Annotated in this window: 53 protein-coding genes, 1 pseudogene and 2 riboswitches (1 of these 56 running past the window's edge); of the genes and pseudogenes, 28 read left to right on the top strand and 26 right to left on the bottom strand. The window is 71.7% G+C overall.

Annotated features, from left to right (window positions below; genetic code table 11):
• The 3 genes in view from ACNTMW_RS23565 to ACNTMW_RS23555 are tightly spaced (each overlapping or abutting the next) and all read right to left on the bottom strand, a layout consistent with a single transcriptional unit that may run on beyond the window.
• A protein-coding gene (locus ACNTMW_RS23565; RefSeq protein WP_426635947.1) for a cobyrinic acid a,c-diamide synthase CobB crosses the window boundary here: on the bottom strand, positions 1–821 show its 5' portion. The gene continues 517 nt to the left of window position 1, outside the view; 821 of the gene's 1,338 nt are visible here — the first part of the coding sequence; the start codon lies at positions 819–821; the stop codon falls past the left edge of the window.
• Complete coding sequence (gene cobO / locus ACNTMW_RS23560) at positions 815–1,429, bottom strand: cob(I)yrinic acid a,c-diamide adenosyltransferase (RefSeq protein ID WP_426635946.1); 615 nt, start codon at positions 1,427–1,429, stop codon at positions 815–817. Before cobO ends, ACNTMW_RS23565 begins: the two co-directional genes overlap by 7 nt.
• Positions 1,429–3,369, bottom strand: a complete 1,941-nt coding sequence (locus ACNTMW_RS23555; protein ID WP_426635945.1) for a VWA domain-containing protein — start codon at positions 3,367–3,369, stop codon at positions 1,429–1,431. Before ACNTMW_RS23555 ends, cobO begins: the two co-directional genes overlap by 1 nt.
• 81 nt (positions 3,370–3,450) lie before the next feature.
• Positions 3,451–3,616, bottom strand: a riboswitch (cobalamin riboswitch).
• A gap of 209 nt (positions 3,617–3,825) precedes the next feature.
• Here ACNTMW_RS23555 and ACNTMW_RS23550 point away from each other — a divergent pair.
• Complete coding sequence (locus ACNTMW_RS23550; RefSeq protein ID WP_426635944.1) at positions 3,826–4,395, top strand: hemerythrin domain-containing protein; 570 nt, start codon at positions 3,826–3,828, stop codon at positions 4,393–4,395.
• A gap of 57 nt (positions 4,396–4,452) precedes the next feature.
• On the opposite strand, the gene ACNTMW_RS23545 is transcribed toward ACNTMW_RS23550, so the two are convergent.
• The 3 genes from ACNTMW_RS23545 to ACNTMW_RS23535 form a co-directional block, all read right to left on the bottom strand.
• A complete protein-coding gene (locus tag ACNTMW_RS23545) occupies positions 4,453–4,980 on the bottom strand; it encodes a hypothetical protein (protein ID WP_426635943.1) in 528 nt (175 codons plus the stop codon).
• 95 nt (positions 4,981–5,075) lie between these two features.
• Positions 5,076–8,717 (bottom strand): cobaltochelatase subunit CobN, encoded by a 3,642-nt coding sequence (gene cobN / locus ACNTMW_RS23540; protein WP_426635942.1) that lies wholly within the window; start codon positions 8,715–8,717, stop codon positions 5,076–5,078.
• 76 nt (positions 8,718–8,793) lie between these two features.
• Positions 8,794–8,970: riboswitch (cobalamin riboswitch) on the bottom strand.
• Between the two features lie 29 nt (positions 8,971–8,999).
• On the bottom strand, positions 9,000–9,869 hold the full coding sequence (locus ACNTMW_RS23535; RefSeq protein ID WP_426635941.1) for a YhjD/YihY/BrkB family envelope integrity protein: 870 nt from the start codon (positions 9,867–9,869) through the stop codon (positions 9,000–9,002).
• A gap of 106 nt (positions 9,870–9,975) precedes the next feature.
• Here ACNTMW_RS23535 and ACNTMW_RS23530 point away from each other — a divergent pair, with 106 nt between their 5' ends.
• Entirely contained in the window at positions 9,976–11,460 is a 1,485-nt protein-coding gene (locus ACNTMW_RS23530; protein WP_426635940.1) for an MFS transporter, read from the top strand.
• Positions 11,461–11,547: 87 nt separating this feature from the next.
• Entirely contained in the window at positions 11,548–11,721 is a 174-nt protein-coding gene (locus ACNTMW_RS23525) for a CsbD family protein (protein ID WP_426635939.1), read from the top strand.
• Between the two features lie 141 nt (positions 11,722–11,862).
• On the opposite strand, the gene ACNTMW_RS23520 is transcribed toward ACNTMW_RS23525, so the two are convergent.
• Positions 11,863–13,464 carry a glycoside hydrolase family 13 protein gene (locus ACNTMW_RS23520; RefSeq protein ID WP_426635938.1) on the bottom strand — a complete coding sequence of 534 codons (1,602 nt, stop codon included), beginning with the start codon at positions 13,462–13,464 and terminating at the stop codon, positions 11,863–11,865.
• Between the two features lie 192 nt (positions 13,465–13,656).
• Here ACNTMW_RS23520 and ACNTMW_RS23515 point away from each other — a divergent pair, with 192 nt between their 5' ends.
• On the top strand, positions 13,657–15,324 hold the full coding sequence (locus tag ACNTMW_RS23515; protein WP_426635937.1) for a sodium:solute symporter family protein: 1,668 nt from the start codon (positions 13,657–13,659) through the stop codon (positions 15,322–15,324).
• 10 nt (positions 15,325–15,334) lie between these two features.
• Entirely contained in the window at positions 15,335–15,604 is a 270-nt protein-coding gene (locus ACNTMW_RS23510; RefSeq protein ID WP_426635936.1) for a hypothetical protein, read from the top strand.
• Between the two features lie 83 nt (positions 15,605–15,687).
• Here ACNTMW_RS23510 and ACNTMW_RS23505 read toward each other — a convergent pair.
• Positions 15,688–15,985: pseudogene (locus ACNTMW_RS23505) on the bottom strand (transposase); the annotation flags it as partial.
• A gap of 720 nt (positions 15,986–16,705) precedes the next feature.
• On the opposite strand from ACNTMW_RS23505, the gene ACNTMW_RS23500 reads away from it, so the two are divergent.
• The 3 genes from ACNTMW_RS23500 to ACNTMW_RS23490 all read left to right on the top strand — a co-directional run bounded on the left by ACNTMW_RS23500 (position 16,706) and on the right by ACNTMW_RS23490 (position 18,877).
• Entirely contained in the window at positions 16,706–17,200 is a 495-nt protein-coding gene (locus ACNTMW_RS23500; protein ID WP_426635935.1) for a sigma-70 family RNA polymerase sigma factor, read from the top strand.
• Positions 17,201–17,286: 86 nt separating this feature from the next.
• Positions 17,287–18,240 carry a hypothetical protein gene (locus ACNTMW_RS23495; RefSeq protein WP_426635934.1) on the top strand — a complete coding sequence of 318 codons (954 nt, stop codon included), beginning with the start codon at positions 17,287–17,289 and terminating at the stop codon, positions 18,238–18,240.
• A gap of 97 nt (positions 18,241–18,337) precedes the next feature.
• Entirely contained in the window at positions 18,338–18,877 is a 540-nt protein-coding gene (locus ACNTMW_RS23490; RefSeq protein WP_426635933.1) for a hypothetical protein, read from the top strand.
• 34 nt (positions 18,878–18,911) lie between these two features.
• Here the strand turns inward: ACNTMW_RS23490 and ppk2 are convergent, their stop codons facing one another.
• The 4 genes from ppk2 to ACNTMW_RS23470 form a co-directional block, all read right to left on the bottom strand.
• Positions 18,912–19,835, bottom strand: coding sequence for a polyphosphate kinase 2 (ppk2, locus tag ACNTMW_RS23485; protein ID WP_426635932.1), 924 nt, complete (start codon positions 19,833–19,835; stop codon positions 18,912–18,914).
• Positions 19,836–19,938: 103 nt separating this feature from the next.
• Entirely contained in the window at positions 19,939–20,871 is a 933-nt protein-coding gene (locus ACNTMW_RS23480) for an acyl-ACP desaturase (protein ID WP_426635931.1), read from the bottom strand.
• Positions 20,872–21,044: 173 nt separating this feature from the next.
• Positions 21,045–21,926, bottom strand: coding sequence for an LLM class F420-dependent oxidoreductase (locus tag ACNTMW_RS23475; RefSeq protein WP_426635930.1), 882 nt, complete (start codon positions 21,924–21,926; stop codon positions 21,045–21,047).
• A gap of 25 nt (positions 21,927–21,951) precedes the next feature.
• Entirely contained in the window at positions 21,952–22,368 is a 417-nt protein-coding gene (locus ACNTMW_RS23470; RefSeq protein WP_426635929.1) for a CBS domain-containing protein, read from the bottom strand.
• Positions 22,369–22,502: 134 nt separating this feature from the next.
• Between ACNTMW_RS23470 and ACNTMW_RS23465 the strand changes: the two genes are divergently transcribed.
• Positions 22,503–24,311: a hypothetical protein gene (locus ACNTMW_RS23465; RefSeq protein ID WP_426635928.1), complete on the top strand. Its 1,809-nt coding sequence runs from the start codon at positions 22,503–22,505 to the stop codon at positions 24,309–24,311.
• A 26-nt stretch (positions 24,312–24,337) separates the two neighbouring features.
• Here ACNTMW_RS23465 and ACNTMW_RS23460 read toward each other — a convergent pair whose 3' ends face one another.
• Together ACNTMW_RS23460 and ACNTMW_RS23455 are read right to left on the bottom strand one after the other, a co-directional pair.
• The gene (locus ACNTMW_RS23460; RefSeq protein ID WP_426635927.1) at positions 24,338–24,931 is read right to left on the bottom strand and encodes an FHA domain-containing protein; all 594 of its coding nucleotides are present in this window, start codon (positions 24,929–24,931) and stop codon (positions 24,338–24,340) included.
• 172 nt (positions 24,932–25,103) lie between these two features.
• The gene (locus tag ACNTMW_RS23455; protein WP_426635926.1) at positions 25,104–25,457 is read right to left on the bottom strand and encodes a histone-like nucleoid-structuring protein Lsr2; all 354 of its coding nucleotides are present in this window, start codon (positions 25,455–25,457) and stop codon (positions 25,104–25,106) included.
• 932 nt (positions 25,458–26,389) lie between these two features.
• Between ACNTMW_RS23455 and ACNTMW_RS23450 the strand changes: the two genes are divergently transcribed.
• Entirely contained in the window at positions 26,390–26,968 is a 579-nt protein-coding gene (locus tag ACNTMW_RS23450) for a type 1 glutamine amidotransferase domain-containing protein (RefSeq protein ID WP_426635925.1), read from the top strand.
• A gap of 117 nt (positions 26,969–27,085) precedes the next feature.
• Positions 27,086–28,381, top strand: a complete 1,296-nt coding sequence (locus tag ACNTMW_RS23445; protein WP_426635924.1) for an erythromycin esterase family protein — start codon at positions 27,086–27,088, stop codon at positions 28,379–28,381.
• A gap of 147 nt (positions 28,382–28,528) precedes the next feature.
• Here the strand turns inward: ACNTMW_RS23445 and ACNTMW_RS23440 are convergent, their stop codons facing one another.
• Complete coding sequence (locus ACNTMW_RS23440) at positions 28,529–29,113, bottom strand: YflT domain-containing protein (protein WP_426636020.1); 585 nt, start codon at positions 29,111–29,113, stop codon at positions 28,529–28,531.
• Positions 29,114–29,219: 106 nt separating this feature from the next.
• Positions 29,220–30,155 carry a hypothetical protein gene (locus ACNTMW_RS23435; RefSeq protein ID WP_426635923.1) on the bottom strand — a complete coding sequence of 312 codons (936 nt, stop codon included), beginning with the start codon at positions 30,153–30,155 and terminating at the stop codon, positions 29,220–29,222.
• Between the two features lie 229 nt (positions 30,156–30,384).
• On the opposite strand from ACNTMW_RS23435, the gene serA reads away from it, so the two are divergent.
• The 7 genes from serA to ACNTMW_RS23400 all read left to right on the top strand — a co-directional run bounded on the left by serA (position 30,385) and on the right by ACNTMW_RS23400 (position 38,066).
• Positions 30,385–31,620, top strand: coding sequence for a phosphoglycerate dehydrogenase (gene serA / locus ACNTMW_RS23430; RefSeq protein ID WP_426635922.1), 1,236 nt, complete (start codon positions 30,385–30,387; stop codon positions 31,618–31,620).
• Positions 31,621–31,752: 132 nt separating this feature from the next.
• Positions 31,753–32,526 (top strand): thiamine pyrophosphate-binding protein, encoded by a 774-nt coding sequence (locus tag ACNTMW_RS23425; protein WP_426635921.1) that lies wholly within the window; start codon positions 31,753–31,755, stop codon positions 32,524–32,526.
• Positions 32,432–33,346 (top strand): thiamine pyrophosphate-dependent enzyme, encoded by a 915-nt coding sequence (locus ACNTMW_RS23420; RefSeq protein WP_426635920.1) that lies wholly within the window; start codon positions 32,432–32,434, stop codon positions 33,344–33,346. The genes ACNTMW_RS23425 and ACNTMW_RS23420 overlap by 95 nt, the downstream gene beginning before the upstream one ends.
• A gap of 124 nt (positions 33,347–33,470) precedes the next feature.
• Positions 33,471–35,144 (top strand): right-handed parallel beta-helix repeat-containing protein, encoded by a 1,674-nt coding sequence (locus tag ACNTMW_RS23415; protein WP_426635919.1) that lies wholly within the window; start codon positions 33,471–33,473, stop codon positions 35,142–35,144.
• A 179-nt stretch (positions 35,145–35,323) separates the two neighbouring features.
• Entirely contained in the window at positions 35,324–36,394 is a 1,071-nt protein-coding gene (locus tag ACNTMW_RS23410) for a glucosyl-3-phosphoglycerate synthase (protein WP_426635918.1), read from the top strand.
• A complete protein-coding gene (gene folP, locus ACNTMW_RS23405; protein WP_426635917.1) occupies positions 36,391–37,299 on the top strand; it encodes a dihydropteroate synthase in 909 nt (302 codons plus the stop codon). The genes ACNTMW_RS23410 and folP overlap by 4 nt, the downstream gene beginning before the upstream one ends.
• A 77-nt stretch (positions 37,300–37,376) precedes the next feature.
• A complete protein-coding gene (locus ACNTMW_RS23400) occupies positions 37,377–38,066 on the top strand; it encodes a class III extradiol ring-cleavage dioxygenase family protein (protein WP_426635916.1) in 690 nt (229 codons plus the stop codon).
• 96 nt (positions 38,067–38,162) lie between these two features.
• On the opposite strand, the gene ACNTMW_RS23395 is transcribed toward ACNTMW_RS23400, so the two are convergent.
• Together ACNTMW_RS23395 and ACNTMW_RS23390 are read right to left on the bottom strand one after the other, a co-directional pair.
• Positions 38,163–39,086, bottom strand: coding sequence for an alpha/beta fold hydrolase (locus ACNTMW_RS23395; RefSeq protein WP_426635915.1), 924 nt, complete (start codon positions 39,084–39,086; stop codon positions 38,163–38,165).
• 161 nt (positions 39,087–39,247) lie between these two features.
• Entirely contained in the window at positions 39,248–39,961 is a 714-nt protein-coding gene (locus ACNTMW_RS23390) for a tyrosine-protein phosphatase (protein ID WP_426635914.1), read from the bottom strand.
• Positions 39,962–40,314: 353 nt separating this feature from the next.
• Here ACNTMW_RS23390 and ACNTMW_RS23385 point away from each other — a divergent pair, with 353 nt between their 5' ends.
• Together ACNTMW_RS23385 and ACNTMW_RS23380 are read left to right on the top strand one after the other, a co-directional pair.
• Positions 40,315–42,363 carry a diguanylate cyclase gene (locus ACNTMW_RS23385; protein ID WP_426635913.1) on the top strand — a complete coding sequence of 683 codons (2,049 nt, stop codon included), beginning with the start codon at positions 40,315–40,317 and terminating at the stop codon, positions 42,361–42,363.
• A 269-nt stretch (positions 42,364–42,632) separates the two neighbouring features.
• Positions 42,633–43,490, top strand: a complete 858-nt coding sequence (locus tag ACNTMW_RS23380) for a sulfurtransferase (RefSeq protein ID WP_426635912.1) — start codon at positions 42,633–42,635, stop codon at positions 43,488–43,490.
• A gap of 287 nt (positions 43,491–43,777) precedes the next feature.
• Here ACNTMW_RS23380 and ACNTMW_RS23375 read toward each other — a convergent pair whose 3' ends face one another.
• From ACNTMW_RS23375 to ACNTMW_RS23360, 4 genes are all read right to left on the bottom strand, one after another.
• Positions 43,778–44,038: a hypothetical protein gene (locus ACNTMW_RS23375; protein ID WP_426635911.1), complete on the bottom strand. Its 261-nt coding sequence runs from the start codon at positions 44,036–44,038 to the stop codon at positions 43,778–43,780.
• Positions 44,039–44,087: 49 nt separating this feature from the next.
• On the bottom strand, positions 44,088–44,609 hold the full coding sequence (locus tag ACNTMW_RS23370; protein ID WP_426635910.1) for a DinB family protein: 522 nt from the start codon (positions 44,607–44,609) through the stop codon (positions 44,088–44,090).
• A 196-nt stretch (positions 44,610–44,805) separates the two neighbouring features.
• Positions 44,806–45,597: a hypothetical protein gene (locus ACNTMW_RS23365; RefSeq protein WP_426635909.1), complete on the bottom strand. Its 792-nt coding sequence runs from the start codon at positions 45,595–45,597 to the stop codon at positions 44,806–44,808.
• A gap of 280 nt (positions 45,598–45,877) precedes the next feature.
• Positions 45,878–47,035: a PucR family transcriptional regulator gene (locus tag ACNTMW_RS23360; protein WP_426635908.1), complete on the bottom strand. Its 1,158-nt coding sequence runs from the start codon at positions 47,033–47,035 to the stop codon at positions 45,878–45,880.
• A 350-nt stretch (positions 47,036–47,385) separates the two neighbouring features.
• On the opposite strand from ACNTMW_RS23360, the gene ACNTMW_RS23355 reads away from it, so the two are divergent.
• On the top strand, positions 47,386–48,204 hold the full coding sequence (locus tag ACNTMW_RS23355; RefSeq protein WP_426635907.1) for an N-formylglutamate amidohydrolase: 819 nt from the start codon (positions 47,386–47,388) through the stop codon (positions 48,202–48,204).
• A 38-nt stretch (positions 48,205–48,242) separates the two neighbouring features.
• Here ACNTMW_RS23355 and ACNTMW_RS23350 read toward each other — a convergent pair whose 3' ends face one another.
• Positions 48,243–48,827 (bottom strand): helix-turn-helix domain-containing protein, encoded by a 585-nt coding sequence (locus ACNTMW_RS23350; RefSeq protein WP_426635906.1) that lies wholly within the window; start codon positions 48,825–48,827, stop codon positions 48,243–48,245.
• A gap of 76 nt (positions 48,828–48,903) precedes the next feature.
• On the opposite strand from ACNTMW_RS23350, the gene ACNTMW_RS23345 reads away from it, so the two are divergent.
• Complete coding sequence (locus tag ACNTMW_RS23345) at positions 48,904–50,487, top strand: FAD-dependent oxidoreductase (RefSeq protein ID WP_426635905.1); 1,584 nt, start codon at positions 48,904–48,906, stop codon at positions 50,485–50,487.
• Between the two features lie 227 nt (positions 50,488–50,714).
• The gene (locus ACNTMW_RS23340; RefSeq protein WP_426635904.1) at positions 50,715–52,421 is read left to right on the top strand and encodes an ABC transporter family substrate-binding protein; all 1,707 of its coding nucleotides are present in this window, start codon (positions 50,715–50,717) and stop codon (positions 52,419–52,421) included.
• 38 nt (positions 52,422–52,459) lie between these two features.
• On the opposite strand, the gene ACNTMW_RS23335 is transcribed toward ACNTMW_RS23340, so the two are convergent.
• Complete coding sequence (locus ACNTMW_RS23335; protein ID WP_426635903.1) at positions 52,460–52,921, bottom strand: hypothetical protein; 462 nt, start codon at positions 52,919–52,921, stop codon at positions 52,460–52,462.
• Between the two features lie 147 nt (positions 52,922–53,068).
• Between ACNTMW_RS23335 and ACNTMW_RS23330 the strand changes: the two genes are divergently transcribed.
• On the top strand, positions 53,069–53,353 hold the full coding sequence (locus ACNTMW_RS23330) for a hypothetical protein (RefSeq protein ID WP_426635902.1): 285 nt from the start codon (positions 53,069–53,071) through the stop codon (positions 53,351–53,353).
• 35 nt (positions 53,354–53,388) lie between these two features.
• Here the strand turns inward: ACNTMW_RS23330 and ACNTMW_RS23325 are convergent, their stop codons facing one another.
• Together ACNTMW_RS23325 and ACNTMW_RS23320 are read right to left on the bottom strand one after the other, a co-directional pair.
• A complete protein-coding gene (locus tag ACNTMW_RS23325) occupies positions 53,389–53,592 on the bottom strand; it encodes a DUF397 domain-containing protein (RefSeq protein WP_426635901.1) in 204 nt (67 codons plus the stop codon).
• Positions 53,540–54,463, bottom strand: coding sequence for a helix-turn-helix domain-containing protein (locus ACNTMW_RS23320; protein WP_426635900.1), 924 nt, complete (start codon positions 54,461–54,463; stop codon positions 53,540–53,542). Before ACNTMW_RS23320 ends, ACNTMW_RS23325 begins: the two co-directional genes overlap by 53 nt.
• Positions 54,464–54,609: 146 nt before the next feature.
• On the opposite strand from ACNTMW_RS23320, the gene ACNTMW_RS23315 reads away from it, so the two are divergent.
• From ACNTMW_RS23315 to ACNTMW_RS23300, 4 genes are all read left to right on the top strand, one after another.
• Positions 54,610–54,897 (top strand): hypothetical protein, encoded by a 288-nt coding sequence (locus tag ACNTMW_RS23315; protein WP_426635899.1) that lies wholly within the window; start codon positions 54,610–54,612, stop codon positions 54,895–54,897.
• Positions 54,898–54,916: 19 nt separating this feature from the next.
• Positions 54,917–55,177 (top strand): hypothetical protein, encoded by a 261-nt coding sequence (locus tag ACNTMW_RS23310; protein WP_426635898.1) that lies wholly within the window; start codon positions 54,917–54,919, stop codon positions 55,175–55,177.
• Between the two features lie 117 nt (positions 55,178–55,294).
• Positions 55,295–55,417, top strand: coding sequence for a hypothetical protein (locus ACNTMW_RS23305; protein WP_426635897.1), 123 nt, complete (start codon positions 55,295–55,297; stop codon positions 55,415–55,417).
• A 188-nt stretch (positions 55,418–55,605) separates the two neighbouring features.
• Positions 55,606–55,992, top strand: a complete 387-nt coding sequence (locus ACNTMW_RS23300) for a helix-turn-helix domain-containing protein (RefSeq protein WP_426635896.1) — start codon at positions 55,606–55,608, stop codon at positions 55,990–55,992.
• Positions 55,993–56,075: the final 83 nt, after the last annotated feature.

Below are 56,075 nucleotides of genomic sequence, written 5' to 3'. Positions count from 1 at the left end.
CCGCGCAGCAGTTCGACGGTCTCGGCGTACCCGAAGCTGAACGCCGGGCCGCCGGCGACCGCGACCACCGGCCGGGGGCCGACCGGCGTACCGACCTGCGGCGACCACGGCTCGGCGGACAGCGCCGGCGCGGACCGCGCCACCGCGAACACCCGGTCCAGGTCGACCGACGCGGTGACGAGGTCGGCGAGCGCTTTCACCGAGGCGACCGCCTCCGCGCGGCGCTCCACCGCCGGTACCAGGCCGAGATGGCGCGACGGCGCGGCGACCGCCTCGTGCCGGTGCAGCGCGCCCAGCACCGGGGTGCCGATCTCCTCGCACGCGGCGCGCAGCAGGTCCTCGTGCCGGAACGAGCCGACCCGGTTGAGGATCACCCCGGCGATGCGGACGCCGTCGCCGAACGACCGGAAGCCGTGGACCAGCGCCGCCACCGAGCGGCCCTGCGCCGCCGCGTCGACGACCAGGATCACCGGCGCGTCCAGCAGCCCCGCGACCTCGGCGGTCGAGCCGTGGTCGCCGGCGCCGGTACGCCCGTCGTACAGGCCCATCACGCCCTCGACGACGGCCAGGTCGGCACCGGCGGCACCGTGCGCGAACAGCGGCCCGATCAGGTCTGTGCCGACCAGTACCGGGTCGAGGTTGCGGCCGGGCCGGCCGGCGGCCAGGGCGTGGTAGCCGGGGTCGATGTAGTCCGGGCCGACCTTGAACCCGGCCACGGACAGGCCGCGCGCCGCGAACGCCGCGAGCAGCCCGGTGGCGACCGTCGTCTTACCGTGCCCGGAGGCGGGCGCGGCGATGACGACCCGCGGGGTGGCTACCACTCGATGCCCTGCTGGCCCTTGCGCCCGGCGTCCATCGGGTGCTTGACCTTGCCCATCTCGGTGACCAGGTCGGCGGCCTCGACCAGCGCGGGCGCCGCGTGCCGGCCGGTGATCACGACGTGCTGGCTGCCCGGCCGGTTCCGCAGCGTCTCGACGACGTCGGCGACGTCGACCCAGCCCCACGTCATCGGGTACGTGAACTCGTCGAGCACGTAGAAGCGGTACCGCTCGGCGGCGAGGTCGCGCTTGACCTGGGCCCACCCCTCGGCGGCCTCGGCGGCATGATCCCGCTCGGTGCCCTCGCGCTGGATCCACGACCAGCCCTCGCCCATCTTGTGCCAGGTCACCGGCGCGCCGACGCCCTTGGCGGCGTACGCGTCGCCGAGCGCCCGGAACGCCGCCTCCTCGCCGACCCGCCACTTCTCGGACTTCACGAACTGGAAGACCGCGATCGGCCAGCCGGCGTTCCAGGCGCGCAGCGCCATGCCGAACGCGGCGGTGGACTTGCCCTTGCCGGTCCCGGTGTGCACGGCGAGCACCGGCTGGCGGCGCCGCTGGCGGGTGGTGAGGCCGTCGTCGGGTACGTTCTCCGGATTACCCTGCGGCATCAGGCGGCCCTCCTGATCGTGGTGGCGTCGAGCGCGTCGAGTGGGATGTGGCCGGCGTCCAGCGCGCTGGCCAGGCGTTTCGCCAGGCCGAGGCGGACCGGGCCGGATTCGCAGTCGACCACGACAGCGGCCGTACCGGCCAGCGCCGGCGCGACGGTCAGCGGGTCGGCGCCCGCGGTGGCCCGGCCGTCGGTGACGACGACCAGCAGCGGGCGGCGGTGCGGGTCGCGCCGGCGTTCGGCGGCCAGGGTCCGTACCGCCGCCCGCAGGCCCTCCGCGAGCGGGGTACGGCCGCCGGTGCGCAGGTCGGCCAGCTTCGCCACGCCCACCTCGTGGCTGGTGGTCGGCTCCAGCACGGCTTGTGCCCCGGCCCCCCGGAACGTGATCATGCCGATCTTGTCGCGCCGCTGGTACGCGTCGCGCAGCAGCGACAGCACGGCCGTCTTCACGGTGCGCATCCGGGCTCGTGCGGCCATCGAGCCGGACGCGTCGACCACGAACAGCACCAGGTTGGCCTCGCGGCCGACGTGTACCGCCTCGCGCAGGTCCGTCGCCTGGACGCGGCGTGATCCGCGGGCGGCGGCGGCCCGTACCGACGCCGGCAGGTGCACGCTGGCCAGCCGGCCGGCCGGCAGCCGGGAGCCGACGACCCGACCGGTGCGGGCGTACGCGGCAGACCGCCGGCCGGTCGGGCCGGCGGCGCCACGGCCGGGTACCCGCAGCGCCTGCGGCCGGTACGCCGCACCGACCGGGGCCGGCTGGCGGGTCGGACGCGACGACCCGGACCCGTCGGCGTCGGCGTCGGCGTGACCGTCGGGGCCGGCCTCGTCGCGGTCGGACCGGTCGTCGGGGCCGCGGTCGGAATCGGGGCCACCGTCCGGGCCATCGCCCGGACCGCCGTCGCCCGGCGGCGGGTCGTCGTCGGGGTCCGGGCGGTTGTCGGCCAGGACCTCTTCGAGTCGCTGCTCGTCGGTGCCGGGCGGGTCCAGCGGGTCGCGGCGGCGGCGGTGTGGCAGCGCCAGCCGGGCGGCGTCGGCCACGTCCGCCGGGGTGACCTCGTCGCGGCCGTGCCAGGCGGCGAGCGCGGTGGCCGCACGCGCGACGACGATGTCCGCGCGCAACCCGTCCACCCCGTACGCGAGGCAGATCCGGGCGATGCGGTCGAGTTCGGCGTCGGGCAGTCGGACCTTGGGCAGCCGGTCCCGCGCGGCGACGATGCGCGCGGCGAGGGCGGCGTCCTCGCCGGCCCACCGGGCGGCGAAGCCCGCCGGGTCGGCCTCGTACGCCAGCCGCCGACGTACCACCTCGGCGCGCATGCCCGGGTCGTCGGGCGCGGCGACGGAGACCACCAGGCCGAACCGGTCGACCAGTTGCGGCCGGGGCTCGCCCTCCTCCGGGTTCATCGTGCCGACCAACAGGAAGCGGGCCGCGTGCTGTACCGAAACGCCGTCGCGCTCGACGTGGGCGCGGCCCATGGCGGCGGCGTCGAGCAGCAGGTCGACCAGGTGGTCGGGCAGCAGGTTGACCTCGTCGACGTAGAGCACGCCCCGGTGGGCCGCGGCCAGCAGGCCAGGCTCGTACGCCTTGACGCCGTCGCCGAGCGCGCGCTGCAGGTCGAGCGCGCCGACCACCCGGTCCTCGGTGGCACCCACCGGCAGTTCGACCAGTCGGGACCGCCGCCGGATGCCCGCGGGGTCGAGGTGCGGCCCGTCCGGGCAGGACGCGTCGGGCGTCGCCGGGTCGCAGGCGAACCGGCAGCCGTCGACGACGTCGACCTCGGGCAGCAGGCTGGCGAGGGCCCGCACGATCGTCGACTTGGCGGTGCCCTTCTCGCCGCGGACGAGCACGCCGCCGACGGCCGGCGACACGGCCGTGAGCAGCAGCGCCAGGCGCAGGTCGGCGAGGCCGACGACGGCGGCGAACGGGTACGGCGGGATCATCCGCCGCTCAGGCGCGTAGGCATGCGCAAGTCCCTTCCGCGGGTGTCCACGCCCGCGTGTCGGTGTTCCACGAACGGCTGGAGTCTCCTGGCTCCCGGATCGGCGCGTACGACAACTCCGGGTCGGCGCTCGACCCGGAGCGGTCGCCCCCTCGGCCTTCCCGCCGCAGATGCGGCCGTGGCGCGTCGGTGAGGGTTCGCTCCCCGGTAACAGTGGCGGGACCGCCCCGGATTCGCACCGGGTTCCTCCACTGCCGTTCTGGTGGTCATGCTGTCCCACCGGCCGGGTCCGCGTCAACGTGACAGGCCCCATGATCGCCTGTCCGGTGGCGGTCCGCCCGGCGCGGGCGGCCACCGGCCGGGTCCCCGCACGGCGGGCGGTACGGATGGCATGAGCGGCGCGGATCGGGGAAGGTCTCCGGCGTCCGCACCGATCGCGACGTGAGGAGTCGGATCCATGACCACGACGCGGGAAAAGGACGTGGTGGAGCTGCTGGTCGACCAGCACAACCAGATCAAGACGATGTTCGCCGAGATGGAGACGGCCAAGGGCGACCGTAAGCGCGAGGTGTTCGAGGATCTGGTACGGCTGCTGGCGGTCCACGAGACGGCGGAAGAAGAGGTCGTCCACCCCGTCGCCCGGCGCAAGATCGCCAACGGCAAGCAGGTCGTCGACGAGCGGCTGCACGAGGAGGACCAGGCCAAGCGCATGCTGGCCGAACTGTACGACCTGGGTATCGACAAGCCGGAGTTCGACATCAGGTTCCGGGCGGCGAAGGACTCGATCATCGCCCACGCCGAGCGCGAGGAGCGTGACGAGTTCTCGGGCCTGCGCCAGACGGTCGACGCCGACCAGCTGCGGCGGATGGCGGACGCGGTGAAGGCGGCCGAGCGGACGGCGCCGACCCGCCCGCACCCGAACGCCCCGGAGTCCGCGGTCGGCAACCTCCTGGCCGGGCCGCCGTTGGCCGTGTTCGACCGGGTCCGGGACTCGATGCGCGAGTACGCCAAGACGCACAAGGGCTGACCGCCACGGGCGGCCGCCGGAACCGACCGGAGGCGGTGGCCTGAACCGGCCGGACGGTCAGGCCGCCGCCGCGGGGCCGGCGGCGCGCAGGCGGGCGAGCAGCTGGTCGCGGTGCAGCCGCGCCACCGGGTCCAGCAGGTCCGGGTGGCGCAGCAGCGCCGACGCGTAGCGGTCGCGGTCGTCGGGGGCGGTGAGGCGGCGGAAGTCGCAGTACAGCCCGGCCATGTGGTCGCTGCCGCCGACCGCGGCCACCGCGGCGGCGGCCAGGTCGGCGTCGGCCAGCAGGCAGGCGGCCCAGCTCGCCACGACCTCGTCGACCCAGGTACGCCAGGCGTACTCGGTGTCGGAACGCTCCGTGGCGTCCGCCCCGACCAGCCAGTCCAGCCGGTCCGCCCCACCCGGGCCGACGACGCCGAGCAGGGCGGCGTCCATCACGGTCGGGTACCGCAGCCAGGCCGCCACGGTCGCCGCCTGGCGCGCCTGTACCTCGGCGAGCGCGGCGCTGAACGTCCCTCCGGGCGCCGGGTAGGCGCGGACCAGCCACTGTGCGGTAGCCGCGATGACGGAGGAGAGGTTCGCTGGCACGTCGGGTTACTCACTCTCGGTACTGACCAGACTACGGCCGCGCCACCGTACCCGTCGCAAGCGGGGCCCGACAACGAGCGGGGTCCGGCAGCGGGTCAGGAGTCCTCCAGGTCACCCTCCACCGCGAGGTACGCCGCGCGCAGCTCGTCCAGGGTTTCCTGCCGCGGTTCGGCCCACAACCCCCGATCAGCCGCTTCGAGCAGTCGTTCGGTGATGCCGCGCAGCGCCCACGGGTTGGACTTCTCCAGGAAGTCACGCACGCCTCTGTCGGCCACGTACGCCGCGGCGAGCTGCTCGTACATCCAGTCGTCGACCACACCCGCGGTGGCGTCGTAGCCGAACAGGTAGTCCACGGTCGCGGCCAGCTCGAACGCGCCCTTGTACCCGTGCCGGCGCATCGCCTCGATCCACCGCGGGTTGACCACCCGGGCCCGGAACACCCGCTTGGTCTCCTCCGCGAGGGTCCGGGTCTTCACCTGCTCGGGGCGGTGCGAGTCGCCGATGTACGCGGCCGGGTCGCTGCCGCGCAGGCTGCGGACCATCGCGACCATTCCGCCGTGGTACTGGAAGTAGTCGTCGGAGTCGGCGATGTCGTGCTCGCGGGTGTCGACGTTCTTGGCCGCGACCGACATCCGCCGGTAGACGGTCTCGAGATCGTCGCGGGCGGCCCGCCCGTCCAGGCCCCGGCCGTACGCGTAGCCACCCCACACCGCGTACACCTCGGCCAGGTCCGCGTCGTCGCGCCAGTTCCGGGCGTCGATCAGCGGCAGCAGGCCGGCCCCGTACGCGCCGGGTTTGGAGCCGAAGATCCGGGTGGTGGCCCGCCGCCAGTCGCCGTGCGTGTCCGCGTCCGCCACCGCGTGCGCCCGGACGAAGTTCTGATCCGCCGGTTCGTCGAGGGCCGCCACGGCCGCGACCGCATCGTCGAGCAGCCCGACGACGTGCGGGAAGGCGTCCCGGAAGAAGCCGGAGATGCGCACGGTCACGTCGACCCGGGGCCGGCCCAGCTCGGCCAGCGGTACCACCTCGAAGCCGGTGACCCGGCGGGAGGCGTCGTCCCAGGTGGGCCGGCAGCCCAGCAGGGCCAGGACTTCGGCGATGTCGTCGCCCTGGGTACGCATGGCGGACGTACCCCACACGGTGAGGCCGACCAGTGCCGGCCACTCGCCGGTGTCCGCGCGGTGGCGCTCCAGCAGCGAGTCCGCGAGCGCCCGGCCGACCTCCCAGGCGTTGCGCGACGGGATCGCCTTCGGGTCGACCGAGTAGAAGTTGCGCCCGGTCGGCAGCACGTTGACCAGGCCGCGGGTCGGCGAGCCGGACGGGCCGGCCGGGACGTACCCGCCGTCGAGGGCGTGCAGGACGCTGCCGATCTCACCGGTGGTGGCGTCGAGGCGGGGTACCACCTCGGTGGCGGCGAACCGCAGCACGCCCTCCACCTGCGGCACGGGGCCACCGAGGACCTCGGCGACGACGGCGGGCACGGAGTCGGCCGCCCAGCCGAGCGTCTCGCAGCCCACGACCAGTTTGCGGGCGAGGTCCTCCAGCCGGTCGACGAGGTCGGCCGCGCTGGTCGCGGGCCCGTCGACGACCTCGGTGAGCGCCGGCGGGGTCGCCGCCGGCGCGATCCCGGCCAGCAGGTCGGCCTCGGACAGCCCGAGGTGCGTCGCCAGGGCGGCGCGCAGACCGGGGTGGGCATGCCGGCCGCCCCACACCTGCCGCGCCCGCAGGACCGCCAGGACCAGGTTGACCCGCGCCTCGGCCTGCGGCGCGGCGCCCAGGACGTGCAGGCCGTCGCGGATCTGGGAGTCCTTGATCTCGCACAGGTACCCGTCGACGTGCAGAATGAAGTCGTCGAAGTCGTCCTCACCGGGCATCTCGGACTGGTGCAGGTCGTGGTGGAGCTGGGCGGCCTGGATCAGCGTCCAGACCTGGGCCCGCACCGCCGGCAGCTTCGCCGGGTCCAGCGCCTGCACGGTCGCGTACTCGTCGAGCAGCTGCTCCAGCTTCGCCAGGTCGCCGTACGTGTCGGCGCGGGCCATCGGGGGCACCAGGTGGTCGACGATGGTGGCGTGCCCCCGACGCTTGGCCTGGGTGCCCTCCCCCGGGTCGTTGACGATGAACGGGTACACCAGCGGCAGGTCGCCGAGTACGGCGTCCGGGGCGCAGGCGGCGGACAGGCCGAGCCCCTTGCCGGGCAGCCACTCGAGGGTGCCGTGCTTGCCCAGGTGCACGACGGCGTCGACGTTGCCGGCCAGCCACCGGTACGCGGCGAGGTAGTGGTGTGAGGGCGGCAGGTCAGGGTCGTGGTAGATCGCGATCGGGTTCTCACCGAAGCCGCGCGGCGGCTGGATCATCAGCGTCACGTTTTGAAATTGCAGTCCGGCCAGCACTATTGCCTTATCGGGTCCGTCGCCGTCGACGTACAGCTCGCCCGGCGGCTCGCCCCACGCGTCCAGCATGTCGGCGCGCAGCGACTCCGGCAGCGCGTCGAACCAGCCCCGGTAGTCGGACAACGGAACCCGGATCGGCGCCGCCGCCAACTGGTCCTCGGTCAGCCACTCCACGTCGTGGCCACCGGCCGCGATCAGCGAGTGGATCAGCGCGTCGCCGTCTTGAGGGAACTCGCCCACGGCGTACCCGGCCGCGCGCAGCGCCCGTAGCAGGGAGACCGCCGAGGCGGGGGTGTCCAGGCCGACCGCGTTGCCGACGCGCGAGTGCTTCGTCGGGTACGACGACAGCACGATCGCCAGCCGCTTGTCGCGGTTGTCGACGCGCCGAAGCCGGGCGTACGCCAGCGCGATGCCGGCCACCCGCGCGGCGCGCTCCGGGTCGGCGAGGTACACCGGGATACCGTCCGGGCCGGCCTCCTTGAACGAGAACGGCACCGTGATCAGTCGGCCGTCGAACTCCGGGATCGCCACCTGCATCGCCGCGTCCATCGGGCTCAGCGCGGCGTCGGAGCCGGCCCACTGGGCGCGGCTCGACGTGAGGCAGAGCCCCTGGAGCACCGGTACGTCCAGCGCCGCGAGCGCCTCCACCGACCAGGCGTCGGAGTCGCCGCCCGCACTCGCGTCGGCGGCCGTGGTGCCACCCGCCGCGAGCACCGTCACCACCAGCGCGTCGCAGCGCCCCAGCAGTTCGGCGAGGCCGTCGTCGACCGCGCGCAGCGACGACGCGAAGATCGGCAGCGCGTTGGCGCCCTGCTCCTCGATCGCGGCCGCGAGGGTGTCGACGAACGCGGTGTTGCCGGCGAGAGCGTGTGCCCGGTAGAACACGACCCCGACGGTCGGCCGGTCGGGCCGTTGGTCGTGGGTGCCGTGCACACCGTAGGCCGGCGCCGGCGCGGGTGCCGCGAACCCCTCGCCGGTGAGCAGCACCGTGTCGGACAGGAACCGGTACAGCTCGCGCAGGTTGTCCGGGCCACCCTCGACCAGGTAGCGCTGCGCGTCTCCGACCACGCCGGTGGCCGCGGTCGACAGCGCGGTCAGCTCGGCGTCCGGGGTGGCCTCACCACCGAGCGCCACCACCGGCAGCCCGGCACGCCGCACCTCGTCCAGACCCTCGGGCCAGGTACGCCGGCCGCCGAGCAGCCGGACCACGGCGAGCGCCGCGCCGTCGAGCAGGCCGGGCACGTCCGCGGGATCGAGCCGGGTCGGATTGGCCACCCGCCAGTCGGCGCCGCTGGCCCGGGCCGCGAGCAGGTCGGTGTCGGCGGTGGAAAGCAGGACGAACGTCATGAGAGGCAACTCCCGTCGGGGTCCGCGCCCCGGTCGCAGGGTCGTAGGTGGGGACTTCTCGTCCCCCGGCGGCCGGAGTCTCCTGGCTCCCGGATCGACACGTACGACTGCTCTGGCTCGGCGCTCGACGCTGCGCAGCGCCCCAGAGCAGTCGCCCCTCCGCCTTCCCACCGGCGTGTGCCGGCCGTGGCATGGGTGAGGGTCGCTCCCCGGTGACAGTGGCGGGACCGCCCCGGATTCGCACCGGGTTCCTCCACTGCCGCCGTCGCGGATGCTACGGCATCACGGATCGCCCGGCGGCGCCGATCCACTGCCGGGTGACGGGTGCGGGGCGACGAGCCGGCCCAGTTGCCGCGTGAACACGTACCCGACCAGGACGACGACGTGGAGCACGTACAGCCACAGCGCGACGGCGACGACCGCGCCCACGGCGGCGAACCCGCCGAACGGCAGCCCCAGGTTCAGCGGCAGCGACCAGAACAGCACGAAGCCGTGCAGGAAGCCGGACAGGTTAGCCGCCGCGAACGACCCGCCGGCGGTGGCCGCCGGCCAGGGCGGGCGCGCCGGGCCGACGAACCGGTACACCCAGATCACCACCGGGCTGAGTGCGAGCCACACGCCCAGGAACGACACCACCACCGCCGCGACGCTGGCCAGGCCGCCCCGGCCGAGCAGCCCGGCCGCCCAGGGCAGCGCCAGCAGCAGCGCCAGCAGCAGCCCGGGGCCCGCGGCGAGCAGCGGCAGCACGAGCAGCCGGCCGCGCCACCCGATGGCCCGCTCCCGCCGCGCCGCGGCACCGCCGGCCAGCGACACCAGTGAGCGGCGCAGCCCCTCGCCGTACAGGGTGGCGGGCAGCAGCGCCGCCACCGCCTGGGCGGCGGACAGGTGCAGTCCGGCCGTCACCAGCCTCGTGGCGGCAAGGTTCGCGCCCAGTTCGGCCGGGAACGCGGCAGCCACCCGACCGGCGCGCGCCGCCAACCGGTCGGTGCCCACGATCGCCGCGGCCAGCCGCAGGGTGAGCAGGCTGACGGGTACCACGGCGATCCCGCCGTAGAACGTGGTGGCCGCGGCGTGCAGCGCCAGGTCACGGCCGCGCAGCGCGCCGACGACCCTGCCGATCAGCCGGCGCGGCACGGCGCGCAGCGTCCCCACGTCCCCTCCAGATATTGTTTTGTGCCGATCGGTAGTTAATGGTCGTTAAGGTGTCGAGTTTGGGCAGTCAGCGGCATGGGCAAGACCGCTGACACGGAGGTGCCCAATGACCAGTTCCCCACAAACAGTCCGCAGCGACGTACCGGCCCGTATCGACCGGCTGCCCTGGGCGCGGTTCCACTGGCTGGTGGTCGTCGCCCTCGGCGTGGCCTGGGTGCTCGACGGCCTGGAGATCCAGATGGCGGCGTCGATCGCCTCGGTACTCAAGGACCAGAACACCCTCCACCTGACCGCGGGCGAGGTCGGCCTGACCGCCTCGGTCTACCTGCTCGGCGAGGTGGTCGGCGCGCTGGTGTTCGGGCGGCTGTCCGACCGGCTGGGCCGGCGCAACCTGTTCCTGGTCACCCTGGGCATCTACCTGGTTTTCAACGGCCTGTCCGGGTTCGCCTGGAACCTGTGGTCGTTCCTGGCGATGCGGTTCATCGCCGGCATGGGCATCGGCGGCGAGTACACCGCGATCAACTCGGCCATCGACGAACTGATCCCGGCGCGCTACCGGGGCCGGGTCGACATCGCGATCAACGGCACGTACTGGCTGGGTGCCATGATCGGCGCCGCGTCCCAACTGGTCCTACTCAACCCGGACATCCTGCCCAAGGACCTCGGCTGGCGGATGAGCCTGTTCGTCGGCCCGGTCATCGGCCTGGCGATCTGGCAGCTGCGCAAGCACGTCCCGGAGAGCCCGCGGTGGCTGCTCACCCACGGCCGCGCCGAGGAGGCCGAGCGGACGGTCGCCCGGATCGAGGAGCACGTCCGCGCCGACGGCAAGGAGCTGACCGCGCTGAGCGAGGACGCCACCATCGAGGTGAAGCCGACCGACACCGTGACATACCGGCAGATCGCCCGCGTCATGCTGCGCGAGTACCCGAGCCGGTCGGTACTGGGTTTCGCAATGCTGGTGACCCAGTCGTTCCTGTACAACGCGATCTTCTTCACGTACGGGCTGGTCCTGTCGGGCTTCTACCACATCCCCGACCAGCGCATCCCGTGGTACTTCTTCCCGTTCGCGCTCGGTAACCTGGCCGGCCCGCTGCTGCTCGGCCGCCTGTTCGACACGGTGGGCCGCAAGCCGATGATCGCCGGCACCTACCTGGTGTCCGCGGCGATCCTGGCGATCAGCGGGTACCTGTTCTGGATCGGCGCGCTCAACGCGGTCACCCAGACGATCCTGTGGTGCGTCGTATTCTTCATCGCCTCCGCCGGCGCGTCCAGCGCGTACCTGACCGTCAGCGAGATCTTCCCGATCGAACTGCGGGCGCAGGCGATCTCGTTCTTCTTCGCGGTCGCGCAGTTCTTCGGCGGCGTCGTCGCCCCCTGGATGTTCGCCCGCCTCATCGGCGACGCCAAGGACCCGACGCCGCTGTTCATCGGGTACCTCGTCGGCGCCGGCCTGATGGCCGTCGGCGGCCTGGTCGCGCTGTTCTACGCGGTACCGGCCCACGGCCGCTCGCTGGAGCACGTGGCCAAGCCGCTGTCGGTGGTGTCGCGGACGCCGTCGATCGACGGTACGCGCCGGGCCGCGACAGCCTGACGGAAGCCGCGCCGGGCCGGCGGTGTGATTGAGGTTGTCGGCCGGCGGGTAAGTAACCGGTAGTCCGCTAGGGACCTGGAGGTTGACATGGGCTACGACGACAAGCTGGAAAACCAGTCCGAGAACCTTGCCGGCAAGGTCAAGGAGGGCGTCGGCAAGGCGACCGACGACGAGAGCCTCGAGGCCGAAGGCAAGGGCGACCAGTTCAAGGCCAACATCAAGCAGGCCGGCGAGAAGATCAAGGACGCTTTCAAGCGCTGACCGGATCTTCCACCGAATGCGGCGGGGGCGCCCGGAGATCTCCGGGCGCCCCCTTGCCACAACGTCCGGGACGTTGTGGTCTCGGGCCACCCCGATGACCACAACGTCCCGGACGTTGTGGTCACCAGGGGCAAGTCACGGTCAGACGAGCGCCCACACCGCCGTGTCGACCGGCACCCGGCCGTCGCCGTCGAGTTCGCCGCTGGCCAGCAGGACCCGCGCCCCGGCCGGCAACACCACCGGTTCGTCGCCCAGGTTCGCCACCACCATGACCTCGCCGTTACGGAAGGCCACCACGTCCGGGCCGGCGCCGTCGTCCCAGGTCACGTCCCCGGCGCCGAGCCCGTGCGCCCGGCGCAGCCGCAGCGCCTCCCGGTACACCTCGTAGGTCGACCCCGCGACCCCGCGCTGGCGGCCGAGCGCGTACCGGTCCCAGACCGGCGGCTGGGGCAGCCAGCTCGCCGTCCCCGGGCCGAAGCCGTACGACGGGCCACCCGGCTCCCACGGGACCGGCACCCGGCAGCCGTCCCGGCCGCGCACCTTGTGGCTGGACCGCTCCCAGGTAGGGTCCTGGCGCACCTCGTCGGGCAGCGTGGTGTGCTCGGGCAGGCCCAGCTCCTCCCCCTGGTACAGGTAGGCCACGCCGGGCAGCGCGAGCATCAGCGTCGTCGCGGCGCGGGCCCGGCGCAGGCCGAGCTGCTCGTCCGGCTGCGGGTCGTCCGCGCCGATGCCGACCCGGTCGTTGTTGGTCCGCGGGTAGCCGAACCGGCTGGGATGGCGGACCACGTCGTGGTTGGACAGCACCCAGGTGGTGGGCGCGCCGACGGCCCGACAGACCGCCAGGGACGAGTCGACCACCGCGCGGATCTCGGCGGGCGACCACGGCGTCAGCAGGTACGCGAAGTTGAACGCCTGGTGCATCTCGTCGGGCCGCACGTAGCGGGCCATCCGCTCGACCGGGTCCACCCACGCCTCGGCGACCAGGATCCGCTCACCGGGGTACCCGTCGAGGATGCGCCGCCAGTCGCGGTAGATGTCGTGCACGCCCTCCTGGTCCCACATCGGCTGGTCGCCGTCGCGCAGCGCGGGCGGCGGCGGGGTCACCGCGTCGCTGGGTGCCTGCCACCGCTTGACCAGGCCGTGCGCCACGTCGACCCGGAAGCCGTCGACGCCCCGGTCGAGCCAGAACCGCAGCACGTCCGCGAACTCCGCGCGGACCTGCGGGTTGTCCCAGTTGAGGTCGGGCTGGCGCACGTCGAACAGGTGCAGGTACCACTGGCCGTCCGGCACCTGGGTCCACGCGGAGCCGCCGAAGACGCTGTCCCAGTCGTTGGGCTCGTCGCGGAACACGTACCGGTCGCGTTCCGGGCTGCCCGGGCCGGCCGCGAGCGCCGCCGTGAACCAGGGGTGCTCGTCGGAGGTGTGGTTGGGCACCAGATCGACGATCACCCGCAGGCCGAGGGTGTGCGCGCGGGCGACCAGCGCGTCGAAGTCGGCGAGGGTACCGAACAGCGGATCGACGTCGCGGTAGTCGGAGACGTCGTACCCGGCGTCGGCCTGCGGCGACGGGTAGAACGGTGACAGCCACACCGCATCGACGCCCAGATCGGCGAGGTGGTCCAGGCGCGCGGTGATACCCGGCAGATCACCCAGGCCGTCGCCGCCGGAGTCGGCGAACGAACGAGGGTAGATCTGGTAGATCACGGCGTCGCGCCACCAGGGGGTACTCAGCTCGGTAGTCACAGAAAGGCGACGATAGCCGACCCGGCGTCGCCACGGCCGGCGGAGTGACCGCCGTACCGGTGGGCGGAGCGGCCACCGACGCGGTGGCGGAGCGGCCGGGCGGATCGTGATCCATTTGAGGCGGTTGAATATCCCCCGTTGGGGGAACACCTCCGTTCGACCGGGATCTCTACCCCGGTGACGGGAGGAACGGTGGACACCCTTGCGCAGAGCGGACTGCGCCTCGACCTGAACATTCTCGATTACCTGCTTCTCGCGTTGTACTTCACCACCGTCCTCGGGGTGGGGTTCGCGGTACGGCGGGCCATCTCCACGAGCGCGGACTTCTTCCTCTCCGGCCGGGCGCTACCGGCCTGGGTGACGGGTCTGGCGTTCGTATCGGCCAACCTCGGGGCGATCGAGATCCTCGGCATGGCGGCCAACGGCGCCCAGTACGGCATGATGACGGTGCACTACTACTGGATCGGCGCGGTGCCGGCCATGGTGTTCCTGGGCATCGTGATGATGCCGTTCTACTACGGCTCCAAGGTGCACAGCGTCCCCGAGTACCTGCGGCGGCGCTTCAACGCACCGGCCCACCTGCTCAACGCGATCTCGTTCGCGGTCGCCCAGGTCCTCATCGCCGGCGTCAACCTGTACGCCCTGGCGCTGGTCATGCAGGCGCTCGTCGGGTGGCCGCTGTGGCTGTCGATCATCGTCGCGGCCGCGTTCGTGCTGGTGTACATCACCCTCGGCGGACTGTCCTCGGCGATCTACAACGAGGTGCTGCAGTTCTTCGTGATCCTCGCCGGCCTGGTGCCCATCACGGTGCTCGGCCTGATCAAGGTCGGTGGCCTGTCCGGCCTGTTCGAGAGCGTCCGACACTCCCCGCTCGGAGACGCCGGCCTGCACAGCTGGGCCGGTACCGGGAGCGCACACAACCCGCTGGGTGCCAGCTGGATCGGCATCGTGTTCGGGCTGGGCTTCGTGCTGTCGTTCGGCTACTGGACGACCAACTTCGCTGAGGTGCAGCGGGCACTCTCGGCCCGCAACATGACCGCCGCCCGGCTCACGCCGATCATCGGGGCGTACCCGAAGCTGCTCATCCCGGCGGTGACCGTCATCCCCGGCCTGGTCGCGCTGGTGACCGTGAAGGGCCTCGGCACGAAGACCGGCGACCTGCAGTACAACAACGCCATCCCACTGCTCATGCGCGACCTGCTGCCCAACGGGGTACTCGGCATCGCGGTGACCGGCCTGATGGCCTCGTTCATGGCCGGCATGGCGGCCAACGTGAGCGGCTTCAACACCGTCTTCACGTACGACATCTGGCAGCCGTACGTCCGCCGCGGCCGCGACGACGCGTACTACCTGCGCACCGGGCGGATCATCACGGTCGTCGGCGTCGTCATCGGCATCGGCACCGCGTTCATCGCCGCCGGGTTCAGCAACATCATGAACTACATCCAGGCGCTGTTCGCCGTGTTCAACGCACCCCTGTTCGCCACGTTCATCCTCGGCATGTTCTGGCGCCGGATGACCGCGTGGGCCGGCTTCTGGGGGCTGCTGGCCGGTACCGTCGCCGCGGTCGCCAACTACGTGCTGTACCGGGCCGGCGTCCTGCACTACGGCTCCGACCTCGACCAGAGCTTCTGGGGCGCGGGTATCGCGTTCGTGACCGTCATGGTCGTTTCGACGATCGTCACGCTGTTCACCACGCCCAAGAAGGTGGATGACCTGCGCGGGCTGGTGTACGGCGTGGACCGGGTCGACCTGACCGCCGACATGGACGCCGCCGACCGCGTCTGGTACCGCAACCCGCTCCTGCTCGGCGGCGTCGCCGTGGTCCTGGCCGCCGCACTGTACGTACCGTTCCTGTGAGGGGTTAGTGATGGCTGACGACAACACCGACGAGCCGATTCCCACCAGCAAGGCGCGGCTGTTCGACGTGCGCCGGGTCATCGGGGGACTGTTCGTCCTGTACGGGCTGATCGTCACGGTCGTCGGGCTGTTCGACAGCCCGGCCGAGATCCGCAAGGCCGCCGGGGTCCGGATCAACCTGTGGACCGGCCTGGCCATGCTCGCGCTCGGCGCCGGGTTCCTGATCTGGATGCGGCTGCGCCCCTTGAAGCTGGGTAGCCCCGGCCCCGAGGACTCCTGAGCCCGGTCCCGGCGCCGCCCCGGCCGGCTCCCGTGAGCCTGAAGCGTGGTAATCCTGGATTTGCGGGGGCCGTTTTGCTATGTGGGTGATCGCCCGCCACGGCTGCCCTTGGCGGCCCGGCGGGCGATCTGGTCGCACCGTTCGGGAATGGCGTGGCGGATGCCGCGCCCGGCGGGTGGACTCGTGGGCATAGCCCTTGTCGGCGATCAGCAGGTCCGGCCGATTGCGTGGGCGGCCCGGACCAGCGGCCTTGACGCGGATGGCGTCCAGCAGTGGCAGCAGCTGCGGGTTGTCGCCGGACTGGCCCGGGGTGAGCAGGACCGCCAACGGCCGGTCCCGCCCGTCGACAGCCAGGTGGATCTTTGTGCTCAGCCCGCACCTCCATCAACTCGACCAGCAACTCCCCCACCCCGGCCGGTACCGCCGGTGTCGTGGCATCCCTCGCCATGGGCGCGAGACTGGCCTCCGCCACATACGCGGCCACCGCCATCCGCCCCGACGCGGCCACCGCCAGCACGTCCGCGTACTCAGCATCGTTGAGGTACGCGGTGACCTTGTGCTGCCGCGGCGTCGGCGAATGCCGCCGCCGGCGAGCCCGCACCGCGCTCGTCACGACCGCGCCGACCCCTCTGTTGCTCGACCACATCGTCCCTTCTGGAGCGCACGCGACCGGCCCGGATAGGGCTCTCTCTTTGCGATGGGGCCGTTCCAGCTACGCCAGCGGGCACGGCCTGGTGCTCGCCGACGAGAGTCCCAGCGAGTGCCGGGCGCATCAGGGTGATCGAGGCGGTCAGTCGTCGCCGGCGGTTGACGCGTCAGGAGACTCCCCGAGCGTGGATCCCTTGGCCGCCCTCCGGCGACTGTCGCGCCGCATGGCTCGCGGTACTGCGACGGAAACGCCGAGGGGTCGCGCCCAGCCACGTTCCGCTGGCGCCGAACCGACTGCCCAAGGGCGCAAATACGTCAACAAGAGCCGCTATATAGATATAGTTCTATATGGTCTCCCGGCCTGAACGGCGCGGGTTTCCAGACGTACACAACGTGGCGGCCCCCGTGCGCTGCATCGGAGGGGCGCCGATTACGCGGGGAACGGGGCAGCCGATGAAGAACGATGTAGACGAGGTGGGGTTCGAGGCATTCGTCCAGACGATCCGACGATGGTTGCGTCGGGAGGCTTACGGCATTTGTGGAGATTGGTACGAGGCTGACGACCTTGTTCAAGTGGCGCTCTACAAAGTGCACCAGCGCTGGGACCAACTAGACCGGCATGCGGAGCTGGGGGCGTACGCCCGACGTGTCGTGGTTCATAGCTTCCTGACCGAGCGTCGTCGATCACGCTGGCGGCACGAGGTGGCGACGCTCGTCGCGACCGACGACGTCCCGACTCCGAACTCGTACAACGCCGTCGACGATCGTGCGCTGCTGCTGCCTGCACTGCGACGGTTGGGCTCGCGTCAGCGTGCCGTCGTGACGCTGCGCTTCCTCGGCGACCTCAGCGTCGAGCAGACGGCACGTCTGCTGGGGTGCTCGCCGAGGACCGTGACCAGCCAGACGGTACGGGCACTCCAGACACTGCGTCACGATTTGCAAAACTGACCGCTACCCCACGTGCAGCATCCATCTCCCGCTGCCGCGTGTACGCGGCGACCCCATCAGGAGTGCTACACGGGAGGCACTATTCAATGAGGTTCCATCGCGCACTCATCGTCGTCGCCGCCGCTTTGCTGGCCGGTCCGACGCTGGCGGGAGGCACGGCACAGGCCGCTCCTCCCGCCAAGGGGAAGGCCTGGAGTCCGGCTCTGATCTCCACCGAGCGGCTGTACGACGGCTCGGCCGTTCGCCTGCGCTACACAGACGGCATCACCGTCGTCGCCCCCACCGGCGCACAAGTGATCTTCAAAGACTCTGGGGCCTCGACCACCGCAGCTGACGGTCGGCGCATCTACGACCGCGCCGTACAGGTCCTAGACCCGCACGCCGTCAGCAGGTCCTCGGCCACCGCCGCAGCCGCTGCGTACGCGGCGGCTGGCCGCAGTGTCTACGCCGACGCGATCGCCGCCGGGTTCAGCCCGGACGAGGCCCGGCGACAGGCACAACCCGAGGGCGTCGTCGCCATGGACGAGCCGCCGATCGCGAGCTCCGGCTGCGTCTACAGCGAGACCAACTACCCGGACCCCGACTACGAATGGTCCGGCTGCTACAAGCTGTACAACGTGTCAGCGTCAGACAGTTCGGCCTGGTATGCGATGGGCTCTGGGACGGCACACGGCTGGGGTACTGGTGTGCTGGGCGGCAAGGAACTCCAGAAGGGTTACACCCAGGTCTCCTGGTCGGGCAATGGTGCTCAGATCATCGAGGCCTCACCGAGCCGCAACGAGTCCGGTGGCAACTGCGCCAACTTTACCGTCGCCCTGTCCCACATCTTCGGGCTTGAGTACCAGGTGCCGCTCTGTAGCGACGGCTGGTCCGTGACGTGGAACGGGACGCTCCACAAGGTGGAATGGCACGGCCACAGCGCCGGCGGCCCGTCCGACCAACGTTCCGCTACGGGTGCCAGCACCGTAAAACTGCCTCTGAGTACCCCCCAGGTGTGGATGAACTACCAGATTGGCTGGGAGTACGCCTGCTTCTGCTGATGCATCACCTTCGTTCCCGCTGCGGCCATTGGCCGCAGCGGGAACGAAGGAACGAGGACATACTGGAGACATGCGTCTACGCATCATCATGGTCGTCGTGGCCGGGCTGCTCGCTGTGCAGGGCTGTGCCGGCAAGCCGCCTGCCCGTGTGGAACATCCCCCGACCGTGGGCGGGCCGGTGGTACTGGACGCACGCGTACCCGGCTGGGAAACCTCCGCCTGGCTGGCCGAAGACGCGTTCTGCGTACGCGCGGCCCGTGCCGGCGGCGAGCACGTGGACCGCCAGGAGAACGAATTCATTTTCTGCGATCCGGCACCATCGGCGCTGAAGACCGTCGGCCCGCCGCTGCTACCCGCCAAACCGACGCCCTACATCGCACCCCTGGACCCACAGCAGCGGGAAGTCATCCTGGTCGGAACCGTGCGGGGCACCGCCGCCAGCGTCGCGGTCACCATGCTCGACCAGACCGCCACGGCCACCGTACATCCGCTGCCCGCGACCGGCGGTCGCCAGATCGGCGCATACGCGGTCTGGCTACCCCGTCACGCTTCCGGACGTAACGGTATGGACCTCTCCGACATCACCGCCATCGTCGCCCGCGATGACGCAGGAAACGTCGTCGCCCAACTGACGTGACCTCACCTTCAGGATCACGGGAAGGCGGCCGGGGTCAGAGCCGGACCTGGAGGCTTGTGGCCTGTTCGCCCTCCTCGAAGATCTGCGAGGCGCGCCCGACGATCCGCGGGTCCGGCGTACCCGCCACCTCAGGGTCCTTGCCCGTGTAGTCGAACTGGTCGAGCACGAAGCGCATGGCCTCGACCCGGGCCCGCTTCTTGTCGTTGCTCTTCACGATCGTCCACGGCGCGTCGGCGGTGTCGGTGTAGAAGAGCATCGCCTCCTTGGCCTCGGTGTAGTCGTCCCACTTGTCCAGCGAGGCGAGATCCATCGGGGACAGCTTCCACTGCCGGACCGGGTCGACCTGGCGGATCGTGAACCGGGTGCGCTGCTCGCTACGGGACACCGAGAACCAGAACTTCACCAGGTGGATGCCCGAGCGCACCAGCATCCGTTCCAGTTCCGGGGCCTGGCGCATGAACTCCAGGTACTCGGTACGCGACGTCAGCTCCATCACCCGTTCCACGCCGGCCCGGTTGTACCAGGACCGGTCGAAGAGCACGATCTCTCCGGCGGCCGGCAGGTGGGCGATGTAGCGCTGGAAGTACCACTGGGTACGCTCGCGCTCGCTCGGTTTCTCCAGCGCCACGACCCGCGCGCCGCGCGGGTTCAGGTGCTCCATGAACCGTTTGATCGTGCCGCCCTTGCCGGCCGCGTCACGCCCTTCGAACAGGATGACCAGCTTCTCCCCCGAATCCTTGATCCACCGCTGGAGCTTGAGCAGCTCGATCTGCAGCAGGCGCTTGTCGCGGTCGTACTCGGAGCGCTCCATCCGTTCCCGGTACGGGTACCCCTCGCGCCACGTCTCGACCGGCTTGCCATCCTTGGTGAGCAGCACCGGATCGTCGTCACCGTCATCGACGACCGTATAGTCACCGAGCCGCACAAGGTCCCGCGTGTAGTCGGGTGCTTCCCTCACGCCCTCCATACGGGTGACGTACCCGTCGCCGCCACCGGTGAACGCGCGCCGATGGGCCGGGCCCGGCTGAACGCCCGGTCCGCCGGCCCCGGCGCCCGGACGATCAGCCGGCGCCGACGGTGACCCGCTGGCGGCGGGCCTCGCGGCGCTCTTCGAACCGGCGGGCGTTGGCGTCGAGGCCGGCCAGGAACGCCGCCAGCTCCTCGCGCGCCCGCTCGCCGTCGCCGCTGAAGTCGGTGCGGTCGAACACGCGCAGGTTCCGCAGCACCGGCGCGACCACCTCGTTGTGGTGGATCCGCAGGTCGTAGATACCGGCAAGGGCTATCTGGGCGGCCTTGCGACCGAAGTTCTCGATGCCGGTACCCGGCATCGAGAAGTTCGTCACGACGTCGGTGACGGCCCGCATCGTCTCGTTGGGCGCCACCTCGAAGGCCCCGGCGAGCAGGTTGCGGTAGAAGATCATGTGCAGGTTCTCGTCCTGCGCCACCCGCGCCAGTAGCTGCTCGCAGACCGGGTCGCCGCTGAACCGGCCGGTGTTGCGGTGCGAGATGCGGGTGGCCAGCTCCTGGAACGACACGTACGCGATCCCGTGCAGTACGTCGTCGTCGTATTCGTTGGTGTAGCCGGCGGACATGTGGCTCATCCGGGCCCGTTCCAGCGCGATCGGATCGACCGCGCGGGTGGTCAGCAGGTAGTCCCGGATGACGATGCCGTGCCGGCCCTCCTCGGCGGTCCAGCGGTGCACCCACGTGCCCCAGGCGCCGTCGCGGCCGAACATCGCCGCGATCTGTCGGTGGTAGCTGGGCAGGTTGTCCTCGGTGAGCAGGTTGACGATCAGCGAGGTACGCGCCACGTCCGACAGCGCGGACTGCGACTCCTCCCACGGCTGGCCGCCGAGCACGCCGTCGAAGTCACGTCCGGCGCTCCACGGCACGTACTCGTGTGGAAACCACTCGGTGGCCTGCTTCAGGTGCCGGTTGAGGTTGGCTTCGACGACCGGTTCGAGCTGGAGCAGCAACTGGGTCTGCGATGGCATGGTGGTCCCTCCGGATTCCTACGGCTACGTACCCGTAGGTTAACTCGCGCCACCCCACCACGCAGAACGCGGCGATCAGTGTCATCCGCGAGGGTCCTCCGGGGGCGTCCTCCGCGACGGCGGCCGCCTCGCGGTGACCATTCGGTTACCCTGCGCGATGGCCAGCCGTCCGGCTACCCAGCGGCGCTGACCAGCCTGCGGATCTTGCTCGACACCGACGTCAGCACCGCGATGTGCTCGTCGATGTTCGGCAGGTCGGCCCCCATGGTGTTGACACAGACGTGGGTGGCGCCGAGCCGTTCCCACTCGAACGCCTCCTCGGCCACGCCGACCGAGCCGCGCGGACCGTACTGGATCCGGCCCTCCATGCCGATCCGGTCCGGGTCGCGGCCGGCTTCGCGGGCGGCCTCGTCGACGATGCGCCTGGCCTCCGCCAGTCCCGGCCCGGGAGGCATCTGCGGGAACCACCCGTCGGCCATCCGGCCGGCGCGGCGGAACGCGGGCGGTGAGTCCGCGCCCATCCAGATCGGGATCGGTCGCTGTACCGGCATCGGCGCCAGGCCGGCGGCGGTGATCCGGTCGAAGGTGCCCACGTGGGTGACGTTGGGCTCGGTCCACAGCCGGCGCAGCAGCTCGACCTGCTCCTCGATCCGTTTGCCGCGGCGGGAGAAGTCCTGCCCGAGCGCCTCGTACTCCACCGGGTTCCAGCCCACGCCCACGCCGATCCGGTACCTGCCACCGGTGAGGATGTCGACCTCCGCCGCCTGCTTGGCGACCAGGACGGTCGGCCGCTGAGGCAGGATGAGGATCCCGTTGACCAGTTCCAGGTCGGTGATCGCGGCGAGGTACCCGAAGAGCACCATCGCCTCGTGGAACTGGGTGCGGATGTCGTACGGACCGGTCCAGCCGGAGTAGTGCTCCGGGTCGGCGCCCACGACGTGCTCGTAGGCGAGGATGTGGGTGTAGCCCAGATCCTGCACGGCAGTCGCGTACGTTCTGATCGTGGCCGGGTCGGGCCCGATCTCGGTCTGCGGGAAGACAACCCCGACGCGCATTGATCCGGTTCCCTCGTGGTGGGTGTCAGTTGTTCGGGTCTTCGGCGGCGATCGCGGCCTCCAGCGAGTCCGGCGACTCCTCGACCTCGATGTCGCCCAGCGCCACGACGCCCACGAGCCGGTCGCGCTCGAGCACCGGCAGCCGCTTGACCGCGTGCGTCCGCATCAGCCCCTCGGCGGCCCTGATGTCGTCGTCCGGGGCGACGGTCACCGGGTCGCGGGTCAGCACCTGACCGACCGTCGTCGCCCGGGGGTCCGCGTCGGCGGCGACCGCGCGGACGGCGATGTCCCGGTCGGTGACGATTCCGCAGACCTTGTCCCCCTCGGTCACGATCACGTCGCCGATCGCCTCGTCGCGCATCTGCCGGGCGATCGCGTCGAGGGTGGTATTCACGTCCATCGCGATGGGGTTGGCGGTCATGACCTCACGTACGGTGGTCATCGGGGTGCCTCCCTCCGTCGGCCGGAGTTCCGTGGCACGGTACCCGGCCGGCAACCGCCGAAACCCCGTACGGCACGGCGCGGAGCACGGCCCGGCGCCCCGTCGTGGCCGGTCCGGGCCGGCATCATGTGCGGGTGGCCGATCCCCTGCTGACCCGCGACGCCCGCGCACTCCGGACCCTGGCCCGGCCCCGCTGGCTGCACCGGGTCCTGCCCTGCACCATGCTGCTCACCGCCACCGTGGTGGCCGGGTTGCACAACGACACGGCACCGGTCCCCCCGTGCACCGACGCCGCGCCCTGCGGTCCGGACGCGGGGGCGGCGGTGGTCTTCGGGCTGCTGCTCGCCGCGGCCGTCACCGGCTTCGTGCACGCCCGTACCGCAGCGTGGCTGGCGGCCGCGTTCGCCGTCACGGGGTTGGGGTACGACCTGTTCCATCCGGCGGTCGCGTCACCGGCCTGGGTGTACGCCGCCGACGTCGCCCTCGTCGCGCTGTGCTTCGCGGTCGCCGGGGTCGGCCGGGCCCGCCCCGCGACCGGCACCGCACTGGCCTGGCTCACCGCGGTCGCCCACCGGCAGCCGCCCGCCCCGGTGGCACCACCACGCCCGCAGCGACGCTGGCGGGTCGCCGCAGCCACCGCCGGCCTGGTCGCGGTCGGGTTGACCGCCTGGACCTGGGTCGGCCAGAGCCGTGCCGATGACCGCCAGCGGGCCGCGACCCGGGTCACCGGAGAGGTCACCGCGGCGGTCGACGAGTTCACCGTGCGGGTACGCCTGCCCGACGGGACGCTCGTCGACACCGACGTGCGCGACGCCGGCGAGCACCCGGTGGGCCAGGCGTTCGCGCTGTACACCGACTCAGACGGGCTGCACCAGCCGGTCAGCGAGCCGTACGACCTGACCGGCCTGCTGGTCCTCGCCGTGGTCGCGGCCGGCACCGGGCTGGCCGGCCGGGCCCGCGGCACCGCGCGCACCGCCGCGCTGCGCTCCCTGTTCGGCCGGCCCCAACCGGTGACCCGGGTGTACGTGCGGGCGGTACCGGACCGGGTCGCCGTCTACGCGTGCGACGCGCGCCCCGGTGAGCCCGCCGTGGCCGAACTGCGATGCGCGCCGGGCACGCCCGCGCTGCTCGACGCCGTACCCGTCGACGACGGCGTGGACCAGCAGCCGTTCCTGCCGCCGACGCGACCGGCGCTGCTGTACGGGGTACCGACGCCCGGGCGCTGGTGCACCGTCGTCGTCGACGGCGAACCGGCCGTGCCGGTGGGGCCGCTGCGGGCGGGCCTGGACGCGCCGGCGTTCACCGAGCCGGCGACCACGGCGTGGACCGTCCCCCCGCTCGGGGTGCTTCCCCTGCGGTCCGAGGAGGTCGAGGCGCTGAGCCCGGCCGACCGTGACGCCAACCCGTACCAGGTGCGCACCCACGCCCAGCACCGGGCCATCGGGTACGCGCTGACCGCCGGGATGCCCCTCGTCCTGGTCGGGCCGGCGGGGCTGCTGCCCGCCGTCGGGTACCGGACGGCCCTGGCCGTCGCGGCGGTGGCGGTGGGGCTGGCCTGCTGGGTCGGCTGGCGGCTGTACCTGCGCCCCCGGCTGGCGTGGAACGCCGGCGGCGTCGCCGTGGCCGGGGTGTTCGGTGGCGGGCGGTTCCCCTGGTGGCAGGTCATGCGGATCGAGCCGGGTCGGGGCGAGGTCACGATCGGTACGGGGCATCGGCACCTGGTGGTCGCCGCCCGGGGCGGTACCGGGGTGCTGGCCGGGGTGCTGCCCGGCCGGGATGCCGAACAGCTGGCGAACGCGCTGCGGTACGCGAGGGAGCGCGCGATCGCCGAGGTCGACCCGCCGCGACTGGCCGCGCCGGTCCCACCGGTCGGGCTGTATGTCCTGTGGCTGGTTGCCACCCCGCTCATCGCCTGGGCGCTCCAGGCGTTCAGCGGCTGGTAGGCGAGGCCGTCGGCGGCGGGTACCCGCTACCGCGGGACCGGTACCACCTCGGTGACCGCCTCGGTCGCGACCGGCGGCACGGACTGCCGCCGGTCGACCACGACGAACCGGCAGGATCCGAGGTCGAGCAGGTCACCCGGTCGCACCATGGCCGGCCCGGGCAGCCGCCAGCCGTTGAGCCAGGTGCCGTTGCGCGAACCCAGGTCGGCGATGACCCAGGCGCCGTCGAGGTACGCCATCCGGGCGTGGTGCCGCGACACGGAGATGTCGTCGAGGTGCAGGTCGACGTCCTGGGAACGGCCTATCACGTAGGTGCCCGGTACCGGCGGAAGGGCCAGCTCGCGCGACTGCCCGGCGCTCCACCGCGCGAACACGCGGGCGAGCCGGGTGGTGAGCCGGGCGTACGGCGCCGCCAGGCGCATCCGCGGCGGCCGCCGGGACGGCAGGTCGGAGACCAGGCGGTCGAGCTCGGTGCGGCGGCGGGCGTCGAGGGCGAGGAAGAGCCGTCGTACGAAGGTGACGTCCGACAGGCGCCCCTCGCGTAACTGGCCGCGCAGCGCCCGGACGACCCGTTGCCGCTCCCGGTTCGACGCCCGCATGTCAGCGCTCGAGTCGCTCATAGCGTTCTATTGTCACCGTCGTCCCCCGCGGTGAACAGACCACGGTGACGGGCGCCGCGACCGGGCACCGGGCGATCCGGACCGCCGCCGGCGGGGCACCCGCACCTGCCGGGGTCCGTGCGGGTGGGCCGGACACGCGGATGCGATGCCCGGCCCGGCTACGCGGCCGCGGTCAGTGACCGGCTTCGGCGTGGTAGCGGTCGACGATCTCCTGCTTGATCCGGCCGCGGTCGGACACCGCGATGCCCTTGGACTGTGCCCACTCCCGGATGGCCCGGTTCTGATCGCGGTCGACCGCCGCGCCGCGCCCCCGGGAGGCCGCCCCCCGCTGCGCGATACCACCGCCGGCCCGGCCGACCTTCGCGCCGGCCGCGACGTACGGCGCGAGCGCGTCACGCATTTTCGCCGCGTTCTCCTTGGACAGATCGATCTCGTACTGGGCGCCGTCAATAGCAAACTTGACGGTCTCCGCCGCCTCGCCGCCGTCGAGGTCGTCGACCAGCATGTGGATCGTTCGCTTTGCCATCAGGGTGGTCCTTCCAAAAACGTGCAACCTACCGTCGAGTAACGATAGCTGCCTATCCACAACAGCGCAAAGTCCCGTTTATCGCCCTGGTCGAATCAGCGCGAATCAAGGAAATATTCATTAGCGACGTTTCGTGGTCGCTAACCGTTTTCTCCCGGTAACCAGCAGTCACCAGAAAAGCGTCGATCCCCGCACTCTGAAGACACGGGACCGGACACCCCATGATTGCCACCGGACCAACCGCGCCGACATTACCGCCCACCCACCACGCCGAAACCGGCGCCGCGCCGGGTTCAACGGGAACGGACCCGCGACTCATGACCGCCAACCCCGCAATGACCTCGGACTCTACCCTGCCGCCGGGTAACCCCTTGTCAGGTAGGAACCACCCGCACATCCGGGACCGGGTGGTCCGAAGCCGTCACATCGCCTGACCCACCGGGCACGACGGCTCGGCGCCGCGATCTACCAAACGGCCGGATCCCTCGAACGCCCGGATCCCTCAAACACCCGGATCGATCCGACGGCTAGCTCGGCCCAACTGACGACCCGGTCCAACGGACGACCCGGTCCGACGGACGATGATAAAGCGAGCCACCCGTCAAAAACCCGGGTAACGCTAGCAAGGGCCGGGCTTTTTTCATAGCCGGCACCGCACGTCCGCGCGTCGCCGCATCGGACCTGCCGAAACGGCACATGCGGGCGGGCCGGTCGGCCATCGGGCCGCCGCATCAGTGGCGACCGTCGCATGTCGCAACAGGTGGTGACCGGGGTGGGACGAATGCCACCCACGCCCGCCGGGAACACCGACCGATCGGCCGGCTCCGGCCCACGCCGTAGGCGCCGGGCCGGAGCCGCTACGAACACATCACGTTTAGCCGGGTCGCTGAACGGTAAGCAAACAACATAGACAAGCGACAGGAAAGGTGACCATGAGCATCAATGGAAAGTCCGTGGCCTTCCTCGTCTCCAAGGAAGGCATCGAGCAGGTCGAGCTGACCGAGCCGTGGAAGGCGGTCGAGCAGGCAGGCGGTACGCCGCGACTGATCTCAGTCGAGCCGGGCGAGGTACAGGCGTTCCACCACCTCACCCCCGGGGACACGTTCCGGGTGGACGAGACCGCCGACACGGCCCGCGCCGAGGAGTACAGCGCTCTGGTGCTGCCGGGCGGCGTGGCCAACGGCGACCTGCTGCGCTGGCAGGAACCGGCCCGCGACTTCGTGCGGCGGTTCATCGCCACCGGTCGGCCGGTGGCCGTGATCTGCCACGGCGGATGGGTCCTCATCGACGTCGACGCGGTACGCGGCAGGCGGATGACGTCCTGGCCCAGCATGGCCGTGGACTACCGCAACGCCGGCGCCGAATGGGTCGACGAGGAGCTCGTCGTCTGTACCGGCGGCTCGTTCCCCCTGGTCAGCAGCCGCAAGCCGGACGACCTGCCGGCCTTCTGCCGGGAACTGGTCTCGCAGGTGGAGCGCCAGCGACTGGTGACCGCGGGGAGCGGCGGCTGAGCGGCCGCGGCAGCGCCAAAAGATCGCGGCCGGCCGGTTTATGACGGCACAGGCGGGTAGTGATCCCCCTCCCGATCGTCGGTCGACCGGCCGGCCGGTCATGAGGAGGTACCCGCCGTGGGGCGCTACAGCGAAGACACCAGACGATTGGCGGCGCCGCTGTCCGACGCCGACGACACCGATCCGGTACTGGCCCGCGTCGGTGACGCCCGGATCGTGATGCTCGGCGAAGCCAGCCACGGCACGCACGAGTTCTACGAATGGCGGGCGCTGCTGACCCGACGCCTGATCGAGGAGCATGGCTTCTCGTTCGTCGGCGTGGAGGGCGACTGGCCCGACTGCGAACGGGTCGACCGGTCGGTACGCTGCCGGGAGGGCGCGGCCGACGACCCACGCGAGGCGCTCGAACAGTTCGACCGGTGGCCGACCTGGATGTGGGCCAACGAGGAGGTCGTGGACTTCTGCCGCTGGCTACGGACCCGCAACGCCAATCTCGCACCCCACCGGCGCGTCGGCTTCCACGGCCTGGACGTGTACTCACTGTGGGAGTCGATGGAGGAGATCATCCTCCATCTGCGTGAACACGATCCGGAACGGGTGGAGGCGGCGATGAACGCCTACCGCTGCTTCGAGCCGTTCGGCGAGGACCCACAGAGCTACGCCCTGGCCACCCGGTTCACCCCGCACAGCTGTGAGGACGACGTCGTCAAACTGCTGCGCGCGGCCCGGCAGCGGGCCGTCGAATCCGACAGCGGCGAGTTCGCGTTGTGGCAGAATGCCGAGGTGGTGGCCGGCGCCGAACGCTACTACCGGGCCATGGTCACCGGCGGCGCGAACTCCTGGAACATCCGCGACCAGCACATGATGGACACCCTGGACCGGCTGCTGGCGCACTACGGGCCGCAGTCGAAGGCCGTGGTGTGGGCACACAACACCCACGTCGGGGACGCGCGCGCCACCGACATGACCCGCGCCGGCATGTTCAACATCGGTCAGCTCGCCCGGGAACGCCACGGACGGGACCGGGTCGTGCTGATCGGGTTCGGCGCCCACCGCGGAACCGTGATCGCCGCCCGCGAGTGGGGCGCTCCCATGGAGATCATGACGGTACCGCCGGCCCGGCCCGGCTCACTCGAGGATGCCCTGCACACCGATGCGCCGGCGAAGGCGCACCTGGTCTTCCCGCGCACCCCCGGTGGCGGCCGTCCGCGCCTGCTCACCGACTGGCTCGACCACCGCGCGATCGGCGTGGTCTACCGGCCGGAGCGGGAGAGTTGGGGCAACTACGTCCCGACGAAGCTCGGCGACCGGTACGACGCGTTCCTCTGGTTCGACCGGACCCGGTCCGTCCGCCCACTGCACGTGCGCCACGTCGACCTGCGCGAGCCGGAGACCTACCCGGTCGGGGTCTGAAGACCGGAGCGGACCAGCCACCGGAGCGGACCGGCCCGCCGTCACTCGCGGCGGCGGGCCGGTCCGCTCCGGTCGTACTGGGACGATCCGCCCGGCTGTTTCCGGCTACCCGGCGGTTTTCCGGCACGGCGGCTGTGTTCGCGCCGCTCAGCCGGTGCCCACGCCGCTGGCCGGTGAGCCCAACCGGCTCAGCAGGTGCCGGGCCTGCTCGGCGCGGTCGGCGTCGACCACGACGTCGTACCGCCCTGCCACGATCTGGCTGCGCGAGTCGAAGTCACGCTGGCCTCCGGTCGCGGCATGCGCGATGGCGCCGAAGACCGCCCCCCACACGGCGCCGATCACCAGGCCGGCGAGCAGCAGCGCCCACCAGGCCGACACGGTGAAGATGCTGAGCAGCAGGCCGATGAGCAGGCCGAACCAGGCCCCGCTGGCCGCACCGGCGAGCGCCGCGCGGGCGGTGGTCATCCGGCCCAGTACCTTCTCGACCAGCCGCAGGTCGGTACCGATGATCGCGGTGTACTCGACCGGGAACTGGTTGTCGGACAGGTAATCCACGACGCGCTGTGCCGACTCGTAGTCGGCATAGGTCCCGACGGTCACGGTCGGGTGCCCGGTACGCGGGCCACCCATGCTGCCGCCCGGCGTCATGGGCACTCCGGCCGGGCCGGCCGGAATGTTGGATCCGGCCCCGGGCCTGCCCGGCGCCGGACCGTCTGCGGGATTCGACGGCATGGTCACGTGTACCTCCCTAGTCTCCGCGGCTGCCTTCCCCCAGATGCCGACCGGTAACACGCCCCGCCGTACCGGCCACGCCGCAGTTCGACAGCCCCGCCACGGCTCAGTCGCGCCGGGGCTCGAACCGCACGGTGGTGATCGTCCGGCCCGAGGTGGCCGGAGGTCCGCTCCCCACGATCACGGCCGGGGTGTGCTGCTCCAACTGGCCGTACGGACCGCCGGCGCTTTCCGGGGCCGCCGCGTACCCGTGCGCCGGCTCGTCCCCACGCACGGCGTTGTACCCCTGGACCGCGTCGCCGTCCGTACCCGCCGTCTTCGACCGGGGCAGGTCGCAGTAGGGGGCGCCCGGCCGCGGGTCGAACCGGCGTTCGATGACGACGTGGCCGCCGGGTACCGGCCGACGGTAGTCGCAGCGGCCGCTGGTCACCGTGGCACGCAGGCCGACCTTGAACCGGTCCAGACCGGTGATGTCGAGTTCCAGCGCGTCGTCGCCGACGTACAGGTGGCCGGAGGTGACCGGTTCGTAGTAGTCGCGGTAGGCGGGCATCCCCTGGTAACCGAGGAACATCCGGCCACCCACCGGTACCTGCAGGATGCTCCACGCGCTCACCGGTTCGCCGGGCGGCCCGTCCCGTACCCGGAGGGTGACGGCGGTGGCGTAGCGCGCCTCGCCCGCGGCACCGGGCAGCCACTCGAACTCCCTCCGCACCTCGACGGTCATGTCACCGGCACCGTGCAGGTCGTCGAGCCGGGCCGTCGTCCCCAGCCGGCAGTACCGCGCCCCGACGTCCTCGACGTGCCAGTGCCCCGGGTCGATCTCCGCCGGTACGACGTAGTCGGTCGCCTGGTCGAGGGCGGGTTCCCGCCAGAACCAGGAGTACTCCGGGCCGAACCAGAGCCGGTCCCCACCGACGTCCCAGCCGCCCGCACCGGGGTCGGTCCAGTACGCGTCGTGCCCGGCGACCCGCACCTGGAGCACCCGTCCCCGGTCCGGCGCGAAGGTCAGCTCGGCGTCGTCCCAGCGCCAGTTCGGCTCCATGTCGTCTTCTCCTCGGCGGCGTCCCGCGCGAGTTCGGCGTTCCACTCCGTTACCCCTACCCGGTTCAGGCGAGGGCGTACCGGCCGGTCCGGACCGCGAGGCCGACCCGGACCAGGTCCGCGTTGTCGGTGACCGGCTCGCCCACCCACCCTTCTCTCACAATATGGGATCGACCATCCACTTTGTGGACGGCTCGAACGTGCGCCGAATCCTGAACTATTCTCGACCGGTGCTCAGAAACGAACCCGTGCGTACCCTGCTGCTCGAAAACATCCACGAAGACGCGGTCACCCGACTGAGGTCCGAGGGCTACGACGTCGAGACGGTCTCCCGCGCCCTCGACGAGGACGAGCTGATCGAGCGGCTCGACGGCGTCCACCTGCTCGGCATCCGGTCGAAGACGCAGGTGACCGCCAAGGTGCTCGAGACCGCTTCGGAACTGCGGGCCGTCGGGGCGTTCTGCATCGGCACCGACCAGATCGACCTCGGCGCCGCGGCGCGCGTCGGCATCGCCGTGTTCAACGCGCCGTTCTCCAACACCCGCAGCGTGGTCGAGCTGGCCATCGCCGAGATCATCGCGCTGACCCGGCGGCTGACCGAGAAGAACGCCGGGATGCACGCCGGGATCTGGGACAAGGCCGCCGAGGGCAGCCACGAGGTACGCGGCCGCACGCTGGGCATCGTTGGCTACGGCAACATCGGCACCCAGCTGTCGGTGCTCGCCGAGAACCTGGGCATGCGGGTCGTCTTCTACGACACCGCCGACAAGCTGGCGCTGGGCAACGCGCACCGCTGCGGCACGCTCGACGAGCTGCTGGAGCTGGCCGACGTCGTCACCCTGCACGTCGACGGCCGGCCCGGCAACAGCGGCTTCTTCGGCGAGGAGCAGTTCGCCAGGATGCGGGCGGGCAGCCTGTTCCTCAACCTCAGCCGCGGTTTCGTGATCGACCACGCCGCCCTGCGCCGCCACCTCGACTCCGGCCACCTGGCCGGCGCCGCGGTCGACGTCTTCCCGGTCGAGCCCAAGGGCCGCGGCGACGAGTTCCGCTCGGAGCTACGCGGCCTGCCCAACGTGATCCTCACCCCGCACATCGGCGGGTCGACCGAGGAGGCCCAGGCCGACATCGGCTCCTTCGTCGCCGAGAAGCTGTACCGGTACGTGATGGAGGGCGGCACGAGCCTGAGCGTGAACCTGCCCTCGCTCGCACTGCCGCTCCAGTCGGGCACGCACCGGCTGGCGCTGGTGCACCACAACGTGCCCGGTGTACTCGCCGAGGTCAACAGCATCCTGGCCGCCCACTCCGTCAACATCGAGGGCCAGTTGCTCGGTACCCGGGGCGAGGTCGGCTACCTCCTCACCGACATCGGCCGCGACTACCCGGACGAGGTGCTCACCAAGCTGCGCGACCTGAGCCAGTCCATCCGCCTGCGGGTGCTGCCCTGGCGCGTCGCGCCGCAGGGATGAGGGCAGGGCGTGCGGCAGAGGGCAAGAGCCATGGGGGATGAAACCGGCCAGGTCCGGAGTAAGGGGACTGTCCCGGTGTCATAAAAGGGTGGGACGGGTACCCGCCCCACCCGGTGACCCAGGGAGCCCCTCATGGCTACGGTGCGCGACACGACCTACGACCTCCTCCGTGACCTCGGCATGACCACGGTCTTCGGCAACCCCGGCTCGACGGAGGAGCCGTTCCTCCAGCGGTTCCCGTCCGACTTCACGTACGTCCTCGCCCTGCAGGAGGCGTCGGCGGTCGCGATGGCCGGCGGGTACGCGCAGGTGACAGGCAAGCCCGCCCACGTCAACCTGCACACCACGCCCGGAGTCGGCAACGCGATGGGTAACCTCGCCACGGCCTGGCACAACCGGGCGCCGCTCGTCGTCTCCTCCGGCCAGCAGCACCGCGACATGCTCCGACTCGAACCGCTGCTGACCAACCGGTACGCGCAGCTGCTGCCCATGCCGTACGTGAAGTGGAGCTACGAGCCGGCCCGCGCGCAGGACGTCCCGGGTGCGTTCCTGCAGGCGTACGCCCGCGCGGTCCAGCCGCCCGCCGGCCCGGTCTTCGTCTCGGTCCCGATGGACGACTGGGAGCAGCCGGCCGACGGCGCCCCGGCGCGGCGGCGGGTCAGTACCCGCGTCGCCCCGGAGCCGGAGCGGTTGCGCGAGTTCGCCGACGCGCTCACCGGCGCCCGCAACCCGGCGCTGGTGTTCGGCGGCGGAGTCGACCGCAGCGGCGGCTGGGACTCGGCGGTGGCTCGCGGAGAAGCTGCGCGCGCCGGTGTGGTCGCCGCCGTGGTCGGAGCGGACGAGCTTCCCGGAGGACCACCCGCAGTTCCAGGGGATGCTGCCACCGGCGATCGGGCCGCTCGGTGAGGCTCTGCGCGGGCACGACGTCGTCCTGGTGATCGGCGCCCCCGTGTTCCGCTACTACCCGTACGTACCCGGTGAGTTCCTGCCCGAGGGCACGCGCCTGCTGCACGTCACCGACGACCCGGACGAGGCGGCGCGGGCGCCGGTGGGCGACAGCCTGCTGGCCGACGCCGCCCTGGCCTGCGCGGCCCTCGCCGAGCGGGTGCCGGCCGCCGACCGGCCGGCCCCGTCGCCGCAGGCACCGCCGGAGCCCGCCCGGCCGGGCACCCCGCTGTCGCCGGACGCCCTGTTCGCGACGCTCGCCCGGGTGTGGCCGGAGGACGGGATCCTGGTCGAGGAGAGTCCGTCGAACATGAAGACGCTCAAGCAGTACGTGCGCGTCCGGCGACCGGCGTCGTTCTTCACCGCCTCCAGCGGTGGTCTGGGCTACGCGCTGCCCGCGTCGGTCGGGATCGCGCTGGGCGAGCGGCACACCGGCCGCCGCCGCCCGGTGGTCGCGGTGATCGGCGAGGGCTCGTTCCAGTACTCGATCCAGGCGCTGTGGACCGCGGCGCGGCACCGACTGCCGGTGGTGTACCTGGTGCCGGTCAACGAGGAGTACGCGATCCTCAAGGCCTTCGCGGAGTTCGAGCACACCCCGGACATTCCCGGCTTAGACCTGCCGGGCCTGGACATTTCGACCATCGCGCGGGGGTTCGGCTGCCAGGCGCAGCGGGCCGAGTCGGCGGACGCGCTCGCCGACGCGCTGGGAACGGCGTTGCGGGCCGACGGCCCGACGGTGCTGGCGGTACCGATCACCAAGAAGGTGCCGGCGCTGATCTGACCCGGGCGTTTCACGCTTAGCGGCACGGGAACCGACAGCGGTGAACCAGCGCCGTGAACCGCGTCGGACCGCGCCACGGCGTACCGTCCGCTGCCCTCGGGGGCAGCGACAGTAGGAGGCCGCCATGGGCCAGCCGAAGGCCGGCATCGACGTGATGACGCGTACCGGCACCGCGGCGGACACCGGCGTGTTCAACTGCCACGACCACCGGGTCGTCGGGGACGGCCACGCCAACGACCAGCCGATGTTGCAGGCGCTCGTTGACCGGCTCGGGGAGGCGGCCGCTGCCGACGGCCGCCCCCGGACCATCTACTGCCCGCCGGGGATCTACCTGATTCGCGACACCGGCGTGGTCTGGCGCAGCGGCGTGTGCCTGATCGGCGCCGGCCCGGCCGTCACCCGGTTCGTCCTGGACAACTCCGGCAACCGGAACGAGCCGGTCCCGCTGGCCTGGTTCACCGAGCTCAAGCACGGTGCCAGCCGGGACAACCACCTGGCCGACTGCATATTCGCCGACTTCGAGGTCGACGGCTCACGCGTCGACCTTCCCGACTACAATCCGCTGTCCAAGGGGCTGGGCCTGCAGTACGTGCTCCGGGGACTGTTCCGCAACCTGTACATCCACGACACCATCGGTACCGGGTTCGGCTGCGACCACCTCCAGGACACCCTCGTCTGGGCCGTCACCGCGCACCGCTGTGGGCGTCTGGACAACGGCGGGCAGATGGGCGGCGCCGGCATCGGCATCGGCATCGGCGGCTGGGGCGATGTCGAGCGGCTCAGCATCAGCAGCTGCACGACCATCGGCAACGGCACCAACGGGATCTTCGTGGAACTCCAGCAGGGGTTGTGGCCGCCGCCCCGGGGGATCCGGATCGTCGACTGCCATGCCGAGGACAACCGGTTCGGCATCTCCGACTGGGGCGCCAACGGGCTGGTCGTCAACGCGTGCACCATGTTCGGTAACCACGAGGCCGGATTCGACCTCTCGTCGCAGGGGACGTCCTCGGTGGCCGGGCGCGGCGGCCTGGTCACCAACTCCGTCATGGACAGCAACGTCCGTGACGGGCTCGGTATCGGCAACACCCCCGGTCCGTACTCCTTCACCGGCAACCGCATCAGCGGCAACGGGCGCTACGGGTACTGGCAGCACAACCTCAACGCCGGCAACCGGGGACCCGCCGGCAACATCGTCCTCGACGACAACGAGATCTGGGCCAACGCCCTGGCCGGCATCCATCTGGACGCCGACCTCTTCGACGCCACCATGCTCAACAACCGGATCCGCGACAACGGGCGGCGGGCGGCGCCGGCCGCGGCGGGCGGCGGGGACACGGTCACCTACACCGCCAAGACGGTGACCGACACCGCCGCGAGCTGGCTCAGGGGTGGGCACCTCGGCAAGTGCGTGACGGTCGGTGAGCAGAGCGCGATCGTCATCTCCAACACCGAGACCGAGCTCACCCTCGCCCCCGCCCGTCCCGGCGCGACCACGTCCTGGAAGATCGGGACGCCGCTCAAGGGCACCCCGTACCGCATTCCCGACTCCCCCGACGAACGCCCGGGGATCGCCGTGGCCGCCGCCACCGACCGCACCACGAAGCGGGGCAACCGGGTCTGGGACAGTCAGCAGCCCCGGCACCAGACCCACGGTATCTGGATCACCGAGCACGGCTCGTGCCACGACAGCTGGTCCACCGGCAACAACTTCCTCGGCAACGCGTACGGCGGGGCCCGCTTCGACACCGCGCCGGAGGGCGGCTACTGGCGCGACAATCTCGGCATCGACGCCACCTGACCATTTTTTCGTGATCATGATGGCTTCGTGCGGCCAACGACCGGTTGAGCCCGCCATGACCCCACCAAGTCTCCATGATCATGGGGGAAGCGATCGGGGGCCGTATGGTTGGTCCCGGGACAGGAGCGGCGCCGGGCCGGTGGTGACGATGCCGTGGAAACAGATGCGAGGACCAACGCGTGCACGAACGGGCGTCAACCTGGTTTCACAAGCGAAGTTCGAGTTGGCGGGACTGGCCGCTGGACCGACTGCTCGACACCAAGTTCCGGCAGGACTCGCGCATCAGCCTGGTGATCCCCGCGCGGGACGAGGCCGCCACGATCGCCGACATCGTCACCGGGCTGCGCACGGCCCTCGTCAAGGACGCACCCCTGCTCGACGAGCTCGTCGTCATCGACTCGAACTCCGGTGACGCCACCGCGACGCTCGCCGAACGGGCCGGCGCGACGGTGTACCGCGCGAGCGACATCGTGCCGGAGCACGGTAACCACCACGGCAAGGGCGAGGCGCTGTGGAAGTCGCTCTTCGTCACCAGCGGTGACCTGCTGGTCTTCGTCGACGCCGACCTCACCGGCTGGGGCCCGCACTTCGTGACCGGGTTGTTGGGGCCGCTACTCACCGAGCCGGACACGCTGCTGGTACGCGCCGCCTACACCCGACTGCGTACCGGAGCCGACGGCTCCACCTCGCCGGACGGCGGGCGGGTGACCGAACTCGTCGCGCGGCCGCTGCTGAGCCTGTACTGGCCGGAGCTGGCCGGCGTGGTCCAGCCGCTCGCCGGGGAGTGGGCCGCGCGGCGGAGCCTGATGGAATCGCTGAGCATCCCGGTCGGCTACGGGGTGGAGCTGTCGACGCTCGTGGACACCGCCTCCCGGTACGGACTGGACGCGATCGCGCAGGTCCACCTCGGGGCCCGGGCCCACCGGCACCGCAGCGACCGCGATCTCGCACTCACCGCGGCCGAACTGCTGGTCGTGGCGGACAGCCGGCGGCACCTGCCCGGTGGGGCGGACAGCCGGCGCAATGTGCCTGGCGGGGCGGCGAGCGCCGAGCTTCAGCAGTTCCTGCATGATGGTGACTGGGTGCGACCACACGCCCGGGCCGTACCGACCGTCGAGCGCCCCCCGGTCGTCGATGTCGCCGGCACCGGATCCGGTGACGCCGCGGGTGCCGGATCCGGTGACGCCGCAGGTGCCGGATCCGACGGCGACGCGGGTGCCGGATCCGACGGCGAGAGGAGGACCGGATGAGCGCCGTCCCCGGCGGCACCGCCTGCGACCCCCGCGAGCCGGGAGTGCTCCGGCTCGGCCGGCACTCCTTCGACGTCCACCAGCGCCTGGTCATGGCGATCGTGAACCGGACCCCTGACTCGTTCTTCGACCGGGGAGCGACCTGGCGCGAGGACGCGGCGATGGAGCGGGTGCACGCGGTCGTCGCCGACGGCGCCGAGATCATCGACATCGGCGGCGTCCCGGCCGCTCCGGGCGCCGAGGTCGACGTCGCCGAGGAGATCCGCCGGACGGTACCGTTCGTGGCCGCCGTCCGGAACGCCTATCCCGACGTCGTGATCAGCGTGGACACCTGGCGGCACGAGGTCGCCCGGGAGGTGTGCGCCGCGGGCGCGGACCTGCTCAACGACTCCTGGGGCGGCTGGGACGACAAGCTCGCCGAGGTGGCCGCCGAGTACGACGTGGCGCTGCTGTGCGCCCACGCCGGCGGCCTGCCACCGCGTACCCGGCCGTTCCGGGTCACCTACGACGACGTGATGGCCGACGTCCTGGAGCGGACCCTCGGGCTGGCGCGCCGCGCCGTCGCGGCGGGGGTCGACCCGTCCCGGATCCTGATCGACCCGGCCCACGACTTCGGCAAGAACACCTGGCACTCGCTCGAGGTCACCCGCCGGCTCGACGAGATGGTGGCGACCAGCTGGCCGGTGCTCGTCTCGCTGTCGAACAAGGACTTCGTCGGCGAGACGCTCGACGTCCCGGTCGGCGAGCGGCTGACCGGGACCCTGGCGGCCACGGCCGTGTGCGCCTGGCTCGGTGCCCGGGTGTTCCGGGTCCACCACGTCCGCGAGACCCGCCAGACCCTGGACATGGTGTCGGCCATCCGGCAGGAGTGCCCGCCGGCCCGTACCGTCCGGGGCCTGGCCTGAGACCTCCCGCACCGGAGCCGAGCCCCTCACGACGCGTTCCCATCGGAGCCGAGCCCACCCGCAACGGAGCCTGATCCATGATCGTTTCTGCCGCCCTGTGTCCGAGTCCGCCGCTGCTGGTACGGGAGCTGTCCGGCGCCGACCCCGCGGCGGCCGAACTGCGCGACGCGTGCGCCGTGGCGATGGCGGCGCTGGTGGCGGGGGCGCCGGACCTGATCGCGGTGGTCGGCGCGGCGGACGGCACCCGGGCCTGGCCCGCGGACGTCCGGCTCGACCTGGGCGCCTACGGCGGTCCGCCCCGACCGCGGCCCACCCGCCCGGCGCCCCTGGCCGTCGGGCTGGGCGCGCTGCTGCTCGACGAGGCAGGGTACGCCGGGCGGCGGCTGCTGCAGTCGGTCGGCCGGGACGAGCCCCTGCCGGAGTACGCGCGGCTCGCGGCGGAGCTCGGCGACTCCGCACCGCGGGTCGGCCTGCTCGTCATGGCCGACGGTACGGCGCGGCGCACCCTCAAGGCGCCCGGGTACCTCGACGAGCGCGCCGCCCCGTTCGACGCGGAGATCCACCGGGCGGTCGCCACCGGGGACCCGGCGGCGCTGCGCGCCCTGGACCGGACGCTCGCCCACGAGCTGATGGCAACGGGCTGGCCGGCGCTGCAGGTGCTCGCCGGGGCGTTCGACGGGCGCCGGGTGGACCCGACGGTCCACTACGCCGACGCGCCTTTCGGGGTGGGCTACCTGGTGGCAGTGCTGGCCGCCGTCAACGGCTGACCGGCGGGGCGGGCCGCCGGCGACGGCGGACCGGCGGAGCGGGCCGAGCAAGCCACCCACGGGTAGCCCGCACCGCCCGTGCGACGGCTCCGGCGGCTACGCGGCGCTGGCGGTGAAGCGGTCGGTACGGGTGCCGTCCCGCCGGGACCACTGCCCCAGCAGGGTCCGCAGCGCCGCGACGAGCGGCAGGGGCTGGTCGAGCATCGGATGATGCCCGGCCGCCGGCAGTTCGACGATCTCGACCCGGTGGTCGAGCAGCTCCTCCATCTGGCTGGCCATCTCCTGGGTCACCAGCCCGTACTCGCACCGGAACACCGCCGTCCGGCAGCGCAGCGCCGGGAGCAGGTCGCGCATCAGCATCCGGCGCTGTCCGATCATGGCCGGGTCGAACTTCCAGGTCCAGCCGCCGTCGACCGGCCGTACCGACTGACCGGCGATGTGCTCGCGCACGTACGGCAGAACGACCTCCTGCGGCGGAAGCGTGGTGAACCGGGCCAGCACCTCGTCCCGGGTCGGGTACACCCGGGTCTCCCGGCGACGCCCCCGGAGTCGCTCCTCCTCCGGCGGCTGGTCGTTGAGCGGCGAGTCGAGGACGACCACGCCGGCAAGCCGGTCGGCGTGCTGCACGCCCGCCGTCGCGGCGACCCAACCACCCATGCTGTGCCCGACCACGATGGGACGGCCACCGACGCCGCCCGCCTCGGCGGCGGCGAGCACCTCCGACGCCCACCGGGACAGGTCGTAGTCCGGCCGCCGGTCGCTGTCACCGTGCCCGCTCAGGTCGAGCGCCACGACACGGTGCGTACCGGCGAAGAACGGCGCGATGTGATCCCACCAGCCGGAGTGGGCGGCGCCGCCGTGGACGAAGACCAGGCCGGGCAGTCCGGCCGCGCCCCAGCACCGCAGGTGGATCCGGCAGCCGTCGACCGTGACGTCCCGATGCTCGGGCGCGGTGTCCAGGGCACGCGCAAACCAGGTCGGTGCCTCGCCCACCGCGGCGCCATCAACGCTCGATGCCATGCCGGCTTCCTCCGTGGGATTTCTTGCAATGGTTCAGCCAGCTTTTAATACGAAGATCGGCCATCGCAAGCCGATGTGACCGGCGACGCTGCGGGATCCCGCGGCGACTCGCCATCGCCACCGACCGTCCCGGGCTGCCCGCGCGCCGACGGATACGGCGATCACCCCGCCGCGGACGGCTCCACCAGGCGGGTGCGCCACGCCTCGAGATGGCCGGGGTCCGCACCGTGGTCGGCCCACCAGCGCCGGGCGCCGCCCGGCCAGCCGGCGATCCGCTCGACCACACTGGTGATCGCCGACTCGGGGGCGGCGAGCCAGCCTTCGGGGATGGCGCGCCCCGACGTGCCGCGTACCCGATGGGCCGTCCAGCGCTGCCGGAGCGCCGGCATGTTCGCCGCGGTCGCCACGTAGTCCGCGACGACGGCCTCCGGTTCGACGTCCGCGGCCAGCAGCAGCGCGGCGACCACGATTCCGGTGCGGTCCTTGCCTGCGGCGCAGTGCACCAGTACCGGCCCGCTGGCCTCCGCGACCAGCGACGCGACGGCCGCGACCCGGTCGGCGGCGGTCTCGAGGATCAGCGTGTACAGCGCGATGAGGTCGGCGTCCGGCGGCAACCGGCCGGGCGCCGCGTCCGAGTGCAGCGGGTGGTAGTGCACCACCGTGCCCTCGGCCCAGGAGTAGGGCCGACGGGCCACCTCGCCCTCGGACCGCAGGTCGATGACCACGCCGGGCGGCCAGATCCGCACCTGGTCCGGGTCACGGTCACCGGCATAGGGCGCGTCGCTGCGGTACAGCACCCCCGCGCGCGTCCGGCCGCCGCCGCTGACGGGCAGACCGCCGACGTCGCGCAGGTTGGCCAACCGCAGAGAGATCATGTACCCGATTCAGCCAATCGTGCGGAGCGGCGTCAACGTGACAGCGGTCTCCCCGGATACCCCGTGACGCCCGGAGTGACACCGGCGACTGCGGGACAGCGTCGAAGACCACCACGTCAGTCTCGTCGGTGCCGATGCCGGCGCGCCACGGGACGGGCGGTCCGGTGCGTCAGGTTCCTACCGCCCTGGCATGTCAGGTCGCTGTCGCCGGATTTGAGACATCCGGCCGAGGTCGGCGACCACTCGGTGGAGCAGCGCAGCCCATCGCGGGCCGACAATTCATCCAGCAAAGCTCACTGCGCGTCGATCACCATACTGGCGGAGACGCGCAGTGCCCTGGGAGGATGCAGCGGATGCCGGCGAGACTCGGTGACGGACCGGGCGCGGACCCGTCCTACCGGGTCCGCGCCATCCGCACCGGCGGCCTGCGGGGCGCCCTCGGCCCGGGCATCGCCGCGCTGTACGTGCTGGCGACGTGGAACGGCCCGCACCGTCCCGTGATGCTCGCGATCGCGGCCACCATGCTGGCAGCCGCCCTGCTGGCCCGATGGCAGGCCCCGGCGATCGCCCGGTCGCGGGCGCGGTTGCCGGTCCAGCTGGCCGGGATCATGGTCAATATCCTCGGCTCGACGGCGCTGTCGCTGCTCGACGGCGGGGTCACCAGCCCGCTCGGCCCGATGGTGCCGTTCTCGCTGATCTTCTTCGCCGTCATGGTGCCGCCACGGGTGTACGGCCTCGTCTTCGTCGCCAGTACCGCCGCGTACTGGGTGGTGGCGCTGCTCGGCGACCCCGCCCCCGCCGGGTACCCGTGGGTCTACACCCTGGCGTTCGCGGGCGTCGGGTACCTGTGCGTGCGGCACGCCGGCACCCTCGCGTCGCTGCGCCGCCGGCTCACCGAAGCGGCCCGGCTCGACCCGCTGACCGGCTGTCTCAACCGGCGCGGTTTCGACCAGCGGCTCGGCTCCGCACTCGCCGACGCCGCGCGGACCGGGGCGCCGGTCACCCTGGTGCTGGCCGACCTCGACCGGTTCAAGGAGGTCAACGACACGTACGGCCACCGGGCCGGTGACGACGTGCTCGCCTGGACCGGCCAGACCATGCGGCGGCACCTGCGGGAGCACGACGCGGTCGGGCGCCTCGGCGGCGACGAGTTCGCCGCGGTGCTGGACGGCACCGACGCCACGGATGCCGAGGTCCTCGTCGCGCGGCTGCGGGCGGCCCTGGACCCGGTCGCGCCGGCCTCGATCGGGTACGTCTCGTACCCGGCCGAGGCCGCCACCGCGCACGACCTCCTCCGACTGGCGGACGCCCGGCTGTACCGGGACAAGTCCGGCCGGGCCGCACCGGCCCCGGTGCCGGACGCGGTCGCGACCGCCCGGCTGGTCGTCGACCGTCGGGCGGCGGCCGCGGTCTCGCAGCGGGAGCGCCGGCGCCGCTCGATCGCGGACATGGGCTGGGTGGCCGTGTCCGACTTCGCCATCGGCCTGCTGTACGCGGCCTTCTTCGCGGTGCAGGCGCCGCACCGGATGGCGATGGCCGCCCTGAGCGCGTGCGGCTGCGCGGCGGGACTGCTGGTCGTGGCTGCGGCCGGCCGGCTGAGCCGGTCGGCCGCAGCCCGGTGGTTCATGGTCGCCTTCGCGGTCGCCTCCTTCCCGGTCGGCATCGCCGTGGCCGTCCTCGACGGCGGGGCCGGCTCCGCCACCGCGCTCGGCATACTGGTCCCGATGCCGCTGATCGCCCTCGGCACGCCGCCGCGGGTGGCGGTACCCATCCTCGTCGGCCTGTCCGCGTGCTACCTCACCCTGGCGGCGCTCGTCGGCGCGCCCAGCGGCTGGTACGTCACGACGCACCTGGCCGGCATCGTCGCCGTCTCGGTGATCTGTGCGGTACAGGGCACCAGTGCCGCCCGGCAGCGGCGCCTGCTGACCCGGCTGTCCCGGGTCGACCCGCTCACCGACTGCCTCAACCGGCGTGGCTTCGCCGAGCGGTTCACGGGCGAACTCGCGTCCGCCCGCCGTACCGGCCGGGTGATGTCGCTGCTGATCCTGGACCTGGACGGGTTCAAGAAGCTCAACGACGCCTGCGGGCACGCCGCCGGCGACGACCTGCTGCGCTGGGTCGCCCGGACCCTGCGGCGCCACCTGCACCCCGCCGACGTCGTCGCCCGCCTCGGCGGTGACGAGTTCGTCGTGCTGCTCGCCGGCGCCACCGCCCCGGCGGCGCGGACGGCCGCGGACCGGCTGCGTACCGTGCTGGCCGAGCGGACGCCGGTCAGCGTCGGCACCGCGACGCTCGGCGCGCACGGGCACGACTTCGACGCCCTGTACGCCCACGCCGACGGCGAGCTTTACACCCGCAAGCCCGACCGGCGGTACTCCCGGCGCAGCGACCCGGTCGCCTGACCGGAACCCGGTCCACTACTCCGGCATCCGGGCGCGCAGTGCCTGGAGGAACCAGGCCAACGCGACCATCCTGCGTCACCTGTCAGCTGGCCGCGCACGCCGCCGCCCGGTCCCTCTCGCCGCGTGAACGTCAGCCGCTCCTCGCGCACTCATCGCGGGACCAACGCGATCAACCATGCCGAAAGCGACTGCGCCATCTCGACGCATACTGTCCCAGTGACCGAGATGGACGTCTCAAAGTACGGACACTGCGGTGTATCGTGGTGGCCATGAACGCCACCGAGGGACGCCGGCCGAAAGCCCCGCGAGCTGATGGCCCGACGAACCCGAGCGCGGGATTGCCGCCGTTCGTTGACACGATCGGCGACCTCGACCCCCGGACGGTCCTCGTCGACGTGAGATGGGGTGCCGAGGGCCGCCCGGGGCGCGACGCGTACCGGGCGGGGCATCTGCCCGGAGCCGTTTTCTGCGACTTCGAGGCCGATCTGCTGGCACGTATCGGCGGCCATCCCGCGGGGCTGCCAGCTCCCGAGGATCTGGCGGCGATGCTCGGCCGGCTCGGGATCGCGACAGACACCCCGGTGGTGGCCTACGACGACCTCGGAGGGGTCGCCGCGGCCCGGCTGGTGTGGATGCTCCGCACCCTCGGACAGCCTGCGGCCGTCCTTGCGGGCGGCCTCGCTGGATACGCCGGGACACTCGACACCGGCGATGTCACACCCGTCGCACGCGCGATCGAGGCGCGGCCGTGGCCGGCGAACCGCGTCGCCGACCTCGCCACCGCCGTGTCCCCGGACGTTCGCCTCATGGACGCGCGCCCCGCGAGCCGCTACCGCGGCCTTGACGAACCGGGCGACGCCAGGGGCGGCCACATCCCAGGAGCAGTGAACGTGTTCTGGCGTGACACCCTCGACGCCGACGGCCGCCTGCTTCCCGCGGACCGCCTGCGCGATCTCGTCGACACCGCGCAGCGCGAAGGCTCCGGCACACTCGTCTGCTACTGCGGCAATGGCGCCGGCGCCTGCCACCTGCTCCTCGCGTTCGAGCACGCCGGGCTCCCGCCCGGACAGCTCTACGCCGGGTCATGGACCGAATACAGCGCCACTGACCTGCCCGTCGCTCGCTGAACCGGGGGGCCGGTCGCGACTCGTCGACCGTGCGCCACCGGAAGAACACCACTCTAGAGACGTCCACCTATCGGCATGACAGGTGCATGCCTGCCCCGGCGACCACGCTGGGAAATGGGACACACCCAGTGAGTAGAACCGGACGGCCTTGACCGTCAGCCCGGCGCGCCGGGCCAGATCACCGATCGAGTACCGCCTGTCGCCGTTCATGCCCTCACCTTCGCGCCTCCCCCTGGGGAGGCGCGAGCCGGTCCGTCGGAGCTGTGGACCTGACCGGCCCGGTGCCGTCAGCGGGCCGGCGACGCCACCCGTTCATTCCAGTCGGTGGCGTACCGGTGCACCCAGCCGAACATCCTCTCCTGGTTGTAGAACGGCCGCATCGCGATGGGGAACATCAGGTCGCGCAGGACGCGCCCCACCGGTCCGGCCGCCTTGTCGCTGTTGACCCGGGCGGTCCGGGCAATGATCTTCTCTACCCGGTGGCGGCGCAGCCGCTCGTACGCGACGAACGCCTCCGCGGGTGTGGGCAGCGACACCAATCCCGTCATGGCCGACACGGCCCGACACACCCTCGCCGCCGCGCTCGGGTGAGTCGGGTCAGCCGTCGAACCCGACCGCGCCGTCGGTCTGCTCACGCAGGATGTCGGCGTGACCGGCGTGCCGGGCGGTCTCCTCGATCATGTGGACGTAGATCCAGCGCAGCGACACCTGCCCCAGCCTGGGGTGCGGCACCCGGTCGTCCAGACCGAACCGCGCCGCCGTCCGGCGGGACTGCGCGCAGGCGTCCTCGTAGTCGGCCAGCAGCCCCGCGATCGTCTCGTCCGACCCCACGCGCCACTCGCTGCCGCCGGACGGCACGCCCGACCGGTCGGACGGCCGCTGCGCCAACGTCTCCTGGAACCACTCCCGCTCGACCGCGGCGAGGTGTTTGGCGATCCCCGCCAGGGTGGTCGACGAGGGTACGAGCCGCTGCCGCACCCGATCGTCGTTCACGCCGGTCAGCTTGCGCCGTACCACCGTCCGGTAGAGGTCGAGGAAGGCCTCCAGCACCTCGCGCTCGCTGCCCGTACTGACCAACTCGTCCGGAGCCAGCGGTGGATCCGGTCGCGACACCGTCATGGCCGATCACCGTAGTACACGGGAAATCTCGTACGCCGCCGTAAACGTCGCCGCCATGATGGACCACATTGGAATCCAGGTATCCGACGTCGAGGCGTCACTCGCCTTCCGCGCCGGTGACCGCGAACCACCCCGCCGGGAAGGAGTTCTGGTACACCGGGCGGGTACCAGAACTCCCCGGTCAACCCATGGCGCGCTACGGCACGATCGCCCGCAGCCTCGGTATCGCGTCGATGGCGATGGGACGGCTCGTGTTGCGGCAGGAGTACGACTCGACCCAGGCGTAGTCGATCGGTTGTTCTATCTGGCTGCCGTACCAGTACTCCGTGGCCCCCACACGCTCGCCGTCGTACGCGGTGCAGGTGTACGTGACCTCCGAGTACCACGTGTACACGGGATCCCCCCACGTGTACCAGATCGTCTTACACTGCGGAGCGGTCTTGGTCACCACCACGTCGTAGGCGCGTACCTGGTCACGGATCAGGTAGTCGATACCGTTGACGAGGCCCGCCTTCGTCCGTGCGGCGACCGCGATCGCGTAGATCTCGCCGAGGAGGAAACCGATGTCGCCGGCCGCCTTCGCGCTCTGGACGGCGGTGACGTACGAGGTGGCCTTGGTGGCGCAGGCCGTGGCGTCCTGCGCCCACGACTGGAGCACGGCGGCGTTCATGTTGTTGATGTCGGTGAACTCGATGGCGTGGTGCCTCGCGCACGACTGCACCTCGGCGCTGGCGATGGCGTCGATGTGGTTGAGGATTTCGGTCTTGGCGGCCCCGACGGCCCCGACGACCTGCTGCACCGCCGCGTTCAGTTCGCCGGAGCTGACACCCCCGCCGCCGCTGCCGATGAGCTTGGTGGCGATGTTGATGATCAGCGCGGTCCAGTCGATCGTCGGGGCGGCGGCGTGCGCCGGCTGCGCGGTTCCCGCCACCGCGACCGTCACCGCCAGGGACGCCGCGACCAGGCATTGTCGCAGTTTTGTTCTCATCTCCGTCTCCGTTCTCGGCGCCCGTAACGGTCGCTGCCGGCCGGGCACCGCCGGTGTCACCGTCGTCGCACCGACGCCGGGCGCCGCCCGGTCCGCAGCGGCCGGCAGGGCCACCGAGCCCCTCACCTCGGCACCTGTCGATGTACCGGCCAGTCTGCCGGCGTCGGCGTACCGGGGTCTTCGTGAGCCGGGGAAAACCGCGGCGGCGCGATTGCGAATCTCCGCAGTGCCGCCAGACCTGCCCGCGTCAGTGCCGTCAGAGCGGCCCGCGTCAGTGCGGTCAGACCGGCCCGCCGGCGAGCAGCCGGGCCACCGCCGTACTGAGCACCCGCACGCCCGACGTCGACCTGGGGTCGACGCCGGTGATCTCCCGGACCCGTTGCAGCCGGTAGTCCAGCGTCCGGGGATGAATGCGCAACGCCGCGGCCGTCGCCGTCCGGTCCATGTCGTGGCAGTAGAACGCGTGCAGCGTGGCCACCAGGTTCGAGCCGGCGGCGAGGCCCTTCGCGAACGTACGCAGCCACGCGTCGACCTGCGGCGTGCGCGCCACGGCGATCTCGACGAAGAGGTCGGCGACCGTGTACAGGCGCGTGGGCCGGTCCTCCGGCGGCGCGACCCGGCTGGCCTCGCGCGCCCAGCCGAGGCTCTCGGCGAGGTGCCCGACCGCACCGTCGGCCGACCCGACCTGACACGGTTGCCCGACCGCGGCGGCCACGTCCCGTACCTGCTCCAGCGCCCGGACCCGGGCGGTGTCACCACCGCCTGGCGTGAGCAGCACCAACTCGTCCGAGGCCAGCCAGGCCGCCGGTGTCCGACGATGCGCCAGGGTCCGCACCACATCGAGCCGCGCCTCCGGGGACGGCGACGGTGCGGGGACGCGGAGCACCGACACCACGTAGTGCCGGCACACCGGTACGCCGAGCCCGCCGGCGAGAAGCGGCTCCACCGGCTCGTCCGCGAGCAGCGCCCGGGCCAGGAGTTCGGTCCGGGTGGCCAGGACCCGGCGCGGCCCCACCCCGTCGGTGTAGCCGCGCAGGTACGCCCCGCGCGCACGGATGCCCTGCGTGCCGTACCAGCCGATCATCCGCAGCAGGTCGGCGACGTCATCGGGCCGGGACGCGTCGTGGATCTCCTTGAGCATCAGCGCGGTGTGCAGCCCGAGCACCTGCTGCTGTGACGGCACGGACAGCCCCAGCTCGGCCCGCTGCCGGCCGACCAGGGCGATGGCCGACAGGTCGCCGTCGCGCAACGGCACGTCCGCCGCGGCGCGTTCGAACGTGAGCTTCCGAATGAAGATCGCGAAGTCGACCATGTCGGTCCGGTCGTCGACGGCTGCCACCATCGACCGGTACTCGGTGACTTCCCGGGTGTAGAGCTCGACCGCGCGCTGGGCGTTGACCTCTATCCGCTCCCGCAACAAGCTGAACAGTCCGCGCATGATCCGACGTCTCCCCGGTGTGCCGAGCCACCGCTCGCGGCCCACGGGTACAGCGGTCCGGCGCGGATGGGTCGGGTCGCTTCGGTCGGTCGCGTCCAGCCGACCCATAGATGCGCGTCGAGGGCCGGACGCCCCGCCAGTATCGCCGTCCCCGAATGAGGCGCGCAATCGGGTACCGGACCGGAACACGCCGGGCACGCCGGAGGCGCGGACGCGTACGCGGGCCCCGATCGGCGGATCTCCACGCCGCCCGGGCGCTGGCGGCAGATCTTGCTGTTAGCCTGCGACGGCCGGCGCAGTGGACACCGGCCGCTCCGGCCACGAAACGCAAAAGGGGGTGCGGATTGTCCGTGCACGGGACAGAAGCGGTCTACCGGGTCGGTGCGGGAGCGTCGTACTCCCCCGTCATCCTGCACGTACCGCACAGCTCCCGGCACATCACGCCGGCCGCCCGCCCGTACATCCTGCTCGACGACGCCGCGCTGGCGGTCGAACTGGACCACATGACCGACTCGCACACGAGCCTCATCGCCGACCGGGCGGCGGCCGACTGCGACCCCGCCCCGTGGACGTTCACCAACCTGGCCTCCCGGCTGGTCGTCGACCCGGAGCGGTTCCCCGACGACCGGGAGGAGATGCGCAGGGTCGGCATGGGCGCCGTCTACACCCGGACCTCGCACCGCCAGCCGCTGCGCGCCGACGACCCGGTACACGAAAAGGCGCTGCTCGCCGCCCACTACGAGCCGTACGCGGCGGCCATGACCGACCTCGTCGACGCGCGCCTGGCCGCGACCGGCCGCGCGGTCATCATCGACGTGCACTCCTACCCCAGCGTGGCCCTGCCGTACGAACTGCACGCCGACGGGGAGCGACCCGCGATCTGCCTGGGCGTCGACGAGATGCACACCCCACCGTGGCTGCGCGCCGCCGCCGAGCGCGCCTTCGCCGGGTGCGGCGGCATCGCCGTGAACACGCCCTTCTCCGGTTGCTACGTGCCGCTCAGGCACTACGGGACGCAGTCGGCGGTGACCGCGCTCATGGTCGAGATCCGGCGCGACGTATACATGACCGAACCGGGGGGTCCGCCCACCGACGGCGTCGACCGCGTCGTCGAGGCGCTCACCCTGCTGGTCGAGGCGGTGTCGGCCAGCGGCGACCGCGACGGCTGACCGCTTCTTCGTGGCGCGGGCACGGCGATGTCGCCGGGTCAGCGCGCCTTGGGGCGGGCGCGGACGTGGATGCGTTCGCCCTGCGGGCCGAAGAGGGTGAGGATCTCGGCCGGCTCCGGGCCGGGGTTGGCGACGCAGTGCGGCACGCGCGTGTCGAACTCGGCGACCTCGCCCGGGTTCAGGATGAGATCGTGCTCGCCGAGCAGCAGGCGCAGGCGGCCGGAGAGGACGTACAGCCACTCGTACCCCTCGTGGGTCTTCAATTCCAGCTCCCCGGCCGGCGTGTGCGGCGGGAGGATCTGCTTGAACGCCTGCAGGCCGCCCGGCCGGCGGGTCAGCGGGAGGAACGTCACGCCGTGGCGGACGATCGGGCGGGCGTGCACGCGCGGGTCTCCGGTGGCGGGCGCGTCGACCAGTTCGTCGAGGGGCACCTGATGGGCCCGGGCCAGCGGCAGCAGCAGTTCCAGGGTGGGCTTGCGCTGGCCGGACTCGAGCCTGGACAGGGTACTGACGGAGATGCCGGTGATCCCGGCGAGCTGGGTCAGCGTCGTGCCGCGCTGGGTGCGGAGCGCACGTAGCCGCGGCCCCACGGCCGCCAGGACGGCGGCCTCGTCGTTTGCCATACCAGCAACGATAGTTGTCGAATCCGCCGATAGCGTCGCACCGTGGGCGCAGTCGACGAGTGGAGGGAAGCAGACGGTGGACGAGACGTACGACGTGGTCGTGGTGGGCGGTGGCGCCGCCGGGCTCAGCGGGGCCCTGGCACTGGTCCGGGCACGGCGGTCGGTGCTGGTGGTGGACGCGGGCGAGCCGCGCAACGCGCCGGCCGGGCACGTGCACAACTACCTGGCCCGGGAGGGCACGCCGCCGGCCGATCTGGTGGCGGCCGGGCGCGACGAGGTGACCCGGTACGGAGGTGAGGTCGTCGCCGGGCGTGTCGACGCCGCGACCAAGGACGGCGAGGGTTTCGCCGTGACGCTGGACGGCGGGCGTACCGTGCGGGCGCGGCGACTGCTGGTGGCGACCGGGCTGGTCGATGAGCTGCCGGACGTGCCGGGGCTGGCCGAGCGGTGGGGCCGCGACGTGCTGCACTGCCCGTACTGTCACGGGTGGGAGGTCCGGGACCGCCGGATCGGCGTCCTGGCCACCGGGCCGCTGGCCGCGCACCAGGCGCACCTGTGGCGGCAGTGGAGCCGGCACGTGCTGCTCCTGCTGCACCACGCCCCGGCGCCGGACGCCGGGGAGGCCGAGCGGCTGGCGGCGCGCGAGATTGCCGTCGTGCCCGGCCCGGTCGTGGGGCTGGAAGTTACCGGCGACGCGCTGACCGGGGTACGGCTGGCCTCGGGCGAGGTCGTGGAGCTCGACGCCCTGGTTGTCGCGCCCCGGTTCACCGCCCGTGCCGGCGCGCTGGAGTCGCTCGGGCTGACGCCGGTCGACGTGGAGGTCGACGGGTACGTCATCGGCCGGCAGATCCCGGCCGACCCGACCGGGGCGACCGCGGTCCCCGGCGTCTGGGTGGCGGGCAACGTGGCCGACGTCCGCGCCCAGGTGATCGCTGCCGCCGCGGCGGGCGTGACCGCCGGCGCAGCGATCAACGCCGATCTCGTCGCCGAGGACACCCGCGACGCCGTGGACGCCTACCGCCACCGGGTGCACACGATGTTCGACGAGGCCGCCTGGGAGGAGCGGTACCTGTCCAAGCCGGCGGTGTGGAGCGGGCGACCGAACCCGCAGCTAGTCACCGAGGCCGGCGAACTGGCGCCGGGCCGGGCGCTCGACGTCGGCTGCGGCGAGGGTGCCGACGCCGTCTGGCTCGCCGAGCGGGGCTGGCAGGTCACCGCGGTCGACATCGCCACCACCGCGCTCGAACGGGCCGCCGCCCACGCCGCGGCCGCCGGCCCCGACGTTGCCGGCCGCATCGAGTGGGTCCACGCGGACCTGCGCGACCAGCCGCCCGCCGAGGGCGCGTACGACCTGGTGTCGGCGCAGTTCATGCAGCTTCCCGCGGAGCCGCGGCGGGAGATGTTCGCCCGGCTGGCCGCCGCCGTGGCCCCGGGCGGGCGGCTGCTGATCGTCGGGCACCACCCGCACGACCTGCGCACCACCGTGCACCGGCCGCACTTCCCGGACATGCTGTACACCGCCGAGGAGGTCGCGGACTCGCTCGACCCGGCGGTGTGGGAGGTGCTGGCGGCCGAGGCCCGGCCGCGTACCGCCGTGGACCCGGAGGGGCGGGAGATCACGATCCACGACGCCGTCCTGGTCGCGCGACGGCGGGGGTGAATGGGCAAGGCCCGCTGGCGGCGCGTTCACCGCCGGCGGGCCTTGCGCCCATCGGCTTCGGCGCGCCCATCGGCTTCGGCGCGCCCATCGGCTTCGGCGCCACTGTGGCGGACGCCACCACGGCGGGAGTTCATCACCGCTCAGGTCCCGCTTCTCCCCGCCGATTGGCGCAACGGGCCACCTTGCCGACGGTCGCCTCAGCGCCGTCGCGGTACCGGGAGAGTCACATGGCGAAGGTAAAGAAACTGTTCAGCGCGGGCGTGCTCGCGGCGGCGCTGACGGCGGCGGCCGGTTGCGGTGGTGCCGGCGCGACCACGGCGACCGTGGGCGGCTCGGCATCCTTCGCCACGTGCGCGGCGCACCCCAACGACTGCAACAGTGGCCCAACCGTGCGCGGCGGAACGCTGGCCTACGCCATCGAGAAGCCGATCTCGGGCTGGAACATCGCCGACGCCGACGCCAACAGCTTCGAGGCCGCCCAGGTCCTCGCCGGCGTACTGCCGTCGGCGTTCATCGCCTACCCCGACCTGTCCGTCCGGGTCAACAGTGATCTGCTGGTCTCCGCCGAGCAGACGGCGACCGATCCGCAGACCGTGGTGTACCGCATCCAGCCGGCGGCGACTTGGGACGACGGCATGCCCATCAGCGGCGACGACTTCACGTACGCCTGGCAGACGCAGAACGGCAAGGACTGCCCGGACTGTTCGGCGGCGTCCACCGCCGGGTACGACCAGATCGCCTCGCTGGCCCAGGGCGACGGCGGCAAGACGGTCACCGTCACCTTCCAGCCGGCCTTCGCCGACTGGAAATCACTGTTCGCCAACCTCTACCCGGCACATGTGGCGCGCGCCCACGGCGATCTGGCCACCTCCTGGAAATGGTTCAACGCCAACCCGCCGACCTTCTCCGGCGGCCCCTACAAGGTCTCCGGACACGTGCCCGACACCGCGGTCGAGGAGGTGCCCAACCCGCGCTGGTACGGCCACGTCAAGCCGACGCTCGACCGGCTGGTGTTCCGCACCATCACCGACCAGTCCGCCGAACTCACGGCCCTGCGCAACAACGAAGTCCAGGCCGTCTACCCGCAGCCCACGATCGACCTGGTCAACTCCGTCAAGGCGGAACGGTCGGTGCAGTACACCGTGGGCAAGGGTCTCAGCTGGGAACACCTGGACCTCAACGTGCAGAACCCGCTGCTGGCCGACCGGGAGCTGCGACGGGCGCTGTTCACCGCGATCGACCGCAACGCGATCATCAGCAAGACCGTCGGCCAGGTGCTCGCGGACACTCCCGCCCTGGGAAGCCACAACTTCGTACCGGGCCAGACGAGCTACCGTGACCTGGTCACCCCGACCGGCCAGGGAACCGGCGACCTGGCCAAGGCCCGGAAGCTGCTCACCGACGCCGGCTACCGCGACGTCGGCAAGGCACTGAAGACCCCGGCCGGGGTCCCCGTAACCCTGCGGGTGTCCTACATCGCGGGCAACGACACCCGGGCGCGGATCGCCGAGCTGATCCAGGCCCAGCTCGGCCAGCTTGGAATCACCGTACGCATCATGCCGGTCACCAACTTCGGCGCCTCGCTCACCGGGGGCGACTTCGACCTGATCCTGTTCTCCTGGACCGGCACCCCGTTCCCGGTCAGCAATGCGCTCCAGACCTGGACCAGCGACGGTGGCAGCAACTTCGGTGGATGGCACAACGACGCCAGCGACAGGCTCCTCCGGCAGGCGGCGGCCGAAACCGACGCGGCCAAAGTGGCCGACCTGCTCAACCAGGCCGACCAGCTCATGACCGACGACGCCTACGTACTGCCGCTGTTCCAGAAGCCGACCCTGCTCGCCGTCAACAGCCGATTCGCGAACGTCCGCGACAACGCCACCAGTTTCGGGCCCACCTACAACGTTCAGGAGTGGGGCCTGCGGGCACCGTGAGAGCGGGGCGGCGTTGGGCCGACGACCGCCTCCGCAGGTCAGCGCAGCAGCCGCTGCTGCTCCGGCGTGAGCTTCCAGTCCGGTACGCGGATCAGGTCGGTGTCGATTCCCGGCCGGCGCGGGACGTAGAACCAACCCTCGTCGGTGTCGGAGTCATAGTGGACAACCGTGTCGTCCTCCCGGCGGGCCCGCAGCCAGGACTCCACGCGGGGCTCTAATTCGGCGCTGATCGGATAGCCCGCCCGCTGGCGCCCCACCGCCCGCAGCATCATGGGCGCGTACTGCCAGCGGTGCTGCTCCTCGACCTTCCAGGGCATCAGCTCCGTGTCGTGGATGATCCGAAGATCCAGGCCCCTGCGCCGACGGAAGTTGCCCCACATGGAGATCGTGGTCTCGATGTTGTACTTGCGCCGGTACTCCTCGATGATCCACCGGTAGGTGCGGCCTTCCTCGATCCACCGGATGGCTTCCTGCTCATTCACGACCTTGCCAGCGGGCATGTGCCTCTTCCCCTTGCCGGAGCACCGACGACGAACACTGTCGGGTGTAAGTGAATCAGGTGCAGTGCGCCTGGTCAGACGCCTGCTGATCATGGCATACGCTATGCCGCGGACGTCGTAAGCCGCTCAGGTGACAGGGAGGCGAGAGTGAAGCTCAGTTTGACGGTGTGCGACGTGTGCCAGGACACGGCACGCGGAGCCCGCACCTACCGGGTGCAGTCGGGCGGGCGCGCCGCCACGACCGACCTGTGCGACGAACACAACGCGCCGTTGGAGGCGATCCTGAAAACCGCAGCGGCGCCCGACGAGCCCGTCAGCGAAGGTCGCCCACGCCGCGGGCGCCGCAACCGCACCACCACGATGGAAGAGATCGAGGCGTTGAAGGCGGCCCGCCGCCAGGAACGAGCGGGTTCCGGCCACGTCGAGCGATGACCGGGGTCCGGCGAGATGCCGAGGTACACCTCTGGTCAGGCGAGGTCGAACTCGCCCCGGCGGACCCCGTCGATGAAGGCAGCCCACTCGTCGTTAGCGAAGATCAGAACTGGCCCCGTGCGGTCCTTGGTATCGCGAACCGCCACGTCCTGATCCAGGAAAGCGACCTCGACGCATCCGCCGTTGTTACCGGACTTTGTGCTCTTGCGCCACCCGGCGCGGGACAGATCGGGTGTCACGGGGCTCTCCGTCAGCGTCGGCGTACTGTCGAGCGACGGCCGTGATCAACCTGGTCGACTCCTGCCTGCTGAGCGCAGCCGCCGTCATGTGGCTGTAGGCCAGCGTACACCGGCGGAGATCTTCTACTTTCTCCATGTACAGGTTGCCCGCCTGGCCTTCGACGTACACGACCGGCGAGTGCATCTGTTCGTCGAACTCGAAGATGGTCAACGCGCCCCGCACTCCCGGATATCCACCGTGTGAGAGCGGCACGATCTGCAAGGTCATCCGCTTGGCCATCGCCGCCAGGTGCTTGAGCTGTGCGGCCATGACCGCCTTGCCGCCGACCTCGCGACGTAGCACCGCCTCGTCGAGGATCACCCACAGCTCCGGTGGCTCGTCGCCCAGCACGCGACGCTGTCGCTCCATTTTGATCCTTACCTGACGCTCGACCTCCTCCTCGGTCAGGAGACCGCCGTCCCAGGTTTCCGCGACGGCACGGGCGTAGTCCTCCGTCTGGAGCAGTCCGTGCACGATCATCGGCTCGAAGATTTTGATGCTGGTCGCCGCGCTCTCCAAGCCGAGGAACGTCGCGAACGGGGCCGGTACCTGGCCGAACGTCGACCACCAGCCGCGCTGCTTGCCCAGCCGTTGCAGCTCCAGGTACGACTCGCGCACCTCGGCGTCGGTCACGCCGTACACGTCGAGCATGAGCAGCAACTCGGCGCGCACGATGCCGACGTCGCCGGCCTCCATCTTCTGGACCTTGCTGACCGAGCAGCCGAGTTGCTCGGCGATGTCAGCCTGGGAAATACCGACCGCGTCACGCGCACGGGCGAGCTGCTCGCCCAGTTGCCACCGCGGAATCGTCGGTCCGATCGGCTTCGGCATCGGCGTTCTCCTCTCAGACGCGAGCAGTCTTATCGATCCCGACCGCAGTGACAACCATGTTGGCAAAAGTTACGGCATAACCTTGACGGTCACTGCGCGAAGGAGCAATGTGGCGCCGGGTTCACGACGGTCGAAGGGAGTCGACGGTGGACGATGACGGCCACACCCCGGAACGGCAACGAAGACGGCTCACCGTGCCACTCAGCGCGATGGTCACGGATTCCGACATCCTGAAAGCGCGTCGCCTGCTCGTCGTCCACCGGCCACGTACCGCGGTCCGGCGGGTCTGCACCGGCTGCGGCAACGCCTGGCCCTGCCTGGACACGCTCTACGCCGGGGCGGTCACCGACACGAAGCCGGATCCAGCGGATCCGGAGTCGAGCGATCCGGGGCCGAGCGATCCGGAGTCGACCGGCCCGGAGGCCCAGCCGTGACCGATGAGCGGTGACCGGGATGGGCGTGTACGAGTCCCAGGTCGTGGCCTTCGCCCGGTACGCGACGGCCCAGGTGGTGTACCACGAGCAGGTCATCGCGCAGCACCAGATCGACGGCACCGGCTGCTGTCGCTTCTGCGGTCGGGTGTGGCCGTGCGACCAGGTCCGGCACAGCCGGGGAATGGTCGACCACTTCAGCCAGTGGGCGCTGACCGACGAGCAACCGGTACCGGATCCCGAACTCGTCCGGCCGTACGTCACCCCGACCGCCGACGGATGATGGCGACGTCACGACTCCGTACGTACCTACCGAGGGCGGTCGCCATGAAGACCTACCGGGTCCACGCCGAGCGCGAAGGCAGGGTTCTGGCTTCTGAGGGTGCCCGAGTTGCACATCATGACGCAGGCCCGCCGGCTCACCGAGGCCGACGAGACGGCACGTGACCTCATCGCGACCTGGCTCGACGTCGCCCCCGACTCCTTCGTCATCGATCTAGAGGTCCCGCCACCGGCGAGTTGACGCAGCGGCCCGACCGCGCCGCCAGTTGCGCAGGGCAGCCGACCAAGCCCGGAGCAAGCGACCGAGGAGCTTCGGTCGGCGGTAACGGCGTTCCATGAACCCAGCTACAGATCTTGAAGGCTAGGTTGACCAACGTGTGGTCGGCGTGTCGTGGTGACAACGGCCGATGGAGCTTGTAGGCCGGATGGATGAGGTACCCGGATGGTGGCGGCCTGTCCGCGCAGGGACGGGCGAAACGGGAAGCGGTGCGACTGCAGGCGGCGACCTGGTTCGCCGAGGGCATGCCGGTGCCGGACGTGGCGCGGCGGTTGCGAGTGCCCAAGACCGCGGTGTACGGCTGGCGGCAGCGGTGGTTTCGTGGAGGCGAGCGGATGCTGGCCTCGAAGGGGCCTGGCGGCGCCCGCTGTCGGCTGGACGATTCCCGACTGCGGCGGCTGGCCGACGCGTTGCAGGAAGGCCCGTTGGCGCACAGCTTCGGTAAGGACCAGCGGTGGACGCTGGCCCGAATTTCGGATCCGATCGCGCGGATGTTCCGCGGGTCACGTCCCGCGAGATGGTGTAGATCGCCTGCGTGAGGCTCTGTGCGCTGTTCAGTTTTCCGGTCGATAACCGGCTGGGCAACGGGTGTGGCTATGCGGCGGCGAGTTCGGTGGTCGTG

It is taken from the genome of Planosporangium spinosum (assembly GCF_049999945.1).
In the GTDB taxonomy this organism is placed as follows: Bacteria; Actinomycetota; Actinomycetes; order Mycobacteriales; family Micromonosporaceae; genus Planosporangium; species Planosporangium spinosum.
Note: the sequence above shows the minus strand (reverse complement) of the source record. Positions and strands in the feature narration are given on the sequence as shown.

Bases quoted from the DNA above. Each gene is read 5' to 3' on its own strand.
- ACNTMW_RS23455 (WP_426635926.1), bottom strand. From the start codon at position 25,457: ATGGCAAAGCGAACGATCCACATGCTGGTCGACGACCTCGACGGCGGC.
- ACNTMW_RS23390 (WP_426635914.1), bottom strand. From the start codon at position 39,961: ATGATCTCTCTGCGGTTGGCCAACCTGCGCGACGTCGGCGGTCTGCCC.
- ACNTMW_RS23495 (WP_426635934.1), top strand. From the start codon at position 17,287: ATGAGGTTCCATCGCGCACTCATCGTCGTCGCCGCCGCTTTGCTGGCC.
- ACNTMW_RS23550 (WP_426635944.1), top strand. From the start codon at position 3,826: ATGACCACGACGCGGGAAAAGGACGTGGTGGAGCTGCTGGTCGACCAG.
- ACNTMW_RS23510 (WP_426635936.1), top strand. From the start codon at position 15,335: ATGGCTGACGACAACACCGACGAGCCGATTCCCACCAGCAAGGCGCGG.
- ACNTMW_RS23375 (WP_426635911.1), bottom strand. From the start codon at position 44,038: ATGACGGGATTGGTGTCGCTGCCCACACCCGCGGAGGCGTTCGTCGCG.
- ACNTMW_RS23525 (WP_426635939.1), top strand. From the start codon at position 11,548: ATGGGCTACGACGACAAGCTGGAAAACCAGTCCGAGAACCTTGCCGGC.
- ACNTMW_RS23395 (WP_426635915.1), bottom strand. From the start codon at position 39,086: ATGGCATCGAGCGTTGATGGCGCCGCGGTGGGCGAGGCACCGACCTGG.
- ACNTMW_RS23360 (WP_426635908.1), bottom strand. From the start codon at position 47,035: ATGCGCGGACTGTTCAGCTTGTTGCGGGAGCGGATAGAGGTCAACGCC.
- ACNTMW_RS23340 (WP_426635904.1), top strand. From the start codon at position 50,715: ATGGCGAAGGTAAAGAAACTGTTCAGCGCGGGCGTGCTCGCGGCGGCG.
- ACNTMW_RS23300 (WP_426635896.1), top strand. From the start codon at position 55,606: ATGAGGTACCCGGATGGTGGCGGCCTGTCCGCGCAGGGACGGGCGAAA.
- cobO (WP_426635946.1), bottom strand. From the start codon at position 1,429: ATGCCGCAGGGTAATCCGGAGAACGTACCCGACGACGGCCTCACCACC.
- cobN (WP_426635942.1), bottom strand. From the start codon at position 8,717: ATGACGTTCGTCCTGCTTTCCACCGCCGACACCGACCTGCTCGCGGCC.
- ACNTMW_RS23320 (WP_426635900.1), bottom strand. From the start codon at position 54,463: ATGCCGAAGCCGATCGGACCGACGATTCCGCGGTGGCAACTGGGCGAG.
- ACNTMW_RS23425 (WP_426635921.1), top strand. From the start codon at position 31,753: ATGGCTACGGTGCGCGACACGACCTACGACCTCCTCCGTGACCTCGGC.
- ACNTMW_RS23450 (WP_426635925.1), top strand. From the start codon at position 26,390: ATGAGCATCAATGGAAAGTCCGTGGCCTTCCTCGTCTCCAAGGAAGGC.
- ACNTMW_RS23435 (WP_426635923.1), bottom strand. From the start codon at position 30,155: ATGGAGCCGAACTGGCGCTGGGACGACGCCGAGCTGACCTTCGCGCCG.
- ACNTMW_RS23385 (WP_426635913.1), top strand. From the start codon at position 40,315: ATGCCGGCGAGACTCGGTGACGGACCGGGCGCGGACCCGTCCTACCGG.
- ACNTMW_RS23310 (WP_426635898.1), top strand. From the start codon at position 54,917: ATGGGCGTGTACGAGTCCCAGGTCGTGGCCTTCGCCCGGTACGCGACG.
- ACNTMW_RS23400 (WP_426635916.1), top strand. From the start codon at position 37,377: ATGATCGTTTCTGCCGCCCTGTGTCCGAGTCCGCCGCTGCTGGTACGG.
- ACNTMW_RS23415 (WP_426635919.1), top strand. From the start codon at position 33,471: ATGGGCCAGCCGAAGGCCGGCATCGACGTGATGACGCGTACCGGCACC.
- ACNTMW_RS23370 (WP_426635910.1), bottom strand. From the start codon at position 44,609: ATGACGGTGTCGCGACCGGATCCACCGCTGGCTCCGGACGAGTTGGTC.
- ACNTMW_RS23380 (WP_426635912.1), top strand. From the start codon at position 42,633: ATGAACGCCACCGAGGGACGCCGGCCGAAAGCCCCGCGAGCTGATGGC.
- ACNTMW_RS23530 (WP_426635940.1), top strand. From the start codon at position 9,976: ATGACCAGTTCCCCACAAACAGTCCGCAGCGACGTACCGGCCCGTATC.
- folP (WP_426635917.1), top strand. From the start codon at position 36,391: ATGAGCGCCGTCCCCGGCGGCACCGCCTGCGACCCCCGCGAGCCGGGA.
- ACNTMW_RS23305 (WP_426635897.1), top strand. From the start codon at position 55,295: ATGACGCAGGCCCGCCGGCTCACCGAGGCCGACGAGACGGCACGTGAC.
- ACNTMW_RS23555 (WP_426635945.1), bottom strand. From the start codon at position 3,369: ATGATCCCGCCGTACCCGTTCGCCGCCGTCGTCGGCCTCGCCGACCTG.
- ACNTMW_RS23480 (WP_426635931.1), bottom strand. From the start codon at position 20,871: ATGCCATCGCAGACCCAGTTGCTGCTCCAGCTCGAACCGGTCGTCGAA.
- ACNTMW_RS23335 (WP_426635903.1), bottom strand. From the start codon at position 52,921: ATGCCCGCTGGCAAGGTCGTGAATGAGCAGGAAGCCATCCGGTGGATC.
- ACNTMW_RS23470 (WP_426635929.1), bottom strand. From the start codon at position 22,368: ATGACCACCGTACGTGAGGTCATGACCGCCAACCCCATCGCGATGGAC.
- ACNTMW_RS23475 (WP_426635930.1), bottom strand. From the start codon at position 21,926: ATGCGCGTCGGGGTTGTCTTCCCGCAGACCGAGATCGGGCCCGACCCG.
- ACNTMW_RS23350 (WP_426635906.1), bottom strand. From the start codon at position 48,827: ATGGCAAACGACGAGGCCGCCGTCCTGGCGGCCGTGGGGCCGCGGCTA.
- ACNTMW_RS23500 (WP_426635935.1), top strand. From the start codon at position 16,706: ATGAAGAACGATGTAGACGAGGTGGGGTTCGAGGCATTCGTCCAGACG.
- ACNTMW_RS23440 (WP_426636020.1), bottom strand. From the start codon at position 29,113: ATGCCGTCGAATCCCGCAGACGGTCCGGCGCCGGGCAGGCCCGGGGCC.
- ACNTMW_RS23365 (WP_426635909.1), bottom strand. From the start codon at position 45,597: ATGAGAACAAAACTGCGACAATGCCTGGTCGCGGCGTCCCTGGCGGTG.
- ACNTMW_RS23460 (WP_426635927.1), bottom strand. From the start codon at position 24,931: ATGAGCGACTCGAGCGCTGACATGCGGGCGTCGAACCGGGAGCGGCAA.